This window comes from Micromonospora sp. RTP1Z1 (assembly GCF_033804685.1).
Classification (GTDB): Bacteria; Actinomycetota; Actinomycetes; order Mycobacteriales; family Micromonosporaceae; genus Micromonospora.
In genome coordinates, this window is the sequence record NZ_JAPFQV010000026.1 from 1 (window position 1) to 55,686 (window position 55,686).

A 55,686-nucleotide genomic window follows, 5' to 3' on the forward strand; every position below is an offset into this window, starting at 1 on the left:
CGGGCGCCGCCCCCGCCGGCTCGGTCAGCGGTACTGCTTGAGCGACAGGGTGAACTCGCGGCCGTCGGTCAGCCGGATGACCACCCCGTGGTCGGTCGTCATGAAGCCCGCGTCGCTCAGCGTCTGGACCTCGCGGACCTCGGTCGGCTCGCCGTCGCTGTCGGCCAGCGGCTCCTCGCCCGCCGACTCGGCGGCCTCCTCCAGGTCCAGCGTCTCGGCAGCGGCCCGCAGTGCGCGCTCCAGGATCTCCTCGTAGCTCAGCATCTCGGCTCTCTCCTCACAGGCAGGGTGGGGGGCGGAACGTACAACTTCATTGTAGGCAGACGACAGTTTTGCATACAAGTTTTATGTACGCTCCGGGCCGTGGAGCGCGTCACACAAAGGGCGGTCGTCCCCCGTCCCCGGAGAGCGCCGAACAGCCCGGGCCGGGTAGTGGAGTGAGGCGGTGCGCCGGCCCGGCTTAGACGGGCTGTGAGCGGTCGGGCCGCTCGCCCAGCCGCCGGGCGTCCAGCTCGGCCGCCGCCTCCAGCAGCCACGCCGGCGGGCCCGGCCGCTGGCCCGCGGGGCGCGGCAGCGTCCGCCCGCCCGGCGCGGTCCGCTCCCGCCCGCAGCCCCGGCACCTGGTCGTCAGCCACACCAGGCCGCCGCCCTCGGTCGCCGAGCCGTCGAGCAGCCCGGCGCAGCCGTCGCACACCCCGACCGGGCCGACCTCGGCGGCGGCGGCGAACGCCTCCACGTCGACCAGGCCGTCACGCACCAGCCGCGCGTCGATCGCCACCGCTCACCTCCCCCGGCTCCGATGTGGAGCGGGGCCGGGAGAAGGTCGCCCCTCGTCCGGCCCCGCACCCGCTCACTCCTGCTCGGCCGCCGGCAGCGCCAGCAGCTCCGGCAGCGCCAGCCGACCGTCCCGGTAGGCCCGCGCCACCTCCTCCCGGCCGCCCTTCTTGAACGTCAGCGTCGTCGACGGCGGCGGCGGCTCCGCGACCTCCACGAAGTCGAGGACCCGGCCCGTCTCGCCGTCGACCACCGTGCCGTCCGGCTCGACCTTCATCCGGCCGAGCAGCGCCTTGCGCCAGGCGGGCCGCACCGACTCGACCGGCGCCGGAGTCGTCACCGCCACCTCCGACGGGTGCTCCTGCTTGCACCAGGCCAGGAACCCGGCCTCGTCGACCACGTAGCCCGTCTTCGGCTCGGAGAGCGTCACCTGCGCCACCGCGCCGTCGTAGCCCGGCAGCTTCACCTGCACCGTCGTCACGCCCAGCTCGCCGTTCAGCTCGACCAGCTGGCCGTCGGCCTCGGCCCGCGCCAGGTCGTAGACCTTGCGCACCTCGTCCATCAGGGCCTTCAACACCGCCGCCCGCATGGCCGCCTGCTGCACGCTCACCGGCCCGCTCCCGCCGTCTCCGGCTGCCGGCCGTTGACCGACGTCGCGCCGGCCGCCTCGCTCAGCGCGCTGTCGAGCTGGGTGCCCGGGGCCTCGGCCGCTCGCCGCGCGGCCGCGATCTCCGCGCCTCGCGCGTTGAAGGCGTCCCGCAGCTTCTGCGTCTTGCCGAGGCGCTGCGCCCGCTGCCACAGGACCGCCAGGTCCTCCCGCGACGAGCACGCCGCCAGGGCCTTCGGCCAGTCGAGGTCCTTCGGCGGCTCGCCGTTGTCCAGCCAGTCGAGCAGCTGGTGGCCCAGCTCCGCGTCCGGCTTGTGGATCACCTCGTCGGCCAGGGCGTCGCACCGGCTCTTCGTCACCCGCAGGTAGTGCCCCTGGTCGAGGTCGCCCACCAGGTCGAACTCGTACTCCAGCCCGTCGCGCTGGTCGGGCTGCATGCCCAGCTTGGACACCTGCTTGCGGCCGTCGCTGCCCTCCGTGATCTCGTACTTCTGCTTCGACCGGAGGCAGACCACGACGTGCCCGGGGAAGCTCATCAGCGCCTCGATGTACGCCCGCTCGATCGGGCGCACGTCCTTCCAGCCGTCCATCGACCGGCCGCCGTGGTTGCGGGCGAACAGGTCGACCAGCTCCAGGATGCCGCCGGGCCCGAACCAGTAGTGCGACGCCGAGTCGAGCATGAAGCCCGTGAAGCCCGCGACCGCCGCCTCGTCGATCAGCTCGACGAGCTGCCGCGGGTCGTACCGCACCGGGCTGATCTTCGAGAACCCGTAGCCACCGGCCTCCTCGGGCGTCATGTCGCCGACGCCGGGCAGCTCCGGGTTGACCGCGTACTTGTCGGCCGAGTCCCGCTCGGTGTCGACGAACGCGATCCGCTCGACGCCATCGGCGACGGTCCCCGAGCCGGTCAGCGTGTACAGCAGCTTCAACCCGGTCAGGGTCTTGCCTGCCCCGCTCGGCCCTGCGAGGGCGATCCGCGCCTTGGCCTTCTTGCGGCTGGCGGGCATGAACCGTGAACTCATCCTTCGTCCCTTTCCACGTGAACGAACGTCCTACATAGACTCTATACGGTCGCCGTTGGGCACTGCGACCCGACACCCGCGACCGACGAAAAAGCACCCGCGCAGTCCGCGCAAGCCAAGCTCCCGACAGCGGCCGGCAGGCCGCAGGCGGAGTGCCGGCAGATCACCGGCGTGGCCAGCTCGGTGCAACCCGTGGCGTCGCGGTGCCGCCAGTCGTCCCCGGCGGCCACCAGGTCGCCGCCGCACGTCGCGCACTGCGCGACGTCGACCGGCGCGAGGTACACCCTCACTCCCCCATCACTCTCCTTCCCTCCTCGGGCACGGCCCGCAGCGCGGGCCCGTGCAGCGGAGCCGACTTCCTGCACCCGGGATGAGCACAGGAGCCATTCGGCCCCTCGACGTAACGGTGGTCGAGGCCGCTCGCGGCGCGGACCCCAACCGTTTCTTGTTCCCTGTATGTCTTGCGTCCGCGTGGCGGACCAACTCGGTCCGCGTGACGGACTAGTTCTAGTCCGCGACCCGGACTAGAAGCGCCCTTCACTGGTCCGTCCACCGGACTACCAGACCCGGGCGATTCGGGCGCCGCTGGTCCGGCACGCGGACCAACTACGCCCCTCTCGCTGAGCACCCGCAACAGCTCCGGCGGCACTCCCACGCGGTAGACCGTCCGGGCCTTCTTGCGCCGGGCGTCCGCGACCGTCGGCCGCTCGCGCCACACCCACTTGCGCTCCGGGCTCTGCTCGCCCGCGTCGCCCTCCTTGCCCTCCAGCTTGTTGAGCCACTTCGCGACCGTCGACCGGGACATGCCGGTCGCGTGCTCCAGGTCGGTCAGGCTCGGCGTGAACTGCTCGGGGATCCTCGCCGTGGCCGCGTCGGACCACGTGAGCAGCGTCAGGACAAGGTGCCGACCAGGGGGCTCCAGGTCGCACTCCTCGCTCCTGACCGCACGCTCGACCGTCCACCGGTCCACCATGCAGGCGGCCTCTCTGTGCAAAGCCGCCAGCGCACCGTCGCCCGAACTGGCGTACGATGCGCGTGCGACCCGTTCTCCGTTCCGGGTACGTCCATTTCGGCCCCGCCAGATGACCGCCTGGCGGGGTTGAGACGTTTTCCGGCACCCTACACCCGTTCTGTACGGCTGCAATGGCATCGGACGTGCTCATACCTACGCCGCCTCGTCCGCGTCCTCGTCGAGGACGTCCCACGGGTCCCACACGATCTTCCGGTTGGTCGCCTCCGCCCAGCCGTAGATCGTCATGAGCTTCCACTGCGGGTTGTTGCTGACCTCGCCGTCCTCCTTGGGCAGCTGGCCCTTCGACCGCCACTGGTACGGCGTGTTGTCCTTCACGCCGAACATGCGGACCAGCTCCTTGAGCCCCACCATCGCCGGCAGCGCCACCGGGCCGGGCGTCATCAGGTCGGCCGCGATACGCCGCGTGACCGCCTTGAGCTTCGCCTGGTTCACCTTCACGGTTCCTCTCCTCCCACGGCCGGATGCCATACAAGGTCAATGTACGGCACCCGCCGGGGACGGTCAGGCCGCCACCCGGGCGGCGGCGTACGGCGCGGCGCGCAGCAGGTCACGCGCCAGGTCGAGCAGGCAGCAACGGTCGAGCAGGTGCACCCGGCCGTCCGAGAAGATCGACGGCGGCTCCAGCGGCACCTCGGCCATGAACCGCACCCGGAACTCGCTGGCCAGCTCCTGCCCCACCTTGTCGTGCATCCACGTCGGCACCAGCGCCCACCGCACGCCCGCCTCGGACAGCTTGGCGGCCACCCACCGGGTCGCCGTCGCGTTGCGCTGCACGTTGGCGACCAGCAGCACCAGGTCGCACTGGCGGGCCACCTCGACCTGCCCGGCCTCCAGCGCCCGGTCCAGGTCGACCACCTTCACGTCGGCCGCGTACCGGTCGACCGGCCGCAGCGGCTTGAACGGCTCGTCGACCACCCGCAGGCCCTCGGCCGGGGTGCCGAGCCGGTCGTCCACGCCGCCACGCCCGGTCGCGTCGACGAGCAGCGTCCGTCGCCCGCCCTCGGCCGCGACCAGCGCCAGCGCCACCGCCAGGGTCGTCGCTCCGGCGCCGCCGTGGCCGCCGACGACGCCGACGCGCACCTCGGCCGCCTGCCCGTTGACCGCCTCGGCGACCAGCTGGCGGACGGCCTCCGCGCCGTGCGGAAGGTGGTACACCGGGGAGTCCGGGTAGTCGGCCGCCCAGCCGCGGTACGCGGCGGCCAGCCGGTCGCCGTCCAGCTTCTCCGGGGCGACGACCACCATCCGCGGGTGCGCCGGCATCCCGGCCGCCAGCGTCTGCACGCGGGCGTCGACCAGCACGAGCGGCGCACCGCGCCACCGCGCGACGGTCGGCTTCCCGACAACGACGTCCACTTCGACGTCGCCGAGCGTGTCCACCACCTCGTCCACGTACTCGTGGCCCCAGGCCACGACCAATGCCTTGCCCATCCATTCCTCCTCGTAGAGACGGCGAGACGTACAGAGACATTGTATATGGCTCGGCCCCCAGCGTCAATGTTGTATGTACAGCAGGGGTGGCGCTTTGCCCGCCGTCGCCGTTGGCCGCTATGCTGGTGTCTCCACGTGAACGCAGCACAGCCCCGGATTTCGCGGTCCGGGGCTGCGCTGTTTCCAAGGCCAGGTCAGGCGGTCAGTAGACGACCTCCACGACCACCAGGCCGCCCATCCCGTCGCCACCACGCCGCGACGTCGCCGTGCCGATCGCGCCGGCCCCGCCACCACCCCACCCGAGGGCGTCCGGAGCGTCACCGCCGACCGACCCGGACGAGTTCGCCCCGAACCCGAGCAGCGAGTTGCCGCCCTTGCCGCGGAACGTGTGCCGCTGGTCGAGGGTCCGGTTGTAGTCGCCGTACTCGCCCGGCGAGTTCAGCACGTTGCCGCCCGCCGCGGTGCCGCCGCCGCCGCGCCCGCCGGCCTGGTCGCCGCCGACCGCGTTCTGCCCGACGGCGGAGAGGCCGCCGCCAGCCGTCCACAGCCCCCCGAAGCTCGTGTCCCCGCCGTTGAGGCCGGCCCCGAACGCCCCGCCAGCGCCGCCAGCGCCGACCGTGACCTGCACCTCGGCCGGCAGCTCCCCCGCCGACCACACGCTCTCGCAGTAGCCGCCGCCACCGCCGCCGCCGGCCGCTCCGGTGCCGCTCGCGGCGCCGGTCACCCCGCCGCCGCCGCCACCGCCGCCGACGCCGTACGCCCGGATCCACCGCGCGCCGGCCGGCACCTTGAATGTCCCGCTCTGCGTGAACGCCTGCACCGGCGCCCCGGGAGCGGGCGAGCCGACCAGGCCGACGATGTGGTTCCCCGCCGGGGGCGACTTGAGCACCATCACCCGGGAGCGCACCGGCACCGCGCCGATCATCGACGTCACCCGGATCGCCTGGGTGTCGCCGTCGTGCAGCGCCCGGATCGTGCCGTCGCCGGCGACGCTCGTCACCGTCGCCGGCCGCAGCCGCCACGTCAGGCCCAGCCGGATCGCCTTCTCCAGCACCGCCTCAGCGAGCGCCTTCACCGGCACCGCCAGGCCCGGCACCTTCCCGCCGTTCCCGCTCACGCCTCCCCGCCTTCCGTCTCCGGGTACGCCCTCCGCAGCGTGTGCCGCATCTCCCCGCCCGGCACCAGCGGCATCGTCCAGCTGACCTCCAACCACCGAACCCCGTCCCAGCGCACCACCTCGTAGGCGTCGTGCCGCGGGTCCACCGGGGTGCTCAGCTCCACCACCTCGTACACCGTCTGCTGGAGCCCCAGCGTCCGCGCGTACACCGTCGCCTGTGCCTGCGACCGCACCTGCACGTCGACCGTCTTCGGCAGCACGAACCCGCGCTGCGCGATCGAGTGCGGCGCCGACGCCGGCACGTCGTACACCCCGACCACCGGCTCCGCCTCCGAGCCCGGGTCGTTGGACACCACCACGAAGCGGTTCGGCGCGGTCAGCAGGTCCGTCCCCCGGGAGATCGACCCCCGGATCACCCGCCGGGAGGCGTCCAGGTCGATCGTCACCGCCTGGTCGGCCGGGTCGAACGCCCGCCGCAGCCGCAGCCAACCCCGGTGGTCGAACCACGGCATGAAGTACCCGCCCGACGTGGCGAGGTCCCGCAGCGCGTTCGCCCGCGACGTGCCCGGCGACCAGGCGGCCACCGACGTGAACTCCGTGGCGTCGACCACCAGCGCCCCGATCGGAAGCCCTTCGACCAGCCGCGCCGCCACCTGGTCGACGAGCTGCCCGGCCGCGTCGAAGCCGACGTCCAGCTCCTGGTCGACCACGAACATCTCGTCGAGCAGCGTCAGCGGCGCCGTCGACCCGGCGCTGGTCACCAGGTCCGACGAGTCCGCCACCAGGTAGCGGCCCAGCCGGTACGAGCTGCCGTCGCCCAGCACCATCCGGGGTGCGATCCGGTCCGTCAGCTGGTTGACCCGCTTCGCGTCCTCCACGCCGAGGGTCACCCCGGACAGCCGGCGCGGGATCGTCGACGTGCTGTCGTGGCTCAGGCTCGGCGACGTGTCCCGCAGCGGCGTGAGCTCGCGGCGGACCACCCCGGTCCGCCCGTCGATCAGGTCGAACCGGAACGACGCCGACCGCTGCCCGCGCCAGTCGGGCAGGTCCAGCAGGTCAGGCGACGGCGCAGATGCCACGGCCGTCCACCTCCCACACATTGCCCTGCGCGTCGGCGAACTGCGTCGTGCCGGCCGCCTGGCCCTCGAAGTCCGGCGCGGCCAGCACCGGCCCGTCGACGCCCTGGCGCACCTCGGCCCGGGCCACCGTCACGGCGCCGGTCAGCGTCAGCGCCAGCCGACCCGCGTCCACCGTCGGCGGTTCCGGCGCCGCGACCGGCCCGCCCAGCTCCGTCCACGTCACGCCGTCGTCCGAGTGCCAGAACGACGCCGCGCCGTCGCCGATGAAGTCGTTGCGGTACGTCACCCGCAGCCACCGCCGCTGCCGGGTCACCACCAGGTCCCGGGTGTCCTCGCATCCGGTGAACCCGCCGCCGCCCCACAGCCGCAGGCAGGTCTGCGCCGTGTCGGCGGTCAGCCGCCAGCCGGTCGCCCCGCCGTCGTCGGTGCGCGACAGCTCGGCCGACCACTCGTCGCCGGTCGGCCGCAGCTCCACCCGCAGGTCCAGGTCGTTCGACGCCGGCTGCCGCACCGACACCGCGGCCACGCTGACCGTCGGGGCCGCGTTCGTGTTGCCCGCCGTCAGCACGCCCCGCACACCGATCTGGCCAACGCCCGCCAACCCGGTGTCCTTCGCCGACTGCTCCCACCGCGCCATGTTCTGCCCGTCCGGCCACACCGCCACCCGGACCGCCCCGTCGCGGACCTGCAACCGCATCCAGTACCACGGCCCCGCCTGGTAGGCGAGGAAGTCGGTGCCGTTCGCCGCCCGCACCGTGGCCAGCGGCGTGACCGTCGTCAGCGCGCCGCCCACCACCCGTTCGATCGACACGCCCAGCCGGCCGTCGGTCTGCGCGGCCAGCCGCGCCCGGTAGTTCGTGCCGACCGCCGTGTACCGGGCGACCACGTACGCGTTGATCGGCTGGCCGGTCGCCACCGCGCTGAACCTGAACCGCGCCTGGAAGTCGACGTCCACCCAGCCGGCGCCGACGACCGCCATGCGCGAGCCCCCGCCGGCCAGCTTGATCGTCGCCGACTCGGCGGCCACCGAGAAGTCCGTCGCGGCGCCCTCGACGATCGCCCAGCCGCCGCCCAGCCCGTCCACCACGTTCCGGCCGAACAGGTCCTGGAACACCTGCGGCGCGATGCCGGCCGCCGGGACGGGCGTGCCCGCCGTCACCGACTCCACCTGCCCCTCCGGGCGCAGGCCCTCGCACGGGGCCGGGCCGCCGTCCAGCGGGGCCGGCGTGCGCGTCACCTCGATCACCTGGAGCTGCGCCAGCAGCAGCTGGCCCGCCTTGCGGCGCTTCGCCGACCCCGACGGCACCAGCAGCGTCGACAGCCACCGGTTGTTCAGCTCGTCGCGCACGCACACGTACGGCACCGTGTCCCACGCCAAGTCCCGCAGGTCGGTGAAGCCGCGGTCCAGCGTCTCCGGCGGCACCGCCGCCGAGTTCACCAGCACCGCCCGGGTGAACTCCACCCCACCGCGCTCCAGCGGCCGGAACGCCGTGCGGAAGTCCCGGTCGAACATCTCCTGCAACTCGACCTGCCCCGCCTCGGGGAACGTGAACTCCTCCACCGTCGACCGGTCGTAGTTCGCCACGTACGCCAGGTTCCCGGCCGGGTTGTGGTTGGAGGTCAGGATCAGCACGCCCGTGTCGACGTTGCGGCCCTCCACGCCCGGCGAGGCGATCGTCGCCGCCACCGGAAGCGACCACGGCCCGGCGACGCCGAGGCGGTGCACCATCCTGATCCGGTACCGCGACTCGACGCCCACCCGCGCCTCGTAGTCGTCGACCGCCGCCACGGACGGCTCAACCACCTTGGCGATCGTCTCCCACTCACCGGCGGGCATCGTGTCGTCCTGGCGCTGCACCTCGTAGCAGCCCCAGCCGCCCACCACCGACGAGTTGACGGCCATCCACGACAGCCGGTGGAACCGGATGCCGGTCGGGATCTTCGCCGCCGGCCGGTCGCACTGCTCGTCGACGACCCGCAGCGGCTGCACGGCCGGCAGCACCTCCAGGCCCAACACCGCGTCCATCTCCTGCGCGAACATCAGCGTCAGGTCCGCCGACTCGTCGGACTGCCCGTCGACGACCGCGAACGCGGTGCGGCCGCCGTAGCCGGTGTCCGCCTCGAAGCCGGCGGGCTGCATGCTCCACGGGTTCGCGTCGGCGCCGAGGACCTGCCACGGCGACTGCCCGTCCGCGCTGCTGGTGAACGTCCAGTACGTCGTCTCGCCAATCCCGTCGGACAGGTACGGCGGGTCGAGGCGCGCCGTCACCTCCCGCCAGCCGTCGGCGATCTCCGGCAGCGCGTCGAACTCCTCCACCGTGACCCGGGCCAGCGGGCCCCGCCGCTGGCTCGTGTCCAGCTCGGAGACCTGCGCCAACTCCAGCGGAGCCCGCGTGCCCGGCAGGTGCCGCGCGTAGAACCGCACCCACACCCAATCCGCCGCCACCTCCTCCACGAGCTGCTGCATCGTCCAGCCCGAAGGGGTCAGCTCCGACACCGTGGCCACCGCCCGGGTCAGGTAGCTGTGGCTGCTCAGGTCCGGGTTGCCCGGCGCGCTGACCCCGGTGAACAGCACCACCGACGGCAGCTCGTCGACCGTCTCCACCGTCGGCGTCTGCCCGGCCCGCAGCGTCTTGCGCAGCAGCACGCCGCGGTGCGCCGGGTACGGCTCGACCGGCCCCAGCCGGTCCACCTTCACCGGCACCGGCGAGGCCACCGACTGCTGCCCCGAGTACGCCTGCCCGACCGTCACCGCGTACTCCCGCCCGCCGGTCAGCTCCACCGTGCCGGAGAAGTTCTTCGCCTCCCAGATCGGCACCTCGTAGTAGTACCCGCCGATGTACGCCGCCCCCTGGGACAGGTCGAGGCCGCCGCCGCCGACCCGGTTCTCCTCCCCGTACGTCACCTCCAGCGCCAGGTAGTGCACCTGGAACACCGCGGTGGCCGCCGCGTTGGCGGCGACCTGGAGCCGCACGTTGATGTTCGTCCCGCCCGACGCCGCCAGCGCCGACAGGCCCGCCGGCGGGTTGCCGGTCGACGCGAGGGTCCGCGACCGCCACGGCACCCGGCCCCGCTCCGTCGTCGGCGCCGCCGCCGCGTTCCACCACGGGTTCAGCTCGCCGAGGCGCGACCGGCTGACCGCCGTCACCCCGTTGTGGGCGGCCGGCCCGTTCAGCGTCTCGTCCATCAGCCAGTTCACCCCGGCCGACGGGCGCTCGAGGCCGAGGGTCACCGCCGGGGCCAGGTCGGCGAACGGGCCCGAGATCACGAACAGCACCGACACGTCGAGGATCCGCCGGCCGTCCAGCGCGGCGTGGGTGCGCGACACGTCCGCGTCGAACCAGAACCGCGCCGCCGCGTTCGGCCCGGTCAGCGTGATGTGCCGCGGGTCGGACGGGTTGCTCACCGCGTCCGGCGGCGTCGCCGAGCCGCCCGCCAGGGCTCCGCCGGCCAGCATCGCGCCGTCCCGCACCGGGATGACCAGCTTGCGCACCGGCCCGGTGCCGGCGACCTGGCCCGCCGGGTACAGGTTGACCAGCAGCTCCTTGCGGTTCGGCAGGCCCGGCGGCGGCGACGCCACGTGCAGCCGCACCCGCCGCAGCCCGGCGCCGGCGGCGTGGCTGGCGCGGGCCCGGAACGTGTAGCCCAGCTCGCTTCCCGTGTCGAGCTGCACCGTGTCGGCCACCAGCGGCGCCCACTGCATCCCCAGCACGTAGGGCCGGTCCGGGTTGTACTCGCCCACTCAGATCGTCCTCACGGTCGTGGCCACGTCCCTGCGGGCCAGCGTCTCCAGTACGCCTTCACCGACCGCCCGGCCGGTGTCCAGCGCCTCCTGCCGGGTCGGCAGGACTCCCTCGAAGGTCACTCGGATCGCGTCGCGCCCGAACACCACGGACCCGCCACCGTCGCCGCCGAGCAGCCGCATCAGCCCGGACTGCTCGGCCAGCTCCCGCGCCCGGCGCGGCCGGGTCAGCGGCACCACCACCTCGTCGCCGGCCTCGCCGCCGACGAACAGCGTCGGCCGGCGCAGGATCGCGCCGTTGGCCAGCGCCGGGATGCGAGGCAGCGACCCGGGCAGCTTGGCGTCGATCGACGCGATACCCGAGTTGATCTTGCCGATGACCCGGTTGATGAACCCCGTGATCGCCGACGTGATCGACCCGGCGACGTCGCCGATGAACCCGCCCACGTTCTTGAGCCCGTTCATGAACCCGCTGATGAGGCTCCGGCCCGCCGACACGAACTTCCCGGCCAGGCCCGCCAGCCGCGACGGCACGCTGCTGATGAACGACACCAGGGCGCTCACGCCGCTCGACGCCGCGCTACGCGCCGCGCTCATCGCCGACGACAGCGCGCCGGCCAGGATGCCCGGCAGCCGCGACAGGCCCGACATGATCCGGCCGGGCAGCCCGGTCACGAACGACACCACCGCGTTGATGCCCGCGGTCGTCAGCGCCCGCGCGCTGGCCCACAGCCGGGAGAAGAACCCGGCCAGCAGGCCCGGCAGCGCCGCAATGCCGCTGAGGACCATCCCGGGCAGCTGCGTCACCGAGAAGATCAGCAGGCCGATCCCGACGCCCACGGCCTGGAGCGCCATGCCCAGCGCCGACGTGAACAGGTTCCACAGCATCCCCGACAGGCTCGCCAGGAACGAACCGATCTTCCCGGGCAGCTCGGCGAACCAGGTGCCGAGCGAGGAGAAGAACCCGACCACCGCGTTCCACGCCGACGAGAACGCCCCGCCGATCGCCGCCCCGACCCCGGCCCAGTCGATCCCGTTCAGCCAGGCGGCGACCTTGCCCAGCCACTCGGCCACCGCGGTCAGCGGCGACAGCAGCCACGTCAGCGCGCTCGCGAGCGCCGAGATCAGCGGCGCGATCGCCGCCGACACCAGGAACTGCACCAGCAGCGCCGCGACCTTGATCAGCGGCGCGACCAGGGCGACCGCCACCACGGCGAGCTGCGCCACCAGCTGGATCAGCGGCGTCAACGCCACCACGACCTCGATCAGCGGCGGCAGCAGCGACAGGATAGTCGGCAGCATCGGCGCCATCGCCTGCACCACCTGCATGACCAGCGGGCCAAGCACCCCGAGGATCGGCGCAAGCGCGCTGCCCAGCGCGGCGACGAGCTGGCCGAGCACCGGGCCCATCTGGGTGAACAACTGCGCGAGCTGCCCGGCGGCGGGGGCGAGGATCGCGGCGATCGTCTGCCCGACCTGGAGCAGGATCGGCGCCAGCGCGGTGATCAGCGGCCCGATCAGCGGGCCCAGCGCGTTCAGCGCCGTCGCCAGCGGGCCGATCAGCATGGTCACCAGCTGCCCGACGACCGGCAGCAGCGGCGCGATCGCCAGCGCGATCGACGCGATCACCTGCGCGATCGGGCCCAGCGACGGGGCGAGCGCCTGGATGCCCACCGACAGGGCGGACAGCACCGGGCCGAGCGCCGCGCCGAGCGTGGCGATCGCCGGGCCCAGCGCCGTCGCGACGGCCTGCAACGCCGGCACGACCGCCTGCACCAGCGGCATCAGCGCCGGCACCAGCGACTTGCCGATGATCCCCAGCAGGGTCATCAGCACCGGCGACAGGCCCGACGCCGCCGTGCCCAGCGCCGCGAACACCCCTTTCAGCGCCTGCGCGCCCTCCGCCGAGGCGAAGAACTCCCGCAGCGTGCCGGTGGCCATCACGAGGCTGCCGAGGAAGCCCCCGCCGCCGGCCGCCTGGCTGACCGCCTGGAACACCGAGCTGAGGATCCCGCCGACGTTCGACGCGACCTGTCCGAGCTGCCGCAGGATGCCCAGCGCCGTCTGGATCGCCGCGGTGGCCGCGCCGCTCTGCGCCATCGCCGACAGCCACGCGCCGAACTTCGCGCCCAGGCCGCCGGCCACACCGGACAGCTGGCTCACCGCCGGGAGCCCCACCACGGCTATGTCGCGGAACCCGGCCAGCACCGGCTGCACGGCAACGGCCAGGTTCGCCACCGCCTCCCGCGCACCCATCAGCACCCCGCGCAGCACCGACACGGTGGCGCCCTCCCGGGCGAACTCCAGCGCCCCCCGCGCCGCGTTGCCGTACTCGGCGGCGATGCCGGCCAGGCCGGCGCGCAGCGGCCCCGCCAGCACCGAGGCCGTCGCCTTGACCTGCCCGATCATCGGCGCGGAGAACGCATCCTGCGTCGCCGTGCGGACGCCCTCGATCGCCGGGCCCCCCGCCTTGAACTCGCGGGCCAGCCGCTGCGCCTGCGGCGACAGGTTCTCCAGCGCCTTGTCGAACGCCTTCGCGTCGCCCTCGGCGACCGCGCCGAGGACGTCCCCGAAGCCCGACGTCGCGATCCGCAGCGCGCCCATCGCCGCGCCGAAGACGGACGCCGCGGCGGGCACGGCGAACGCCGCACCGCTGACCTGCGCCAGCGCACCGGCCAGGCCGACCAGGCTGCCTGTCGCGCTGGCGGCGATCCCGCTCAGCGCCCCGACCTTCAGCGCCGAGTTCAGCCCGCGTTTCAGGTCCGGCGCGAACTTTCTTACGTCGCCGATGATCTCGATGTACGCACGCCCCAGCGCCACACCCCCAGCGTAGGCCAGATTCTGCGGTCGCAATCGCCCACTGCGGCCGTCTATCAGCGCCGCTAGCGACCAAGACGATCCCTTGACGTTGCACGCGCAGCGGCTCACGATCAGCGGACGGGCAACAACGTGCAACTATCGCTAGGAGGCAGGGGCATGCAGTTAACGTTCTTGGGCAAGGAGTCGACGGGCGGGCAATCCCCCACGCTGTACGCCACGGACCGAGACAGCTACGTTGTGCAGGGCTGGAAGGTTGCCGATCCCGCGGTCCTCGCCCTAGAGACAGACCAGGAGACAGTCGTTGAGGTGCCCGCTCCACTGATGCGCCACTTGGCCAAGAACGGTCTCGACGGGGAAGTGACCCGGATCGAGGCGCCCATCATCGACGTCACCGCGGAAGGCAACTACATCATCCAGGGCGCGCGGATAACCGACGAGGCCGCTCTCGCTCTCATGGACATCCCGAGTCACGAAACCTGTGTCGAGGTTCCGGCTCGCCAAATGCTGAATCTGGTGGCCAGCAGTCGATGAAACCCATCACCAGTGCCGAGTTTCGGTCGATGTTCCGCCTCGGCACCCGTGCCTGGCATTTGGAGCTGCGTGACACGTACCACGTCGAAGACGAGGACGTTCCGTTTGACTTGTGGCTGCGCGGCATACCGGACGACTTCGCATGGCGGAAGGACTGGCTGTCCTTCATGAGCCAGGTGACGTCGGCAGGGACTCAGGTTCAGCGGCTGCGCATCGTGACGGAGCCCCTGTCGGACTACATGCGCTGGGCGATGGAGCTGGACCCGGGCAACATGGAGGCCGGCGAGGAAGTCAGGTACCTTCCGCGTGCGCAGGTAGCCGAACACACCCTGCCCGCCGAGGACTGCTGGCTCTTCGATGACCACCTGCTCGTCCTCAGCCTGTTCAAGCCGGACGGGCGTGGTGCCGGCTACGCCGTAGAGGACGATCCAGAGCAGCTGAACCTGTACCGGGCAACCCGTGACGACCTGTGGCCGCGTGCGGTTCCGTACGCCGAGTACCGACCTGCAACGACGTGAGCACACCTGCCCGTCAGGCCCGGGAAGCGCTGGGGGTCAGGCTCAGGGACATCCGGCAGGACGCCGGCCTGACGGGCAGAGCGCTTGCCGCAGGCGCCGGTTGGCACTACACGAAGGTCTCCAAACTGGAGCACGGCGTCATCAACGCCTCCGAGGAGGACGTACGCACGTGGTGCCGGCTTTGCGGGGCCGACGACCAGGCGGCGGACCTCATCGCGGTCGTGCGCTCCATCGACACCATGTTCGTCGAGTGGCGGCGGCTGCTCAGGTCCGGCACACGGACACGGCAACGGGAAAGCGTCCGCTTCGAGGCTGACACGAAGCTGTTTCGCGCATTCGAGCCGCAGGTCATCCCGGGACTCCTGCAAACAGCCGAGTACGCCGCCGCCATCCTCAGCGCGTTCATCGACTTTCACGATCTGCCGGACGACGTGGAAGAAGGCGTCGCCGCGCGAATGGAGCGTCAGAGCATCCTCTACCGGGGTGACCACCGGTTCCACATGGTGTTCTGCCAGGCCGCTTTGACTCTGGGCGTCGCGCCTCCCGACGTACTCGCCGGTCAACTGGACCGGCTGCTCGCCCTTTCGACCCTCCCCCGCGTTCACCTGGGTGTCATTCCCACCCGCGCAGCACACGGTTTCCTCCCCCTGCACGGGTTCTGGATCCTCGACGCGAAGACCGTCCTCGTCGAAACTATCTCCGCAGAACTCAAGCTGACCCAGCCCCGGGACATCGCCGTCTACAGCCGGGCCTTCGAACGGCTCGCCGGGTCAGCCGCCTACGGCCGGGAGGCGCGGGCCCTCATCACGGGGGCGCTCCGGGATCTGGACGACGACGCGAGTTGATGCAACATCGTGCAACATCCTCGCACGCCATCGGCGACCGCCCATACGGTCGCTGGTGGGCGTGATGCACAGTGACCGCTCGATCACTGATGAGCGCCCGGGTTCAGAGAAGGCTGGGGGCTACTCGTGGTCGTTCTATCTACCGGTCGGGGCCAATCACACAGCGGCAGGCCCGGCGCCGCCTCGGCAGGCCGCTCGGGCTCCCCTCCATTTCGAGAGCGGCTCGTGGTCCCGCCCCCGCCGCCCGGCGAGGTCGTCCCCAGCTACGGCTACCTCGTCCTCAGCCCCGGCGAAAGGCTGACCCTTGCCGGGCACATGCTCGCCACGCACCAGCCCGACGGCCCTGTCGTCCGCGTCGGCTTCGCCTGGCCGTTCATCGCCGTCAACGACCGCCGCTGCACCTGGTGCCGTAACGCCTGGCCGTGCAGCGCCGCGAGCTGGGCGGAGCAGGTCCAGGTCGACGCGTACGGCTGGGCGCTGTGACCGCCCCCGCGGGGCACCGCCGCTGGTCCCGCTGGCTGCACCGCCGCTCCACCCCGGACCGCCGGGCGTCGGTACCCGAAGCCGGCGCCCGGCCCACCACCCCGGCCGCCCCGCCCTCCTGGAACGGGCCGACCGTCATCCTCTCCACCGCGGTGCTGACCACGCCCGCGCAGCGGTGGCGCGGCAACGGGGGGCGGCCGTGAACGCCACCCGCCCCAGCCTGATCTCCGGCGGCTCCCTGTGCGGCCGGGCCGCCGCCTGGAGCCGGCGACACATGGCCGCCAGCACTGACCCGTACCTGCTGCGCACCCTGCTGTGGTGCGGCCGGTGCGACGTGCCCATGCACCCGCACCCGCACTGCGGCGAGCGCACCTACAAATGCCCGCTCGGCTGCCGGAAGGTCCCCCTCTCCGCCGAGGCCATCGAGGCGGTCACCTGGACCGCCGCCGAGCGCCGGGCCACCCTCTCCGGCATCGCCCCGCCGTTCCGCAAGTCGGTGCTGGAGCAGCTGCTAGTCAAGGTGATCCTCCGCGCCAACGCTCCCGACGACCTGCGCTACATCTGGCGCACGTAGACCCGCCCGCCGCGACGGGAGCGGCCGGCAAGCAACCGAAGGAGCACGCCGTGGACATGCAGCAGCGGCCGATCGGCCAGTGGTTCAAGTCCAGCAAGTCCGGCCCCAACTGCGACAACTGCGTCGAGGTCCAGTTCCTCGGCGGCGGCAACGTCGAGCTGCGCAACAGCCGCGACCCGCAGGGCCCGACCCGGGTCTTCGACGCGGGCGAGTGGGACGCCTTCATCGCCGGCGCGAAGGCGGGCGAGTTCGACCTGCCCGCGCACGCCCGCTGACCCGGAGGCCGGCCCCAGCGTCGTGGCCGGCCTCCGCACGACCCCCGCCGGTCGCCGCTGTCCGCGCAGCGGCGGCCGGCGGGCCGCGTTCCCGCACCGGTCACCCCGGCCCGCTACCGTAAGAGCCGCTGTCCCCCGACAGACGATCCACGCTGCCGGGAGGACAACCAGTGGACATCATCAGCCGCGCCGAATGGGGCGCCCGCGCCCCGGAGTCACGCTCCACCGTGCCCTGGTCCAAGCGGACCGGGTTCATGGGCCACTACTCCGCCGCGTCGGCGACGCAGACCCCCCGCCAGATCCAGGACTACCACATGCGGGTCAAGGGCTGGTCGGACATCGGCTACAACTTCCTCATCAACTCGGTCACCGGCCTGCTCTACGAGGGCCGCGGGTGGACCGTGCTCGGCGCGCACTGCGCCGGCCACAACACCGAGAACATCGGCGTCTGCATCATCGGCAAGGACCAGGCCGGCCGCCAGGACGTCTCCGACGCCTCCCGCCGCGCCTTCAAGTGGCTCTACGAGGAGGCCAACGACCGCAAGGGCAAGCGGCTCACGCTCCTCGGCCACCGCGACCGCGGGTCCACCGAGTGCCCCGGCGACGAGATCTACGCCTGGCTGCACGCCGGCCTGCCCGTCGTCGGCGGGTCGACGCCCGCGCCGTCCAAGCCGCCGGCCGGCTCCAAGCCCGCGCCGGGCACGCCGATCGCGTTCCCCTTGCCCGCCGGCTGGTACTTCGGCCCGGCGTCCGGCCCCGACTACTCGGTGTCCGGCCTGCACGAGCGCTACTTCCGCAGCCACACCGACCGCTACTGGCTCCAGCAGTGGGCCACCCAGCTCGGCCGCCGGGGATGGTCGATCGGCAAGGGCAAGCGGTGGCTCGGCGGTGCCGGCAACGACGGCATCTACGGCCCCGAGTACCGCGCCCTCGCCGAGGCGTTCCAGCGCGACCAGCACCTCGACGTCGATGGGCTGATCGGCGTCAACACCTGGAACGCCGCCTTCCGCAACCCGGTGACCTGAGCGTCCCGCCACCGAGGGGGCAGGTAGGTGTGGCTGGCCGGGCAGATCGTCAGGGCCGCCGGTGGGGACGTCTCCGGCATCAGCGCGACGCTGGGCGTGCTGGCGGTCCTGGCGACGCTGGTCACCGCGCTGCTGGCGCTGCTGGGCACACGGCGCACCGCCGACGTCCAGCGGGAAGCCAACTTCGACAAGCGGGTCGACGAGCGGTTGCAGTACCTGGAGCAGCGGGTGCAGTTCCTGGAGCAGGAGCTCACCCGCTACCAGGACATGTACGCCCGGCTGCGGCTGGGCGTCTTCGCCGCCGGACTCGACCCGGACCAGCTCGATTGGAGGTCGCCCGGTGATCCGCCACGACGCTGACACCCAGCGGGTGGCGCGGGTCGCCGCCGAGCGGGTGGTGGTCAAGGACCGCCGCAGGCTGGCACGGCTGCTGGCGCTGTACGCGCTGCTGCCGCTGCTGTGCTCGACGGCGGCCACCCTCATCGCCTCCAACCTGGCCGACGCCTCGATGGACCGCCGCGTCGCCGCGCTGGAGCAGGACCTGGCCCAGCGGCGGGCGCAGGCCGCCGCCGAGACGAGGGAGCGGGACGCCCGGCTGGAGCAGACCCGCCGCGACCTGTGCGTGGCCCTGGACCGGCTGACGCCCCGCGACCCACCCGTGCAGGACCTGCGCCGCCGGTACGGCTGCACCGCCCCGGACCCGCGCCCGTCCCCGTCGACGGGCGCCCCGGAGCGGGGCGGCCCCCGGACGCCCGGCCGGGCGGCTCCCTCGAGCGCGCCCCGCCCGGCACCAACTCCCGGCCCGACCGGTCCACGCGGACCGCAGGGCCCCAACGGGCCACCGGGCACGCCGGCACCCACGCCAACGCCCGAGCCCACCCCGGCGCTGCTGTGCATACCGCCGCTGCGCCTCTGTCTGTGACCAACCCGAGGAGGGACCGACCCATGAACCCGACCACCCAGACCCGCCACCCGTGGCGGGCCACCGCGCGCACGATCTTCGCGGCCGTCATCGCGCTGCTGTCGCTGCTGCCGACCATCGCCGCCGCCGCCGGCGTCGACGCGGTGCCGCTCGTCGCCCAGGCCCTCGCCGTCGCCGCCGCGGTGACCCGAGTCCTCGCGATCCCCGGCGTCGACGACTTCCTGCGCCGGTACCTGCCGTTCCTAGCGTCGGCGCCGGCCGGCGAGGTTCCGCCGCCGCTGCCGCGTCGTGATCCCGGCAGCACCCTGTTCCGACGCGACGGCTTCCGCGGCTGACCGGGAGACGAGGAGGGCGGCCACAGGTACTGGGCCGCCCACCTTCAATTTTTGAACCCGCGCCGGCCAAGCTGCCCAGCACAACAAGAGTCTCTACGTCCGCGCAGACTCATCCACGCGCCACTCGTGCCCCTCAGAACAGGTCCACGTCGGTTGGCCTTCGTAGATAACGCACCCACCGAGTACGACCCGTCCCTCCTCCGCCGCGGCAATCATTTCGGGGCCTGGCTCCCCATACATGATCGGCACGCCCGTCCGACCACAGTCAGGGCAGGTGGCGGCCGGCGACATCTGGGCAGGCACGGTGCGTCTCGGGCCGACGCTGGTGCGGGATGCCCGGATCCTGGCCGCCAGATCATCCGGTGGCATCGGCGGGTCCTGCGTATGGACCATGGCGTGGCAGTTGGGGCAAAGCGGCCGTAGGTCCGCGATCGGGTCAACCTGGTAGTCGGGTCCGAGCTGCGACACCGGCGTGATGTGGTGGACATGGATGAATCCCTTGCCCATTTCGCCGTAGACGGAGGCAAAGTCGAGCCCGCACGCTATGCAGGCCAGGCCCCAGTGCTCGACGCACGCCGCGCGGGCGCGTGGATCGCGTTCGTAACGATTGACGACGATGGTCCGCACCGCGCCCTCTGGGAACAGCCCCGGAGGGAGCTCGCCTGGGCCGCGGGCCTCGTGCTGCGGGCCGAAACGCTCCCACAAGGCGTGAACGGCCGCCTCGGACTCCACCGGGACCGATCTTCCTGATCCGTAGACGTGGTCCCACCGCACGCCCGGGGCCTCTGCGTTCAGCACGACCGGGGGGATTCGATCCGGGATCGGCAGGAGGCTCAGCCAGTCGATCTCCACATAGTTGGTGGTCTTCTCCGGATCCGAATAGTGCTCGGCCTCGTACGGCTCGGACCGGACGATGGCACGTCCGATCAGACCGCGGTACTTGCCCTGCACCAGCAACCACGCGTCAGATCCTGCAGCGATGTTGACGTGTCGACCCACACTCCATCTGTCGCGTCTCGTTCCGTCGCGCTGCACCTGGGCGGCCCATTCGTCGTAATCGGCCCAATTCCACCGCTGCGGGTTCCAACCCAGGAGGATCGCCGACATGCCTGCACCTTTCCCCGTAGGTCGTCCAGTGACGGTGATCCTAACGGGCCGCCCTGACAGCACCCTCGCTAGAACGACCCCACGTCGATGTCCGGAGCCTGCTCGGCACCTGATCGGCACACCGGCCGCAGCGCGCAATCTCGGCGTGGCACCTGGCCGGCAGGGCCGCAGATGAGCCGCTGAGAGCGCGGCTATGATCCACTTATGAGCAAGCAAAGGCCGCCGCTGACGAAGCAGCAGAAGATCGGGTTTCGGGTTGCGGCTGGTCTGCTCCCCATCCTCGCCATCATCATCACCATCGGAGCGATCAACGAGAAGAAGGCGCCGACGCCTCCGGCTGCCACCACGACGGCAGCCCCAGCAAAGCAACAGCCGGTAGAGGCCGCGCCTTCGCCGACACCTGCGTCTGCCGAGCCCAAGGCCGAGGCGGTCTTGACCGTGAAGAACAACAAGGATCTCGCAGCGCTCTTGGCAGCGGCGGAGGACCACGACCTGTTCCAGGAGTTCGCGACCAAGTACCAGGGCCGAACCATCAAGTTCGATGGCACCATCGCCGCAATGAACCATCACGGCGATTACAAGACGCGGTACGACATCTTGGTCCTCGCCGGAAATAGCATCGAGTCGGGAGTTACTGGGCCCAACTTCCAGTTCAAAGACGTCAACATCACCAGCGATCTGCGCCTCACGGGCTCGAACATCCCCGACACCATTGGCGTGGGGCAGAAGCTTCGCATCACTGCTGAGGTAGAGGGCTATGCCGGGAACCAAGACCTCTTCCTGCTCGATCCGGTTTCCACTGAGGTGAGATAAGACCGTGGCTGTAAAGAAGGCGCGGCGAGCTGCGTCTCGGCCGGTGCTGGCTGCGCCGGCGCGCGGCCGTCGAAGAGCTCCCCGGCGAGGCGAGCCCTTCAGGGCATAGCCGGACGCCGCCCACTCAGCCGGTGAACGTTTCGGGGCCGCAAGCACTCGTCAACTGAGCACGGGCTGTTATCGGTAGAGCGGCTGGTCCTGGGTGGGGTCGGCGGTGACCACGTCGAGGCGCGGGTCGGTGGTGAGTTGGGTGATCAGCGCCCGAGTCCCGCCGATCCCAGCCCAGTGCGGATCGACGTCCTTGGCCACGCACCAGGCGTGATCAGCGGGCCAGGCGAACGCCGGCTCGGCGTTGCTGAGACGACGCTGGCCCGGCCACCCCGCAGCGGTGTCCCATGTGCCGACGTCGGCTAACGGCCCTCGAAACAACCAGTACGAACGGTGGGGCACCACAACCTTGGGTGCGCGCGGCATCGAGGGCGGGACAGCGGGTGTGGGCGCCAGTCCCGGCTGGCCGCCGGACCGCTCGAGCGGGGCTCCGCTGTTCTCTTCGTCGATGTACACAGCGTCGTTGTCGGCTGCGACGTCGGCGTCGCCGAAGCCTTCCCATACGCAGAAGTAGCAGTCTTCCGGTGTCGTGGTGTGGGTGGCCAGCACCTCAAAAAGGGTGGGCAGCTGGTCGGCGGGCCAGTCCGCGGCGGCGTCGTTCTCGCTTTGGCCGGGGCGTGTCGGATCGGGCAGGAACCGAAGCCGCGCGTAGGCATCGAAGCCCGCAGGGCCGAAGCCCACAAGACGCTGCCACGGCAGGTCGCTGTGGGCGATCCAATCGGCGGCCGACAGTTCCCGACAGAAGTTGAGTGTCACGTTCCGGTTGTACCGCCCAGCCCCGTGCTGGCGCCGCGGAATTAGACTCTTCACCTCTCACCTGGAGCCTGACAGCGCCCGGGCGAAACTCTGGTCGGTCTCCTCGTCGGACCACTCCTCGAGGCCCTCCAGCTCCGCCTCGACAGGCGGGGCCTGCAACGCCTGCCGGAACTTTGCCACGTCCTTCTCCGTGCCGCCCTCCACCCACCAGGCGTAGATCACGTCCAGCAGCGACGGCAGCGGTAGGTCCAGCGGCTCGCGGCCGGTCCGCATCAGCAGCGTCCCGTGGAACTCGGGCCAGCGCTTGACCACCAGGGTCAGGAGGCGCTGCCCGACCCAGTAGGGCGGCCGGACCACTCCTCGCACACGTGCTGGAAGATCGCCATGGCGTCGGTGAAGTCGAAGCTGTCCTCGGTGGACAGCAGCCGCTTGCGGAACACCGCCAGGCTCGCCGGCTCCAGCGTCTGCTCGAAGAAGTCGAGCACCGCCGCCACCTGGTCGGCCTCCGTCCGGCTCGACGACGCCGCCGCCATCAGGTACGCCAGCTGCGCGTCCTTCGGCGCCCGGCACACCATCTCCACCCCGTCCAGCTTGAAGGGCACGTCCGGCAGCTTCTTCTCGCCGCCGGACTCCTTGGCCATCCTCGTGCTGGTCGTGAACTCCCGCATCCTGCTTCCTCCCTACGAGCGGACGAGCCGGAACCCCTCCGACCCCGCTACTTCTTCCATCGCCTCGCGCAGCCACGGCTGCGCCCGCGTCCCCGGGTGGTTCACCAGGCTGGTGAACACCACCTGCCCGCCCGTCTCGAACCGCAGCATCCCCCCGGCCCGCCGTGGCCGGATCAGGTGCGCCGCGGTGCCGTCGTGCACGGCGGCCGCGTACTCGACGTCGTTCTCCACGAACCCGTACACCTGGCCGCCCCGCACGCCGACCTCCTCGCGGTGCGCCGCCCGCAGCCGGCCGGTGTCCACCGGGCACTTGAGCACCGCCCGGGTCCGCACCTTCCGCGTCACGCTGCGGATGAACGACACCACCTGCCCCGTCGAGCCGGTGAGCAGCTGGCGCATCTCGCCGGCGAACAGGTCGACCCGCGCGTTGACCCTCACCGCCATCAGCGGCTCCGTGCCCGCCTCGGCCGACTCTGCTCGTCGCCGTCGCCGTCCGCCGCGATCGTCGGCGCCGGGGTCGGCTCCGTCGCGTCCGGCGGCCGCAGGTCCACGGTGGCCGCCTGCGCCGCCTCCTCGCCCTCCAGCACCACGTACCGGCCGGCGTCGACGAGCGTGGCCAGCCGCGGCCCCCACTCCAGGTGCTGCACCGCGCCGTCCGGCACGCCCGGCATCGCGGTCAGCGCCTTCACCGTCACCTTCTGGCCCTTACGCACCGGCTTCCTCCTCGCACACGCAGATGTTCGTCATCACCGCGACCAGGACCTCCTGGCCGACGCAGCCGCCGGACGGGCCGACGCTGGACTGCTCCCCGATCCACACCTCCTCGACGGCCGGCAGCTTCTGCAGCTCGCACAGCACCGTCCGCCGGACCCGGCCGGCGTCGTCGGCCAGCTCCGCCGCGCTGCGCTCGAGCTGCGCCGCCGTCGGCGGGTTCCCCTGGTCGTCGGGGCTCGGCGCGCACCGGGCCGTCCCGGCGCCTAGCTCCACCGCCCAGAACACGCCCGGGTCGCCGCCGTCGTCGATCGGGCTGCCCCGCCCGCCGGGGAACTCGCCGGGCAGCACCGGGTACGTCCGCACGATCCGCACCCACGCCTGGCCCTCGCAGCACGAGTCGATCGCCACGTCCCGGCCGGGCACCACCGCCACCACAGCGGGCGTCCCGCCGAGCGCCCCGTCGAGCGCCGTCCCGATGAGCTCGCGCAGCTTCACCGCCACCGGCCAGGCCACGTCGTCGACGGGCTCCACCACAGGCTCGGTCACGACGTCCTCCTTCGTCCTCGGTCCAGGTCCGGCGACCACACCACCGTGTCGCGAGGCAGCCGGTGCGGGTTCACCACCCGCAGCCACTGGTCAACCTCCGGCAGCCCGGTCATCCCGTCCTTGGCGAGCTGCGCCGGGTCGACGAACGTCTGCTGCACGCCCTGGCGCACCAGCGACGCCACCCGCCTCGGCAGCCGGCACGTCGTGTCCGCGACCATCGCCTTCGCCACCTCGCAGGCGAGCGCTCCGGCCGCCACCTGGCCGCCGGCCGGCACCGGGATCCCCCGCTGGTAGGTGACCGCCCACGCGCCCGGCTGGTCGTCCGCCTTCGTCAGGTCCTGCCCGGTCGGCCAGGTGCCGCCGTCGATCCGGAGCAGCCACCGCCGGTCGTAGGCCGCGTACGCCTCGGCTGGCAGCTCCTCGCCGTCGATGACAACCCGGGTTACCGCGTTGATCGGGCCGGGCAGGCTCAGCTCCTGCCCGACCGGCCCGCACGCGCACGTCCCCACCGGGCAGCCGCAGAACGTCGCCGCGAAGCTGCCGCCGTACGGCAGGTCCAGCCACGACTCCCACCGCCGCCACGCCTCGCCGTCGCCGCGCCGCACCGGCCGCACCGTCACCGGGCACACGCCGAACCGGCGGCCGGACAGCGCCCACAGGACCTCCGTCGCGAGATCCGTGGCCGCCTTCCGCACCGCCTCGTCGAGCTGGTCCCAGCCCTTGCAGTACGCCGTGTTCAGCGCCCACTCGCACGGGCCGGTCCGCGCCGGCTGCGTCACCGTCTACCTCAGGCGGCCGGCGCCACGAACGACTTGAAGCGCTGCGCGCCCGTCGTCGAGTCGGTCAGCGTGATGAGGTACGTCCCGGGCGCCGCGTACTCGTGGCTCACCTTCGCCGCCTCGGCCGGGCCGGCGGACGACGCCCCGTCGCCCCAATCCACCGTGTACGTGTTGTCCGGCGCGGCCGGCACGTAGGTCGCCGTGAACTCCGCCGTCATGTTCGTCGCGTCCGTGGCGTCGGCCGCCACCGTGCCGTCCGGCGGCCGCACGGTCAGCCCGCACGTCGGGGCCGGCGGCGGCAGGTACGTCCAGTCGAGGTGCAGCAGGTCCTGGTCGCCCATCGGGTCCATCAGGGCCTCGACGCCCGTCTTGCGCAGGTAGACGTCGTACGGGCCGACACCCCAGCCCGGGTTCTCGATCGCCTTGCCGGTCAGCGTGAAGCTCGCCGCCCCGTTCTCGATCGTGAAGTCCCCGATCTGCCCGTCGATGATCTGCGGGAGCAGGAAGTAGCCGAACCTCGGCCGCTGGATCGCCCCGGCCACGCACTTCTTGAGCTGGGTGCCCGACCACACCTCCAGCGCCACCGCGCTGTCGAGGTTCACCGCCGACGTGATCCGCATGCCCGTCGCGTTGCCGTCCTCGTCGAGGACCACCGGCATCCCGGTGAACAGCGTGTACAGCTCCGGGTCGACCCGGCCCGCCGTCACCGTCACGTTGTACAGCTTGATCCGCCGCCGGGCCGGCTCGTAGACCAGCGGGTCGCCGTTGGCGTCCTTCTGGTCGATCTCCTCGCCGTCGTCGACCTCGGCCCCGTACTCGACCGAGACGAAGCCCTTCGACGTCACGTGGACCGGCCAGCCTCCAGCGCCCAGGATCGGGTCGCCGCACACCCCGAGCTTCGTGGCCCGGAGCATCTTCCCCTTCACGGGGGTATCGCACACTGCGGTCATCAGGCATCCCTCAACAGCGAAGGTCCATGCCCGGCCCGCAGCCAGCGGCGAATACCCCGTCAGCGTAGCCGAGACAGGGCCCCGCCAAAGCGGAGCGGGGCCGCACCCGGCTGGGTGCGGCCCCGCTCTCTACGGCCGTCACAGCTTGCGGCCGTCGATCACCTCCAGCGTCGCGCCGATCTCGGCGGCCTTCGCCCGGGTCCACTCCTCCATCGCGTCCCAGGCCTCACCGGTCAGCACCCACGCGCCCCGCTTGTCGCCGAGGATCGTCGTCACCATCACGGCCTTGTCGACGTCGAGCACCACGCCCGTCCGCATGCAGGTGATCGTCCGCTGCACCGCGTACAGCAGCGTCTCCCGGTCGATGTACTTCTGGCGCACTTCCTCGCTGTCGGCCATCAGCGCCTTCAACACGTTGTTCATCAGTACCGACCCCCCGCCGGCACGGGCGGCGTCAGCCGCGCCGTGCCCTCGACGACCCGGCCCCGGCACCCGCCGCACAGCACGTCGGGCACCGGGCCGTGCGCCAGGTCGACCGGCGCCTTCACCACGGCCTGGCAGCCCTTGCAGCGCAGCGCCATCAGCCGGGACAGCCGCATCCCGAGCAGCAGCATGTCCCGGGGCACCAGCGTCTCCCTCGGCTGCCCGCCCGGCTTCGGCAGGATCACCAGGTTGACGCAGCTCGGGAAGTCGCGCACGTCCTGCACGTCGGCGATCTCCACCACCTGCCCGAACAGCAGCACCTCGTCTCGGCGGATCAGCTCGTCCGTCCGGATCGGCTGACTGCCCTGCCCCCTCGTCACAGCGGTCGTCACGCCGCCGCCTCCTCTCGCTCCAGCCAGCAGAACCTGGCCTCCACATCGATCACCAGTTGCGTCGTCAGCTCCGCCCACACGTCGGCGGGCAGCGTGGCCAGGTGGTGCCACCGGCCGCCGCGCGCCGCGTAGACGTGCAGCGCGCCCAGCCCGTGCTCCCACAGGTACGCCCAGCCCTCGTCGTCGAACGGCTGGTCGGCGCCCATCAGCCCGACCGCCGCCGGGCTGCACACCCGGTCGCTGTAGCCCCGGCCGACGCCGCACACGTACGTCCACTCCGGCCGGCGCTCGGCCTTCGCCTGCTCCGGCCAGTGCGTGTTCGCCAGCACCGACCAGTGCCGGTGCAGCAGCTGCCGCACCATCGCCGCGGTGTCGCCCTGGAAGCTGCGGTCCCACATCGCCCGCATCTGGGCGAGCGTCCAGCTCGGCTGGCCCTCCAGCTCGACCAGGCGGGCCCGGTACCACCGGCTGTCCGGGGCGAACTGCCCCACCAGCGCCTTCACCGGCCGGCCTGCATCAGCTGGATCCGGGTCGAGTCCCGGGCCGCCTCGCGGACGGCCTCCATGTAGCCGCGGTAGTCGGACGCCCGCCACTGCGCCGCGTAGCCCGCCTTCTGGACCTCCAGCAGGTCCAGCTGCGACAGGTCGCCCAGCTCGTGCAGCGACCAGCACGCCCACGCCTCCCAGCGCTTCGGGCCGCGCTCGGGGAACACCCCCAGGTAGACGTGCAGCCGGTGGCCGCCGAACAGGTACGCCCACTCGCGGTCGCCCGCGCGGGCCTCGGCGATCCGGCCGGTCTGCACCGGGTAGCCCTCGGAGGGCACGCCGGCCACGTGGCCGGTCGACCCCGTGCCGGGCACCGCGTAGAGCCGCGACCAGTCGTTCTGCAACAGGACCGCCGCCGCCCGCTCGGGGCTGTGGCCGCACAGCTCGTGCAGCAGCACCGACAGGGCCGGGACGACCATCGTCGGGCAGCCGTCGTGCTGGACGTGCCGCGCGACGTACGTGCCGTCGGCACCCTCGGTGCCGACCAGCGCGCGTAGACCCATGGTTTACCTCCACGTGAACCGGGTCTTGCTTCGGACAGTTACCTTGCGCTGTCCGGCCGCAATCGTCAATAGCGACCGGACAGCAGAACCCCGGCTAGGGGCTCCGCACCGGGGCCGGGCACCCGCCCAGCCCCGCCTACGCAGCCACTAGGACAGGTGCGCCGGCCGCGTGTCGCACTCTCGCCGCGTGGGCACCCCGGGGCGCACGGCCCCGAGAAGTGCTCCCCGCACTCCGTGCAGCAGTCGTTCTCGTCCAGCCAGCCGGCCGCGCTCGCCGCGCGCCGGCCGGCCTGCACCGTGCTCTCCGCCATCTCAGCCTCTCCTCGTCCTCGGCACCCGGTCAGGCCCGACGCATCCGCAGCGTCCGGCCCTCGTAGCTCGTCGACTTGTTGGCGTAGACGAAGCCCTCGGGCGCGCGGGCGTCGACGTCCACCCACTCGTCGCGGACGTACCGGGTGCGGTAGACCGCCCCGCCACGCCACTCGGTCACCTCGAAGAGCTCCACGAGCTTCTCCATCTCCGCCTCCGCTACTCAGGGTGCGCGTGCTGTACATATTCATTGTATGCGACCGACTCCCCCGCGTACACATCTTCTGTACGCAGGGGGCCGTGTAGCGCGTCACACAACCGGCCGGTCAGAACAGCCGGCCCTGCCGGTACGCCGCCTCCGCGTCGAACGTGGACGAGGCCGGCGCCGGCGGCGGCGGGGGCGGCGGCTTCGGCCGCGCCTTCCGCATGGCCCGCTCCAAGTCGCTCTCCGGCGTCGGCAGGTCCAGCAGCTGCCGCACCGCGACGATCTGCATGGCCTGCCGCCACGCCGCCTGCATCTCGTCGATCGCCACCTGGCGGTCCCGCAGCGCCTCGTGCATCCAGGCGTCCTGCAACCCGTCGCCGCAGCCGACGACCACCCGCCAGCCCAGCCCCCACAGGTGCAGGTTCACCGCGCACAGCGCCGCCGCCAGCGGGTCGAGGTCGTTCGCCCACCACTCGCACTTCGTGGGGTCGAGCCCGTTCTCCCGCATCGCCTGCGCCGCGCCGAGCAGCATCGTGCCCGTCCCGGCGCACGGCTCCAGGACCCTCGCGCCCTCGTCCGGCGCGACCATCCGGCCGAGCAGCAGCGTCACGCTCTCCGGCGTCAGGAACTGCCCGATGCCCTTGCGGCCGCCGTGGCTCTTCATCGTCTGGAGCAGCATCCCCAGCAGGTCCGTGTCGCCCCAGCCGTCCGCGCCCCACCGGCCGAAGATCCCGCGCCGCAGCGCCGCCTGGCCGACGGCGTGGATCGCGCGCTGCGTCGTCTCGTCGGGCTCCTCGTCGATCCAGTACCACAGGTGCTTCGTCCGCGGGTTCAGGTCCGGCCGCAGCGCCGCGAACTCGCACCACAGCCGCTGCACCAGCAGCCAGAAGCCCTCGGGGTCCAGGCGCTCCGCCGCCTCGCCCAGCCGGTCCAGCTGGTCGGCGTCCGACGCCTCCCGCGCCACCAGCGCCAGGGCGGCCACCACGCTCATCGGCACCTCGATCCGCGAGCCGCCGTACCGGCTGTGCCACGCCTCGTCGACCGCCTCGGCGATCGCCCGCGCGTGCTCCCTCGGGTCGCTCGGCACGGCGTTCGCGCGCCGCGCCACCGTCGTTGTCGTCATGCTCTTCCTCCACGTGAACTGCCGGCAGCTCTCCCGCCGGCGGGAACGGCAGCGCCCCCGCAGCCACATCGGCTGCGGGGGCGCTCGGGCGGCTCAGACCAGCCGCAACACCTCCATCTCGGGCAGGCCCACCACCGTCTCGCAGGCCAGGTCGTAGAAGTCCAGGCGCACGCTCCCGCCCAGGTCGGCCTTCCACGCCACGGCGGCGGCCTCCTCCATCACCCGCGTCCAGTCGACGCGCGGGGCCCTCTCGTGCCGCCGCTCGGTCAGCGCCGCCAGGTCGAACGACACGACGTCGCCGTCCTCCACCTCGGACAGCGCGACGACCTCCCACTGCTCGGCGCTCGGCTCGGCCTCGATCAGCTCGACGGTCATGGTCAGCTCCCTCTCTCTCGCTCGCTCGGTCAGCAGTTGCCGCACACGCCCGACGCCGGCAGCTCGCAGAAGCAGCTGTCGCACAGCCGCTTGCGCACCGCCGCCACCTCCGCCGCGTTCTCGGCCGCCTGCTTCTCCCGCGCCACCCGCTCGCGCTCGGCGTACACCCGCGCGTTGTGCTCGCGCGCCGCCCGGTTGTAGGCCAGGCGGGCACGCTCCTGCTCCTCCGTCTCGCGCGGGAACAGGCCCTCGCCGGCCACCAGGCGCTCGCGGTAGCTGGCGGTCAGCGCGTCCAGCGCCTCGATCGTCCGGGTCATCTGGTAGCTCATCTCGCGGGCCATCGGGCACTCCTCACGCAGTCGGGCGGCTTGCTGTACATATTCATTGTATGCGACTGCCAGGGCCGCGTACAAGTTTTATGTACGTCTCGGACTGTGGAGCGGGCCACACAACGGCGACGCCCCCGCGCCCGCATGGGGCGCGAGGGGCGTCGGGCCGCTCGCTCAGAACGACTGGCGGTACAGCTCGTGCGTGTAGCAGTGCCAGTAGAACTCCTGGTGGTCGAAGCCCTGGCACCCCAGGTGGTCGTCCACCTTCGCCGGCGGCACCTTCGCCAGCTCGGCGGCCGGCAGGTGCCACCGCACCTCGTCCGGGTCGACCACGATCACGCCGCTGCCCGCCACCTGGTCGACCACGCCGCGGTGCTCCACGCCGTCCCACGTCCAGGTCACCACGTCGCCCTCGGCCAGCTCCGGCGCCGGCTTCGGCCGCGCCGCCTTCACGCTCTCGGCGACGATCGCCAGGGCCTGCCGCCGCTCGGCCACCTTCACCAGCGCCGAGTCCAGCGCCGCCGCCTTGTCGCTCACGGCGGCCAGCAGGTCGCCGCGCACCGACGTCCGCAGGTCGCCCGCCTTCGCGGTCACCACCGCGTCCTCGGTCGCCCCGGTCAGCTCTCGCGCGTGCCGCTCCAGCTCCCGCTCGGCCTCCACCACCGCCCGCGCCAGCTGGGCGATCAGGCCCCACTGGTCGGCGGCCTCAGCCTCGACGCCGAACTGCCCGGCCAGCTCGTTGACCCGCTTCTCCATCTCTCAGCCCTCCTGTAGGGGTAGCGCATGACGTACATATTCATTGTATGCGAATTTCAGCCTCGCATACAAGTTTTATGTACGCCTCGGACCGTGGAGCGGGTCACACAAAAAGCGCCGCCCCGCCTGGCACGGGGAAGAAACCAGGCAGGGCGGCGCGGTCCGGGGCGTGGGGCTACCAGTCAGCTCCGCGTGCGCGAGGTCGACCGGGACGCCTTCGTCGACGGCTGGGAGGAACCGTCCGCCGACTTGGCGTCCGCCCCGGACCCGTCGGCCCCGGCGTCAGCCGACGTGCCTTGCACGGTCGTCGCCGGCTGCTCCGGCGTCTCGACGAGCTGCCGCCCGTCCCCGGAGCCCAGCACCTTCTGCGCCAGGTCCTCCGGCACGTCGAACGCCAGCCCCACCGGGCCGTCCGTCGTCGTCCGCACCTCGTCGTGCCGTTCGTCGCCGGCCGCGTCGAGCAGCTGCTGGGCGAGGGCCTTCGCGTCCTCGCGGTCCTTCGGGTAGATCAGCGCCATGTCTCCTCCTACGCCGGCACGCCCGGCAGCTTGACCTTCACCGCCGCCACCGCGCAGCTCCACCCCACCGTGTAGAACCGCTCGGCGACCGCGAACACCTCGTTGTCCGTGCGGTCCAGGGCCTCCGGCAGCTTCGGCAGGAACACCGCCGACCGCCGCACCATCACCGGCCCCGTCGCGTACAGCCACGCCTCGTCCGCGCCCGGCTCCACACCGCCCGGGCCGACGCCGGTCGTCTGCGCGAACACCAGCGGGTTGCCCAGCGGGGCCACCTGCCGTGGACCCTCGATCCGCGTCAGGCTCTTCCCCGCGAACCAGCCGGACGTCCACCGCGGAGCCCACACCGCGCCGAGCACACCCGACTTGTCGCCGATGTGCTCCTCCAGCAGGCCCACGCCCTTCTCCAGCGGCACCGGCGCCGCTGCCGAGCCGGCCAGCACCTCCGTGTCCGCCTCCGCCAGGAACACGTCGTTGCCGCCCTCGCCGGTCCACACGTAGTGCTCCAGCGACTGCTGCTCCACCATGCCCATCGCCCGGCGAGCCCGGTCCAGCAGGTCCGGCCGGGCCACCGACCGGCCGGTCAGCCCGGCGTACAGCCGGATCACGCCGGCCTTCACGCTCGGCACCCCGTCCGGCAGGGTCATCGGCGCCCGCGCCGGGTCCGAGGCCGCGGCGGCGCTCGTCGGGGCGGGCGCGTCGACGCACTGCGGCTCCCACTCCACCCCGGCCTGGAACTCGCGCTGGTCGGCCGGGTCGACCACGGCCGCAGCCGAGAACAGCCCGAACCGGTACGGCGTCGTCGCCGGGGCGTCCACATACACCAGGGGCTGCGTCACCCGTCATCTCCTCCGTGGCGGGGGGCCGCGCCCCAGCAGGGCGCGGCCCCGTCAAACGGGTAGCTCAGACTGCCGAGCAGTCGAACGCCACGGTGCTGCCGGTGACGCCCGTCGGGCACAGCGGCACGCTCACCTTGTAGGACACGAAGCACCGCTTCACCAGCAGCGTCGCCTGCTCGGTGAACAGCGCGATGTACTCGTTGTCCTTCAGCTTCGTGCTGTCGTAGACCGCCGACAGGTCGATGATCGGCTTGGAGCCCTTCACCCACGTGCCCGGCGCATAGATCAGCAAGTCCGCGGTGCCCGGCCACTGGCCCGGGGTGACGCTGCCGCCGAACCCGTTGCCGCCCGCGTCGGCGTATCCGTCCTGCCAGTCGTAGACGAACTGCGGGCGCAGGTGCCGTCGGGTGAACCACGCTGTGATCTGCTCGTCGGTCACGTCGAGGTAGTTCACCCCGGCCCGGCGCGACATGTCCGCCCGGATCCAGTCGATCAGCCACAGCGGTGCCACGCACTCGAGGAGCTGCCGGCGGCCCAGCCGGTACCGGTACCGGTAGTCCGTCGCGGCGAGGGAGATCGCGCCGAGCAGCGCGGTGGTCGTCTCGTCGCCGTCGACGTCGCCGCCGAGGGTCAGCGCGAACTGCGTCGACTGGCCCGGGGCGGTGGCCATCCGCTGAATCACCCGTGCGTTGATCTTGTGCTCGTGCGCGGTCAGCGCCCGCCGCACCACGTCCCGGGTCAGCTCGGGCCACACCGCGTTCTGCACGATGTCCTGCTCGATCTGCACCCCGTCCACCTCGAGGCGCGTCTCCGCCCAGTTCACCGTCGGCACCCGGTACGAGGACTTGTCAACCCCCGCGGTGCTGTCGGCCTCGGTCTGCACGAAGCCGATCCCCGAGTACAGGTCGCGGAAGTCCAGGTTGGCGGGGACCTTGATACCGCCGCCGCGCGGGATCGTGATGCCCGGAAGGTCCAGCAGGCCCTCGGTCGTCTCCAGGCCCTCGCACAGCTCCCACAGCGTTTCCGACGGGGCACCCCATCCGCCGGCCGCGACGAGGTTGCCGCCCGACAGCCGCGACTCCGACGCGGCCAGCTCCACCAGCTCCATGTCGGTCAGGCCCCTGCCCCCGGCGACGAGCGCCTGGTCGACGGGCAGCTCCACCCGGGCCACGTTCTGCTTGATGCGGGTCGCGACCCCCACCCCACGGGGAAAGCCGGCGAACTTGTCGTCGAACGCCGACGCGACCTCCGACACCGAGGAGAACACGTGGCCGTGCGGCACATTCGGAACGTCGGCCGCCGCCTTGATAACCGCCGACTTGCCGGCGCTGGTCACCTTCGGCTTCGACTGACGTCGGGCCGCCCGGCGGGCCAGCGACGCGACGACCGGCGTGGGCTGCTGCGGCGCCGGCTCCTCGGCCGCCGGCTCCTCGGCAGGCGTCTCCTCGGCCGGCTCCTCCTCGGCTTCGCCGCCGTCGCCCTCGTCACCGTCGCCATCGCCGCCCTCCGGAGCGCCGTGCACCGTCGCGGTCAGGTCGTCCAGCTCGGAGGCGACCCGCTCGGCCGCCTGCTCGATCCGCGCCTGCTCAGTGCGCACCGACTGCACGAACGCGGCCAGCTCACGCAGCCGGGCGAGGCCATCGGCGTCCAGGGCCGGGTCATCTCGCAGGGCGTCGAACGCCGCGACGGCCTGGCTCTCCAGCTCGGTCAGCGCGTCGAGATCGAGCCCGTCCAGGCTCGGAGGAATCTGAAAGTCCACCGTCGGCTCCTCAGCACGGTAGGGATCTCATCCCCGACCGGCCCGCAGCCAGCATCGGCAGTACCGGCACAGCGTAACGCAGCGGCGAGCTGGTTCCGATCAAGGCAGCTCGGGTTGGACGATGATGAGAGGCCAGTACCTGAGGACGGCCGGCGGCTGCCGGGTCCCCGGGGCAGCGAGGACCGACTACTTGGTCAACGGAGCCGACCAGTATCGACCTCGCGGTGCCGAAGCTGCGTACCGATTCGTGATTTCCGGACTGGCTACTGACCCACCGTCGGCGGGCCGAGCAGGCGTTCGTCTGGATGGGCGCGTTGACGATGAAGGTCCGCGAGCACGGCCGGAGCGTCAACGTCCACGCGCTCGTCGCGGTCGGCGTCAACGCCGGCGGGCAACGCGAAGTCCTTGGCCTGGACGTGGCCTCCGACGAGGACGGCGCCGGCTGGCGTTCCTACGCTCGTTGACCGACCGCGGCCTGTCCGGCGTCCAGCTGGTCATCTCTGATGCCCACTGCGCAACCTGCTCAGGAAGGTGCCCAAGTCGCGCAGCCATGATCGCGGCCCTCGTGCGGACGATCTTCGACCAACCCGACGCCGACGCCGTCCGAGCCCAGTTCCAGCGGGCCATCACCACGATCGAGGCGAAGCTCCCCGCCGCCGCCGAATACCTCGCCGACGTCCGCGACGACCTCCTGGCCTTCACCGGATTCCCACGCGAGATCTTATTGAGGTCGTAGGCGGATTAACTCTTGCGTTAAGATCTTAATCTGCTACTCTGGAAGCAGATGGGCCAGTCAAACCACTAAGGGGCTCCACGTGACCGTTCCGACCGGCTACGACCCGAACATCCGCTTCTACGCCACCCGCTACCAGCAGGGCGGGCGCACCGTCTTCTCCCTCGATCTGTCCCTGACCCAGATCGCCGACCTGCTGCCGGCGCCGGACCCGAACAACCCGACCGAGGGCAACCGCAAGGTGAAGGAGGCCCACGCCCGCGACTTCGGCGACTACATCCGGGCGACCCCTGACTGGGTGGCGCCGGCGCTCGTGCTGCGCGCGCCCGACATCTTCGAGTTCGAGGTGAAGGAGGAGGTCTCCGGCACCCAGTTCGGGATCATCTCGTTCCCGACCGACGCCCGAACCGACCTGCGGATCCTCGACGGGCAGCACCGAACCCTCGGCATCCACCTCGCGATCCGCGGCATCGCCGCCGATCTGGAGAAGGCCCGCAGCATGCTCGCCGTGGCCAAAAAGAACGGCGACGTTCAGGCCGTCCTCGACAACTTCCAGGTCAAGATCGACAAGCTCACCGACCAGCGTGCCCGGCTGTCTCGGGACCGCACCTCGCTGCAGATCTTCATCGAGGATGACCAGACCGCCTACAAGCAGATGTTCTTCGACATCGCCGAGAACGCCCTGGGCATCACCTCCTCGGTCAAGGCCCGCTTCGATAGCCGCAAGGTCGTCAACCGCGCCCTGGACGGGGTCATGAAGCATGCGCTGTTCAAGGACCGCGTCGACCTCGAACAGGACCGCATGGGCCGCGGCAACCCCAACATCGTCGGCGCCAAGCAGGTCGCTGAGATCATCCGCACCATCGCCGTCGGCATCGACGGCCGCGTCGGCCGCCGCCTCGAGGACGAGCTTGACGAGGGCGAACTGGTGGAGAAGACCAACAACTTCCTCGATGTCCTGCTCGCCGCCTTCCCCGCGCTGGAGGCCGTCGCTGACGGCACCGTAACCCCGCAGGACCTGCGCACGAGCAACATGCTCGGCTCCACCGTCATGCTGCGGATACTCGCCGGGGTGTACGCCGAACTCACCGACCGCCAGGCCTTCGACGACGAGGACGTCACCGAGTTCTTCGTGCAGCTCGCTCCGTCGATGGGTGGCCCGGTCACCGCCGCCAGCATCTGGGTAGAGCACGTCCCCGACAACGTCTTCACCGTCGGGTCCCTCTCGCCCCGCAGCCGCCGCCAGGACCTCAAGACCCTCCGCGACACTATGGTCAAGTGGGCCCTCGACAAGCCCGTCTGGCTGACCAGCTGACACCCGCACGGTTCACCCATCAAGGGCCCTCGCCGCACGGCGAGGGCCCTTGATGGGTTTGTGGTGCAGGATGAGGATGGCCTGCACGATCGCGGTTGCGCGGCGGGGACAGCAGCGCAGGTTTGGTCAGGGCTTTCCAGCATTTGAGCGTGGCGATGGCGCGCTCGCCGCGGGCGCGGATTCGGGCGTGTGCGTGGTTGATGGCCTGCTGTCTTACCTGGAGCCTCGCCCTCATCGATCTCCGGGCTACTCACACCCGCCGTGACCAGCATGATCACGATGAAAAGGACTCATTGCTTCTGGGTCGCTGCGGAGTGCCTCTCGTCGGCAGATGCGGATGCTCGGCACGGGCGGCTCAGGTCTCGGCCCGTGACAGAGCGTCACCCTAACGACGTTGATGAGAGAATTCCGACTACTCGATCAACAGAGCCTGCCAGTCTCGTCCCCTACTTCTGCACCTGGCGGATCGTGCCGCCGCCGCCCTTGCGCACGTCGGCGATCTCCGCGTCCGTCTTCGACCCGTACTCGCCGCCCTGCCGGCCATCCCCGTAGGACAGCACCCACACCGTCGCGCCCCGGCGCCGCGCGCCGCAGTTGCAGCCCACTGCTTCCTCCCCTACTCCCCATGCACCTCGGCGGACAGCGCCGCCACCAGCGTCCTGCGGTCCCGGCCGATCGACGCGGCAATCCGCTCGGCCGCCGCCGCGTTCACGGCACGCTGTCGCTCGGCGGCGAACCCGGCGGCCACCGCCCGCCGCACTGCCGCCTCGAAGGCGGCCGGCGACAGCGGCGCATCCGGCCGCCGGCCTTCCGAGTCGGACGGACGCCAGCCTGCCCAGCCGGAGGCGACCATCGCGTACGCCCGCCCGCCCGACGAGCGGCCCCGCACGACGGGGAACCCGCCGACGTTGACGCACAGCGCCGCGACGAGCTGCCGCGCCCCGCCGATCCACCGCCAGTCCCCCGACAGCGGCGACCGGCGCAGCAGCTGCACCTGCTCCTCGGTGGCCTCCGGCACCAGCGACCCCGCGACCCACGTGCCATGGGCGTCCCGCCCGGCGCGCACCACCGCGACCTGCGTGCCAGTGTCGTCGTAGTGCTCCACGGCGGCCGCCGCGCTCGCGGACAGGTCGGCGTGCCCGGTCGCAGCGGTGATGTGCCCGACCGCGACCAGCTCCCCCTCGGCCGTCTGGATCTCCGGTCGGTGGAACCAGTCGAAGCCGCCCTCCTCCGGCGGCATCACGCACTGCCCGCCGCTGAGGAACGACAGGTGGCAGTCCTTGTCCGCCAGGTGCCCCAACACCCGCCCGTCGGCCGTCACCGTGATCGGCGTCAGCTCCGCCAGGCCCGGGTCGTCGAACCACGCCCGAGGCGGGTACAGCGGCGCGACCTGCTTCTTCGCCGCCGCCGCGCCGGACGCCGCGACCGCCTCTTCCTCCTTCGGCTCCTCATCGGAGGGTTCGCCGTCGGCCGGCTCCTCGTCGTCGACCAGCTCCAGCTTCGCCTCCATGAACGCCTGCGTGCCGACCAGCGTCACCGCCATCACCCGGCCCTTGGTCACCGTGATGTACGGCTCCTCGCCGGCCTCCATGAAGGCGTCCCACTCCTCGTCGGACATCTCCTCGATCGGCTTGCCGTCCGCGTCGGTGAACACGAACTCGAAGTCGTCCAGGTCCACGCTCGGGAACAGCACGCCCTGGCGCAGCAGCTCCAGCGCCTCGCCCAGCTCCGGCACCGCGTCGATGAAGTCACCCGCGCCGACCAGCTTCGACTTCTGCACCTCGCCGGTCACGATCCGGCCGATCGTCACCGCGCCCTCATGCCCCGGGGCGTCCTCGCGGGCCCACCGCAGCGCCAGCGGCAGGTCGCGGAACGACCACTCGCCGTCCGCCGCGAAGATCCGCCGGTCGCCCGACTTGGCACCCAGCGGCGCCAGCGTCCCCTTCCACGTCGCCATATGCTTGCCACCCTTCGCGGCTGCCGCCGCCGTCACCGTGATGTCCAACCCGGTCGCCCGGTCACGCCGGGGCCACGGGTGCTTCGGGACCACAGGCAGGGGCTCGTCGGCCTCCACCTCGATCATCGTGCAGCGGCAGTTCACCGTCTGCCCGGGCGGCGCGGCCGGGTCGCCCGGGTACCGCATCGGCACCCCGCCGACCATGAACACGCCGTCCAGGGCGACCCGCTGCCCGTCGGCGTCCCGGTGGTCGTTCCGGGTCCGCTCGTCGTGCGTGGCCACCCACACCTTGTCCAGCTTCTCGTCGAGCGCCAGCTCGGCGGTCAGCCACCCGGTCAGCGTCCCCGCGTTGTACGCGCCGATCGTCTCCGTCCGGGCGATCGTCACCGCCCGGTCCTCCCACGACCGCTCGCCCAGGATCCCCTCGATGGCGTCGCGGATCCGCGGGATGCTCGCGCCCTCGCCGGTCAGCTCGGCGACCGCCGCGACGACCAGCTGCCACGCGGAGTCCGGCACGCCGACCAGCCGGTTCGGCAGCGCCGCCAGGTACTCGTCCTTCATCTGCGCCACGCGCAGCAGCTCGACGTCGCCGCCCGCGTCGGCGACTCCCTCGAGGAACGTCTTGTCGACGGCCGGCACCAGGTGCACCGTCATCGCCTCGAACCACGCCTGCCCAGCGCCGGCGAGCGCCGACGGGTCGGGCGGCAGCGCCGCCGCGGTGACCGGCAGCGCCACGGCGCGGGCATCGGCCAGCCACGTCCGCAGGGCCTTCCGGGCGGCCCGCAGCACCCGCCGCTCAGCGACGACCACCCGCGCCTCGTGGTCGAGGCGCAGCGGCAGCCACGGGTCCGGCTTGTCGGCCACGGCTCAGCCTCCCGCCTCGGCGGCGGCCTGCGTGGCGGCGGGAAGCTCGTCGACGACCTGCACGACCGTCGCCTCGCACTGCACGCCGCCCTCGGCGCGGCAGGCGGGCAGCCCGCCCGGGGTCCGCACCAGCCGGTGGATCGTCAGCTTGTCGTCGGCCAGCTCCAGCCGCACGAAGTCCAGGTCCAGCGAGATGCCCAGCGGCGCGAACGCCGCGCGCAGCTGCGGCAGGGTCACCTTCTCCGGGTCAGCCATCGGTCCTCCTCCTCACGAGATTCCGCCGCGCCACGGCGGCCGGGTCACAGACGTGGCCGGCGTCGGTCAGCGGCGGCTGGTCGCCCTCCCACAGGTCGCCCCACCACCCACAGGTGCGGCACATCGTCCAGCGCAGCCGCTCGCAGCCCTTGCCGTGCCGGGACCGCTGGCAGGCGTAGCCGTGGGCCTGCACCAGGTCCGGCACGAGGACGGTCGCAGGGCTCACGCCGGCACCAGGTCCCCGGCGACGGTCTGCGCCAGGTGCTCGCGCAGCTCGGCGACGTCGTGCCGCGCCCCGGTCACCAGCAGCCCGCCGACGTACGCGGTCAGGGCGGCCGTCAGCTTCTCCGCGTCGACGCCAAGCCGCGCGGCCACCGCCGGCACCGCCGTCCACGCGCCGTCGAGCAGCCGCGGGACCGACGTCGGTGTGGACTGGCGCACCGTGTGGTACTCCCACGCCTTCAACCCGTTGTGCCGGTACCGCTCGCGGCCCAGCACTCGCTTGCCGGCGATCTCCAGCGCCCGCAGCGCCAACACCTCGCACGCGGCCACGAACGGCTCGCTCAGCGGGTCGGGCACCGCGGCCGCGATCGCCGCCCTCTCGGGCGGGCCGCGGTCCTCGGTGTCGCCGGGCGGCGGCTCCTTTGTGGTGGGCTCCTCCTCCTCGGCCGGCGGCTCGCCGTCCGGCGGGAGCTCCGGCTGCGGGGCCGGCCTCAACGCCTCCGCGTCAAGGTCGACGGACACCCCTGCGACCTCCAGCAGCCGCTGCACGAGCAGCGGCCCCGCCGCCGGCACCGTCCGAATGATCTCCAGCAGCCGGCGCAGCTCCCGCTCGTCCTCGGTCGGCTTGTCGCCGTCGCCGAACCCCGTCTCGCGGCGCAGCGCGTCACCGGACAGCTCGCCGAGGCCGTACAGGTCCTTCGCGTCCGCGCCCTTGTCCGGGGTCTGCGTCAGCTCGCTGGTGTCGTACCAGACGATCCACCGCTTCGCGTCGGCAACGCCGGGCGCGCCCTCCAGCGCCGGCCACAGCATCTGCTGGGTGAGCGCCGCGCAGAACAGCTCCAGCTTCGACTCGACGTGGTACTTGATCGTCGCCTCGTCGGTCATCCAGGCGCCCCAATGGTTCGCCTGCGTCATGCCGAGCAGCATCTCCGGCGGGGCGTCCAGGCCGAGGGCCAGCCGCCGGATCGCGCCGTCCAGCATCGACGGCACCGTGGCCGACAGCTCGGTGGCGAAGCTGAGCAGCCGGGCCTTCTCCAGGTGCTCGGCAGGGCCCTGCACCACGATCGGCACGAGGGCCGCGACCGAGTCGCGGTCCTTCACCGCGGTGGTCATCGCCTCGGTCAGCGTCGCCAGGAACGACGTCACCCCGTCCTCGGGGTTCTCCTCCTGCTCGGCGGCGGCGAACGACAGCTCGTTCGGCAGCAGCAGGATGCCCGCGCCGGCCAGCCGGGAGTCGATCTGCGACTGGACGTACTGCGTCAGCCGCTCGATCAGCCGCAGCACCCGCCGGTTGGCCTGCACCTGCGACTTCGGGAGGGCGTGCTTACGCGGGGACGGTGCCCAGATGCGGACGATAACCGTCTCGTCGGCTTCCAGCTCACGCGACCCGTCGCCCTGGTCGAGCACGTACGTCCCGGCGCGCTCCTGCAGCTCCTCGGTCGACGCGATGAACCACCGCTCCCGGTCGGTCGCGTTGCCGGCGTCGTCCTTCTCCGGCTCGCCGATCAGGTAGCACTCGCCGGGCACGCCGAGCTGGATCCCGGCGTCGTGCAGCAGCTCGGCCTGCTGGCCGGGGCCGCCGAGGAACGTTTCGTTGACGCCGGCCGGCGCCTGATCGGGTGTCTCGACAGGGCGGCCCTGCTCGTCGACCTGCGTGATGTACAGCCGGGCCCGGCCCATCGCCTTCGCGATGAGGTCAACCAGGTAAGCAAGCTCCCCGCACTGCTCGTAGTGCCGCCACGCCTCGTCCTGCCACTCCTGCTTGGTGACCTTCCGCAGGCTGCCGCTGGACTCGTAGCGCATCTTCGCCGCCGACGCGACGACGGCGGTCGCCTTGCCGACCGCGCTGTCGACGTTGGGCTTCGTACCCCACCACGCCATGCCGCTACTCCTCCGGCTCGGCGCGCACCAGCAGGCCGGTCGCGTAGGACAGGGCCAACGCGACGGTGGGCACGTCGGCCCACCAATAGCCCGACCAGCGGGGGACGTCGGACAGGTGCCACCAGCCGGCGGCGGCCGGTGCGGCGATCCACACGGACAGGCACCAGCGGCAGAACAGCAGGTAGGCGAACACGCTGCCCTCGGGCAGCCGCCTCACGATCGCCTCTCGGGGTCGTCGGGTGATCTCGTCGGCGGTGACCAGCCTGGTCACGCGGGCGACGACGAAGAGCACCACCACGATCTCGAACAGGTCCGTCACAGCTACGAGCATAGGCAATGGCACTGCGGCCGGATAGGCAGCGCGACGTGGGCAGCTGCTCTAGCGTGTGGCCGTGGCGACGCGAGTTGGCCAGTCCTGGCCGCCGGGATCGTAGGGAGAGCAATGGGCTACGACACGCAGTCAGCAGTTGACCCGACACCCCAATCGCTAGCCGAGGTACGGGAAATCTTCGGTAAGCGGTTCGTGGCGGGACGTGTCGAGGCGGAGACGGATGCACGCGACCTGCTCGACAAACGCGCTGGCTCCATGAGCGTCGACGAGGCATTACAGCTGGGGCGGCTGTTCAACCGGCATGAGCAGGCCGGCAAGATGCGCATGGACCGGTTTTCGCCCGGCTTCGCCGGGGCCGTGATGAACAAGCTGACCGAAGACATCGACCGCTTCAACCGCGTCGTCGCGGAGCTGTGGACCTCCCCGGCCAACGAGGCGTTGGTGCTGCTGGGCCGCATGTACGCCGACCGTTCGGTGCTGCCCGGTGCGGGCTCGTCGCTGCCAAGCATGCTGCTGTACCTGCGCGACCCGGAACAGTTCGCAGTGTGCATCAATGCCACGATGAAGGGCCTCGCTCGAGTATCCGGGAAGACCTTCCGCGCGGACGGTCAGGTCGGCTATGAGCGCTTCTGTGAGGTCCTGCGGACATGGCGTGAACAGCACGGTGTTGCGCCGCAGGAAGCGGACGCCGTGCTCACGAACATCATGCGGGCTGCGAACGTGCCAAGCATCGCCGGCCCGGTCGCCGAACCAGCCACGGCTATCGACGTTCCGTCCAACGGGCAACTCACCGCCGAACAGGTGGCAGACCAGTGCTACCTGCCGGTGGAACAGATCGACAGTTGGGTTGCAGCGCTACACGGACCGATGCGTCAAGCGGTGTTCTTCGGGCCGCCCGGGACAGGGAAGACGTGGGTCGCCCTGAAGCTCGCCCACCACCTCGCGACCTCGCCCGACCATGTCGAACTCGTCCAGTTCCACCCCGCATACTCCTACGAGGACTTTGTCGAAGGCCTGCGGCCCGACTTGGCCGACGGCGGCGCCCTGCGCTACACCCCGCGCGATGGGGTGTTCTTCAAGCTGTGCGAACGGGCACGCCGGGCCCCATCCGATGACGTGTTCGTCCTCGTCATCGACGAGATGAACCGAGCTGACCTTGCTGCGGTCTTCGGTGAGCTGCTCTTCCTGCTCGAGTACCGGGGTCTCAAACCAGCAGTCCTGCCGTACTCACAACGGCAGTTCTCGGTGCCGCCCAACGTCGTCATTCTGGGGACGATGAACACGGCAGACCGGAGCCTCGCGCTCGTCGACTTCGCCCTGCGTCGCCGGTTCAACGCCTTTCACTTGCACCCCAGCGACGACGTTCTGGCCAGGTGGTCCAGCACACGCTCTGATGTAGACGCCGATTTGTTGCTCGGCATGTTCCGCCTGATCCGCGACCGGGTCGGTCACCAATCACCCGTCAGCCCCGGCCACTCGTACTGGATGGTCGAGCAGATCGACGCCGCAACAGCCGAGGGCATCTGGTCCTACCAGCTATACCCGTATCTGGCAGAGCACTGGTTCGAGCGGCCAGAAGAGCTGGAGCGGTTGGACGTGGATGTCCGTGCGCTTATCGCAGAGCGAAGCTGAATGCTGCGTCTACGCGAGTACGAGATCAGCCGTGTCGTGCTCACCGATCGGGAAGCGGGTGAACTGGCACAGCTGACCCGCGGCTCGGCGACCCGACGCGACAAGCCCCGGGTCATCCAGCAGGTCCTGCCGTCTGGGAAGCCAGGACTCTTCGACGTTCAACCCGGGCCGTACGTTGGACGCTTCACGCTTGGATCAGGACGCACGGTCGACATCGCCAGCCGCTTTCCGTTCGCGGACTTCCGCGAGCTGCTGCGGCTGGCCGCACGCCAGCCCGTGCTGCTACGCGACACCGCAGCCGCGGGCAGCGCCAGCCGTGGCCTAGTCGATCTGATCGCCACAGCATTCGCTCGGGAAACCGAACGGCTCGTCGGATTTGGCTTGGCCAAGGAATACCAGTCTCGAACCTTCACCCGGCCGCCCTACCCCGGCGTCCCCGACGTGACCGCGCACCTCGCGAAGTATCTCGGGCGCCCCGACCGCCTGGTGACCAAGGCCAAGCGCCTGACTCAGGACATCCTGCTCAATCAGACCATCGCCGCCGCGCACCGAGTGCTCGTACAGCAGCACTACCCAGACCCGGCACTGTCGGCACGGCTGCGAGCACTCGGCCCATGCTTCACGTCGATCTCGCAAGTCGCAGACCCTCAACGACTGATGCAGCGCCGCCCAACCTTGGTACCGCCGCGATACCGTGAAGCCTACGCGCTGGCATTGCTCGTCCTCGCCGGCCACACCGTGCTTCCCACCGCCTCCGGTGCCTCCGGCGTCACGGTGCTGTTCAACATGACGAAGGTCTGGGAGACCTACGTGGGCCACTGGCTCGCGAACCAACTACCAGCCGGACAGCGAATATCAGCACAACACCCCGTGGTGCTCACCGACGACTCCCAGCCGATGACGGCGTACGCGGACTTCGTCATCCTTGACGAACTGCACAAGCCCGTGGCGGTGTACGACGCCAAGTACCGCCACTGGCAGGCCAAGCCGAAGGCCGACGAGCTCTATCAGCTGAGCAGCTACGCACACCGACTCCGCGTGCAGCAAGCAGCGCTGCTCTACCCGGGCCACGACGGCCAGTACGGCCACGTCACCGTCGGCGACCTCCGGCTCGCCACGATAGGCGTGCCGGTTCTCAGCTCAACGCCCCCTGCGGCCCGGAACCACGCCGCAACTCCTGCGGACACAAGTGGCCCTATCCGACCGATCGGACTTTCCGACTCGGCGCACCGTGCCTAGGAAGCCGCGCCCCACGCTGGGTGGGCGGTCAACGCACCTATCGTTACCACACCGCGCTCTGCGGCAGCGGTAAAGGGGGATCGTCCATGGACATGGCGACGCTCGGTCCGTTGGCTACCAAGGCGGCCGTCAACTGCAGCACCATCATCGGCCGGAAGCTGCTGACCAGGTACCAGCGGAACAAGATCGCCACCGAGGCCGCCGGCATCCTGGTCGCTGGGAACACCGAACGGTTCATCGAGCACCTGGACCCTCAGCAGCTCCGTCGGTTTCGGGAGTTCGCCGAGTCCGCTCAGTTCGATCACCTGGTACGCCAGGCCATGATCTCCTCCCTCGCCTCGACAACCGACGAAACGCGGAGCGTGCTGCGTGAGCAGTTGCGGCACGGCTTGCGTCACCACGGCGAGTTCGCCGGGGCGGACCTGGTACAGGCCACCGACGTCCTACACGAACTGGTGGACGCCGCGGTGCACGCGGTGCGACTGACTGCGGCACCAGGAACGCTCGACAGCGGCCGCGCCGTGGCGATGGCGGCCAGAGTGGCCGCTGCCGGGGTCCTCAACAGCGAGCTGCTGGACCGCCTCAAGTCGCTCGACGAAATTGACCAGTTCGCCAAGGCCGTTCGCTCTGCGACCAAGGCTGGCCACGCGAAGCTGCGCATGGCCGCGCACGACTTGAACCGCCAGGTCGACTACGCCCAGCTGTACGTCACCCCAGGACTGCGCCCGGCCGCCGCCTCCCCCTTGTGGGATTCATCGACCTCAGAGACGTTCGCGCTCGCTGACGGCATGAACAACGCCGTTCGCTTCGTCATCCTCGGCGACCCGGGCGCGGGAAAGTCCACGCTGGCCGCGAAGCTCGCCCACGACCTGGCGGCCGACAAGATCGGCGGCCTGGAAGGGCAGGTGCCGATCTTACTCGTCGTCCGTGCACACACTCAGTCACTGCGCACCGATCACCACACGCTGCTGCACTACCTCGAGGCGGCGTGCCGACGCCCTGGCAACGTCAACCCCCCACCGGACGCGCTCGAGTATCTGCTTCTTAACGGCCGCGCCACGGTGATCATCGACGGCATCGACGAACTCGGTGATAGCTCCTACCGGCAATCATTCGCCCAGCTCGTCGATGGCTTCGCCCACCGGTACCCGCTTGCCCGCGTCATCGCCACCTCCCGCGTCGTCGGCTATCCAGACGCCCCGCTCGACTCTGACCTGTTTCCGACCGTCGACATTGCCCCCTTCAACGAGACCCAGGTCAACCAGTACGCCAACCGGTGGTTCCGGCTCGACACCACCTTGGGCGCTGACCAGCGCCGGCAGCTGACCGAGGCGTTCATGCGGGAAAGCGAAGTGGCGCGCGACCTGCGAGTCAACCCGCTGGTGCTGTCGCTGCTGTGCGGTCTGTACTCGACCGTTCACTACATCCCGCGCAACAAGCCCGAGATCTACGAGAAGTGCGCCGAGCTGCTATTCGAGACCTGGGACCGGTCACGGGGCATCGATGTCACACACCGGTACGGGGCACACATCCGCCCAGCAGTGCAGCGCCTGGCCTGGCGGCTATTCACCGACCCGCAGGGCCGCCAAGCGCTGCGACGCGCGGAGCTGATCGCGTTCCTCGCCGAATACATGAAGACCAAGCGGTTCGAGGACCCTGATGAAGCGGCTCAGGCCGCCGCCGACTTCCTTGACTTCTGCGCAGGCCGCGCCTGGGTACTCACCGACATGGGCTCCGACGCCCTGCAACCGCACTACGGGTTCGTGCACCGCACGTTCCTGGAGTTCTTCGCCGCCTCCCAACTCGTTAAGCATCAGCCCGATCCCGAGGTGGTATGGAGCCAGTTGGAGCCGCACCTCCTCGACAGCACCTGGGACGTTGTCGGCCAGCTGGCAGTGCAGATCCTGGACCGCCATTGCGACGACGGCGCGGACCGGGTATTGCGCCTCGCGCTGGCCCGCGTCGACGAGGTCGCCAGCGCCTCGGTCAGCCACCTGTCCTTTGCCGCCCGGTGCATGGAGAACGTTGCCCCGGACAACACCACGCTCCGCGACGTGGTCACTCGCGTGGTGGCCCGATCGTGTGCAGCACCGGCGGCCGACCGTCGGAGGATCCAGCTGGAGGTCTTTCCAGAAGAGGACATACCACTTTCGGGGCTGCTGGCGGTCACCGCGCCGGACAACGCCGCCCGCATAGCCCGTGCGATTGCGGACGCCGTTGAGCGTAATGCCAGAGTTATGCCCCTGAGCAGTTCGGCCGGGTTGCTTTACGAGATGCTGCTGAACCAACCGATCGCTCTAACGGACGGCACCGGGGAGTTGATCAAAGGGCTGGTCGCGGATGACTTATCCCAGCGGGCCGTACCCGAGACGGCCCGCATGTGGCACCGCCTTATTCAGCGGCCCACCGCCGATGACCTCGCCGAGCGCGGCCTCCCGATCCTCTACGAACTGACTTACGTGGCCGGCGCTGCCATACTTCCTGTTCTCACTAGGATACTGGCGGAAACGGTCGCCCCACCCGTCGGCCAGACGGCACCAGCCCTTGGCCTGTGGGATGAAACCCTTGAAGCGTACTACCCCCAGATCATCGCCAACCGTGATTGGCTTTCCCGCGCCGCCTTGCCGCAGAACTTTTGGGACCGGGAGCTGCCCCGATTCGATGAGGCGGCACTGCGCGAGATGAGCAAACACAGCCGCGCCTCCCTGATCCTGCTTTTGCTCCCGATCATGCGGGTTGCAAGGAGGCGGCCCCACGTCGATCAGCTTGAGCAGTTCATGACCGCCACGGAAGGCAGCTACCACGAGGCGGCCATCGACATCGTCAACTCATGGGCGTTGCCCGCCGAAGCCCACGACTTCCTCGTTGAATGGGTCCGCAGACCCGGCTGACAGGGGCAAGCCCGCCGGGGTCGCTTGCCAGATGCCGGTCCGACTGCCAGCGGGCCAGGGGACCGCTGTTTACCCCGGTCCCGAGCTACGCGGAGCAGCGCTAGCAAGCGATCGGCCCCTCGTGGCCCTGCGTCAGGGGGTGACCAGCCCTCCGTTCACCCTGATCTGGACAGGTGGCCGGAAGGATCCATGGCTGCATCCAACGGGGTAGACCCACTGGAAGGGCTTCGCCGGCGGGTTCGCGTAGTACTCGGCAAAGCAATTGGGGTCATGCCAGCAGTTGTTCTCCGCGTTGTTGCAGGCAGAACACAGGAGGCCGCGTACGAGATAGGTGTCATGGCAATGGTCTATCGATTGGGGTGCTCGACGGTGGCAGGCGGCGCATCGTCCGTTCTGTAGGGGGTAGAGCACGTACCAGATGAACCATTTGGGTGGCCGCGGGGTCGGCCACGACTTGGGCGGTGCTGGTGGAAATTCTGCAAACCCGGGCCAATGCACTGCTGGCCACTCTTCTGCTAGTCCGCTGACCGGGTGTGGAGCACAGCGAACGGCTCGTGGCGTGGAGAGCACCGGCTGCCTCTCCTTCGGCGCCGACCGCGCTGGGGCAGGTTCCTGCCCTCGGGCATGATCGCAAAGCGGGACGCCTGTGGCTGGATGCAGTGGGTGCCAGAACCCGTCTTCTCCGAGGCCGGACTCGGTTGCAAGAAGTAACGGATCGCCCGGAAGCATCTCCGGGCACGTACCGGTGCGGTGGTATCGGCTTGTCAAAACCTCCTCTGCACCTCTCAGCCGGTCCACCACTTCCGCAAGGATTTCGGGGTCGACGAGGACGCGTAGACGCTCTGCAAGAGCGAACGCGTCATCCGTCGGAAGCGTGACCCTCCTGACGGTCACGGCCACTCCTCAATGCAGGCGAGAAAAGCCTCGCCTGCTGTACGCCGGGACCGTTGCCTCACCAAGACTAGAAGTCGTCGTCTTCGACGCGAACCTGCGCGCCGAGGGTCTGACCCTTTGCCTCGATCTGCTCCTCGTCCCCTTCGGCGGTCAGCAGGGTTGGGTCGAGGCTCAGCAGCCGATGGGTCGGCGGGGTTGGCATTGTCGACAACCTTCACGAGCTAGCCGTGCTTCTCATCGCGTGGCATGCCGGTCAGGTCGCCCGTGCCTGCGAAGGTCCTCGCCGTGTTCTTCATCGGACGGTGGCGGGAAAGTCTCGCCCCGGGGCGCCGGCGCCAGACCGGTCCTGTGAAGCGCACTCAGGTCTGCGTCGAGCGTGCCCGGGTCGTAGCAGATGCGGTGGATCCAGGTGCCGAGGCCGTTCCAGGTGTTGACGGCCTCAATCCAGCGCCGGGCGGCGGTCGCCTTGGCGTCATCCTTCTCGTCAGGGATCCCCTTGCCCTCAAGGAGCACGGTCAGGCCGCTCTTCATCCGGACCACGAAGTCCGGGCGGTAGCGGTGAGTGATGCCGAAGTAGAGGTACGGGATTTCCAGGAACAGCTTGTGGTTCTTGACCCAGGCCTGCACCTCGTCGTGTGCGTCCAGCACGGCGCACATCTTGCGTTCCAGGCCGGAGTCGACGACGGCGTGTGACAGGTGACTCCTGGCGGCGGGGACGCACCGGTCGGTGGGTGCATTGAAATTCAAGCCGTCGGTGGTGCCGGTGGGCTGGTACTCGTCGAGGGCCGGCAGAAATCGCTCCGGTCCCTCGCCCGGCCGTAGTGCGGCGGAGAGCCGCTCACGGATGACGGTGAGGTAGCGGAGGTTGCAGATCTCCCGTGGGTCAACGCCGTCCGCGTAGTCAATCTTGCCGCCCTCTGTGACCGGCCGAATGACCTGCCGCGCGATGCGGAGCGCCTGTGGAAACAGCCACGGCTTCTTGTATGGCTCGATCAGCCCGGCAGCGACGCGGAACAGGAGCCGCTGGACGCGAAAGTTCTCGTAGGCGCGCTCCCGGTCCTGTGTCTCGCCGCCCATGCCGCCGTGCGGGGTGCCGAGGTCGAACTCGACCCATGTCTGGGTCGGGTCGAATCGGGGCGTGACCCGGATCGGCTCGATCGCGTCCAGGTCGATACTCAGGGTGTCCTGGATATCCGGTACCACCTGGACGAGCCGCGGGAACTCGATCCGCATGGCCGGCCGGTCGCGCACGGTGTGCACGTTGGTGTAGTCGGGCGGTGGGCTCGGTTTCCCGCCGGTGGCCTTCGCCATCGGCAGCAACTGGAACGGGACGCCGTAGATGTCGACGAACTCCGGCTGGGAGAGATCGCTCATGCTTGAGCGACGCAGGCCGCGGCCGACGACCTGCTCACACAGAAGCTGGGACGCGAAAGCTCGAAGGCCGAGGATCTGCGTCACATTGCGTGCGTCCCAGCCCTCGCTGAGCATGGCGACGGAGATGAGGCAGCGGACCTGCTCGCCCGGCTTGCCGACGCGGCCCACGGTGGCGACGATCTCGCGCGTCTGCTCGGCGGCGCCATTGCCCTCGCCAGCCTCGGCCTTAGCGAGGGCGTCGGAGTCGATGCGGATGGTGACGCGGTCGCCGGTCTTCGGGTTGACCAGCATCGGCGAGGCCTCGCCGATCTCGGCGATGTGCTTTTCCAGCAGCCGCGCGACAGTGGTGTCGTGAGCGATGACGACCATCGCCGGCGGTACGGCGCGGCCAGCCTCCTCCCAGGTGGTGAACGTGGCCTCCCACGCGGCGGCGAGCTGCTTGAGCGGCCCGTCGGCCTCGGCGAGGTAGTCCATCATCGGGTGCGACTCGGCCTCGGCCTGGTTGCGCTTGGGAAGCGTCTTGCGGATGTGCTCCCACAGGTTGCGGTACTTAGGCACGGCCTCCCCGGCGTCGTCGGCCGTCGGCGTGCGGGGGATCTTCACGAGCCCGGACTCGATTGCGTCGACCAGCGCGAAGTCGCTGATGATCCACTCGAACGGCCTCCATGCCCGGTCCTTGAACATGCCGGGAAACATGGGCGTCGCAGACAGATCGATCGCGCGCAGGACGCCGCGGCGGCGGTGGATCCGCTCCAGCCCGTCGATCCACACGGTCGCCTCGCGCAGCTCGTCTGCGTCCGCGCCACGGGCGACCGCGTCGGGCGGGAACCGGTAGGCGTGGTGGGCCTCGTCGTTGAGGACGAGGACCCGACCGGTCGGCGACAGGTCTGTGAGGACCCGGCGGCAAAAGGCGGCGTCGGACTCCCGGCCACGCTTGAGCACGGACCGCTTTGGATCCTCCTTGGGCGCGAGCCCGTGCCAGTTCATCACTTGGACGCGGATCTGACCGAGCAGCGCCGAGTACTGCGGCGGGATCAGGCCGAACTCGATGTAGAGCGACTCGGGGTGTGTCGGGTCGATGCCGCCCGTACGGGCGAGCCGGTCCCGGACGGTGATGTTGGGCGCGATAACGAGGATCTGGTCGGCGAACCGGGTGTCCTGCCGGTTGGCAGCCTTGTTCAGTCCCGACCAGGTGGTGACCAAGGCCATCACCATCGTCTTGCCGGTGCCGGTGGCCATCTTCACCGCCCAGCGTGCATACGCCTCGCCGGAGCCCGGCACGTCGACGCCGACCTTGAGATGGTCGGGCGCCTCGACGAGAAACACTATGGTCTCGACGGCCTCCTGTTGGCAGAAGAACGGCCGCGTGGCGGACGCGACCCGGTCGTCGTCGAACCAGTGCCGAAACAGGTCGCGTGTGATCGTTGTGGCACCGGCATACCCGTCGGCGCGCCACTGCCTGACGCGGTCTCGGAGGTCGTTGACCAGCGCGAGTGGGATGACATCGTCGGTGATTTTGAGCTGGCCGTCGGGCGACGGCGCCAGGTAGCCCGCGGTCCGGCGGCCGTCGCGGATTTCCGGGGTGACGCCGCTGAAGTGCCAGTAGCGCGTCGGTTCCGCAAAGGCGTTGTTGATGATGGGGTTGCCTTCGATGACCGTGCTGACGCCACCGCTCTCAGCCGCGCCGCTCGCCATCAGGAGGCGCTCCCGGGCAGCGGAAGCAGGACCTCGGCGGCGTTGCCGTCCTGGGCGATGACGCGGACCGCGACGCGGTGATGTTCCCCGGCGTTGAACGGCAGTGATGTCCACCCGTGAAGCTCACCGAGCAGGTCGGCGTCCACGGTTCCGCGCAGCGCCGCCTGAAGTTTCTTCCACGCGTCGGTGACGGGGAAGAACGCCTGCGCCACCCGGAACACGGTGCCGTCGTAGTCGTCGTCGAGGAACCAGGCCTGGACGCCGGTCCGACCGTGGGAGACGACCTCGCCCGTAGCGGCGTCAAAGGTGTCGACGCCTTCGACCGTGACGCGGTAGCCGTCCTTGCCCTGCTCAATCTTGACGTCCGGGGCGGAGTAGAGCCGGAACGTCTGGGACGCCTTCGTGTTCTTGAGCAGGTCGCCGACGAGCAGATCCGGGTTCGCCAGCAGCAGCGACACCTGTGTTCCGCCGACCTTGCCGGTGGCGAGGCGTTCCTGCGCGTCGGCGGACACCGCGAACCCGGCGAACACCACCATGTCAAAGCCGATCGCCTCGCGCAGTGCGTCCGAGACCTGCGCCATCGTGATCGCGCCGAACTTCGGACCCAGCGCGACAGCGAACCGGCGCCGTTTGCCGCCCAGGTCGGCCACACCTTCCGCCTGGAGTGCACCAGCCCCGGCGAGCGGCGCCAGCGACTCGATCTTTGATGGCCGGCTGCCCGGGCGCGGGATGCCCTGCGCCTGCAGCGCCGCCAGGAGCGTCTGCACATGGTCGGTCGCGTCGATCTCGATGTGCTCCGGCTCCGACGGGGCCTCGTCGGTCGGATTGACCGCGTAACGCGACAGCGCCTCGACGGTGAACGGGCCGCTCGCGCGCACCTTCCCCTTGACGACGATCGGCAGGTCACATAGCACGACCTGTTCCGGCTCCTCGCCCCGCGCGATCGACCGCAGCGTTACCCGCTGAAGGGTCCTGTACTTCAGCCCACCGTCGACGCCGCGGCCTGGATCGAGAAGCTGGTAGTAGTCGTACCGGGCGGTGAGCAGGCGTTCCCGGGCGATCGCGAGAGCGACCCGACTGGTGTCGGTGGTGATCCACCGCCTCCCGTACTGCTCAGCGACGAAGGCCGTCGTGCCTGACCCGCATGTCGGATCAACGACGAGATCGCCAGCGTCGGTAGTCATCAGGATGCATCGAGCGATGACGCGCGGGTTGGTCTGCACGACGTACTGTTTCTCCGCGCCGAAGCCGGACTGCACGGTGTCGTCCCAGACGTTCGTCAGCGGGCGCGCATCGAAGTCATCGAGATACCGGACGTAGCTGAGAGTGCTGCCACCGCCTCCCTGGAGACGGCGAGCCGCCTTGAGGCGCTCCATCCCTTCCGGACCCGTCTTCCAGACGCCGCGTGCTGGCTGGTAACGCTTCCCGTCGAGTTCGACCGTGTAACGCCCGCTGTTCTCACGTACCGCTTGAGACGTGAGGTTGTCGATCCGGTAGGGGCGAGATCCATCGGGAAGAGCGACTTTGCCCTTGATTTCGTCGGAGGTCATCCGCCGTCGCGAGCCATCAGCCAGCTCGAGGTAGGCGTAGTTGAGGTCATCTCCCACGCCGCGCTTTGCCAGATAGAGCTGGCGATACTTCATCTGCTCGCGATCCTTCGCGTACCAGACGAGGTAGTTGGCCGTCGCCGGTAGCGCCCGGAGTTCGCCGGGTGCACCAGCGCCGCTCGTGGTGACAAAGGAAATCTGGCTCACGAAGTTCTCGCCGCCGAACACCTCGTCGAGCACCGCGCGGACGCGGTGCACGTTCTCCTCACCGATCTGGATGAAGATCGAGCCGGTGTCGGCAAGCAGCTCGTGTGCGACAGCGAATCGGTCACGCAGGTACGTCAGATAAGTATGGACACCGAGTTCCCATGTATCACGGTAAGCCTGGATCATCTCCGGCTCGCGAGTCAGCGATTTGTCATCGCCGTCCTTGACCGCGCGATCGCTGATCCGGGGCTGGAAGTTGCTCTGGTACCTGATGCCGTACGGCGGATCCATGAACACACACTGGACCTGACCAGCCATGCGTTCGCGGTCGAGCAGGCTCGTCAGCACCATCAGGCTGTCGCCGAGGATCATCCTGTTCGACCAGTTCAGGTCGTGCTCGTAGAACTCAACCGCCTGAGCGGGGTCAAGCACGTCAAGGTCGAACAGTGGCTGCTGAAGCCGCTGCCGCCGCACGGACCCAATGATCTTCTGCGCGGACAGTTCCTCGTGCACGTGGATCGACGGTGCGGGTACATCGACGGCGTTCCGCTCGGCCTTGCCCGCCCACACGAGTTGGGGGTCGAGGTGCGGGTCATACGCGAGCCGGCGTACCGGTGTCTCATCGCGGTCAAGGTGCGCCAGACCAGCCGGCGGATTATTGGTCCGCTTAGCGGCAACGTGTTCGTAGTCGTCAACAAAGACCGTCTTGTCGACGTTCACCCCGCTTCGACCCGCCACCTACATCCACTCCCCCGCCGCTCAACTCCACGTGCCTTCCGCCTTGCCCGGATGACCGTACAGGTGAGAGGCCATACATACGAGACCGACCGAGCGCCATTGGTCCGGGCGCCCGACGCCTCTTTGGATACAGCCACCGTGCCGTACGAGGCGCGGAACACCATCGAGCGGGCGCAGCGCCGACACGCATGTGGTCGGCTTCCCGTACCGGCAGACCCGCGAGCTGGTCTGCGACGAGCCGGAACACTGCCACGACGGCCACGGCTAGGCCGGCCGCTCGGCGACCAGGCCGATGCGGGACTGGTGGGCGTGGCGGTGCGGCGAGCACCTGGCCATTCGCAGAGACGCGGGCGGCATGATGACCGGATGGCGGCAGTAGAGGCATGGTTTATGGGTGGACCGGTCGACGGGAGACTGATGCCCGTGGAGGTCGCCGCCGATGGCAGCCCGCCGGCGGTGGTCGAGCTGCCTCAGACTGGCTTCTACATCGGGGCGAGCGATGTCGCTGCGCCCGCGGTCGAGCACGTCTACTTCCTCGCCGACAGGCTTGACGACACCGAGGTCTACCAGTACCAGCAGCCTCCGTCGGAGGCGAGAGACTGACAGCTACCGCCGGCGGAGCGGCTGTTCTGCGGTTGTTCGCTTGTAGACCATTGCTATGCCGGTCGGCACCTGTGTATATCGAAGTACCGCTATCTTCGATGAACGGGAGAGCCGACCGTGACCCGTACCCTGCGATGGGCCGCCACGCTGCTGGCCGCCATCACCGCCACCACCGCCCTGACCGCCGCCCCCGCCCACGCCGAGACCTACTCCGCCGCCCTGCGCACCGCGGTGGCGAACCTGCCCGTGGCCAGCGAGGTCCGCACCGGGTACGACCGCAGCCTCTTCCCGCTCTGGATCGACGCCGACGGCGACGGCTGCAACACCCGCTACGAGGTCCTCATCGCCGAAGCCACCACCAAGCCCACGATCGGATCCGGCTGCTCCCTGTCTGGTGGGCGCTGGTACTCCTACTACGACAACGCCCACTGGACCATCACCAGCGACCTCGACATCGACCACATGGTGCCCCTCGCCGAAGCCTGGGACTCCGGCGCCCGGAACTGGACCACCAGCCGCCGCCAGTCCTACGCCAACGACCTCGGCGACTCTCGCCCCCTCGTCGCCGTCACTGACAACGTCAACCAGGCCAAGGGCGACCAGGACCCGGCCACCTGGATGCCGCCCTACGCTTCCGCCCGCTGCCGCTACATCAACGAATGGGTCGCCACGAAGATCCGCTGGCGGCTCACCGTCGACACCGCCGAGAAGAACGCCCTGACCAGCTGGGCGAACTCCTGCACCAACGTCACCATTACCGTCGTCCGCGCCTTCTGACGGCATCCGAAGGGCGCCGCGCTGGCCGGTTCTTGCTTCAGGCCCGGGTTGGTTGCGGCGCCCTTCCCGTATCGGGAGTTGGCTCAGCGGGCCCCTTTCATCGTGCCGGGGTCGGTTGACCGGACGCGGTCCGGCGGCGAAAGGCCGCCCGTCGGCGCCCAGGCGTAAATCCACGGCGGGCCAGCGCCGGCGAGGGGCTCAAGCTCGTAGACGCCGGCCATGTCGGCATCGAGTAACTCGCCACCGAACTCCACCCACAGCCAGTTCTGGTCGTTGACCCGCGTTTACGTGTGTAAACTGGAGGCGTGGTGGAGGAGCAGATCCGCTGGGACGAGGAGAGCTACCGGGCGATCGCCGCGAACGGCGTGGCCTGGCAGGACGCCTCGTACGTCCTACGTCACGGACGCCCGCGGGTGCGCCGCCACATCGGGGCGCTGCTGCACATCGCCGCGCACGCGCCCAACGGCTCCATCATCGGGGTCACCCTGATCGAGGAGAGCGACGACCAGTACCTCGTCGTCAGCGCCCGCCGCGTGGAGGGCGACGAGCGCGACGCCGTGGCGAAGATGCTGTCAGGAGGCAGGGGATGAACCGCGAAGACGCTCTCAACGCCGCCAACGCACCGGTCGACTGGACCGCCGGCGAGGTCGAGCACCAGCCGCGGCCGGTCAAGTCCGTGTACTCGATCCGACCGGGCGAGGAGCTGGCGCGCTGGCTCGAGGACGAGGCCGACCGACTCGGCACCGACCCGGGCCGGTACCTAAAGCAGCTACTCGTCGACGCCCGGGCCCGCGCCGCCGCGGCCGAGGACCCGACCGTCACCGTGCGGCTATCCGAGCTACACCGGGCCATCGACCAGGCCGCCGGCCTAGCGGCGGCCTGACGCC

62 protein-coding genes and 2 pseudogenes are annotated in these 55,686 nt (G+C 70.6%); 22 read left to right on the forward strand and 42 right to left on the reverse strand.

From position 1 onward, the window contains the following. Window positions 1–24 precede the first annotated feature (24 nt). The 10 genes from SLP03_RS15000 to SLP03_RS15045 all read right to left on the reverse strand — a co-directional run bounded on the left by SLP03_RS15000 (window position 25) and on the right by SLP03_RS15045 (window position 13,622). Entirely contained in the window at window positions 25–264 is a 240-nt protein-coding gene (locus SLP03_RS15000) for a hypothetical protein (RefSeq protein WP_319461206.1), read from the reverse strand. Between the two features lie 196 nt (window positions 265–460). Beyond that, complete coding sequence (locus SLP03_RS15005) at window positions 461–778, reverse strand: hypothetical protein (protein ID WP_319461207.1); 318 nt, start codon at window positions 776–778, stop codon at window positions 461–463. Between the two features lie 72 nt (window positions 779–850). Beyond that, window positions 851–1,384 carry a hypothetical protein gene (locus SLP03_RS15010; RefSeq protein ID WP_319461208.1) on the reverse strand — a complete coding sequence of 178 codons (534 nt, stop codon included), beginning with the start codon at window positions 1,382–1,384 and terminating at the stop codon, window positions 851–853. After that, complete coding sequence (locus tag SLP03_RS15015; protein ID WP_319461209.1) at window positions 1,381–2,403, reverse strand: AAA family ATPase; 1,023 nt, start codon at window positions 2,401–2,403, stop codon at window positions 1,381–1,383. The genes SLP03_RS15010 and SLP03_RS15015 overlap by 4 nt, the downstream gene beginning before the upstream one ends. A 1,165-nt stretch (window positions 2,404–3,568) precedes the next feature. Continuing rightward, window positions 3,569–3,874: a hypothetical protein gene (locus SLP03_RS15020; RefSeq protein WP_319461210.1), complete on the reverse strand. Its 306-nt coding sequence runs from the start codon at window positions 3,872–3,874 to the stop codon at window positions 3,569–3,571. 63 nt (window positions 3,875–3,937) lie between these two features. Next, window positions 3,938–4,864, reverse strand: coding sequence for a hypothetical protein (locus SLP03_RS15025; protein ID WP_319461211.1), 927 nt, complete (start codon window positions 4,862–4,864; stop codon window positions 3,938–3,940). A gap of 202 nt (window positions 4,865–5,066) precedes the next feature. After that, complete coding sequence (locus SLP03_RS15030) at window positions 5,067–5,981, reverse strand: hypothetical protein (RefSeq protein WP_319461212.1); 915 nt, start codon at window positions 5,979–5,981, stop codon at window positions 5,067–5,069. Next, window positions 5,978–7,060, reverse strand: coding sequence for a hypothetical protein (locus tag SLP03_RS15035; protein ID WP_319461213.1), 1,083 nt, complete (start codon window positions 7,058–7,060; stop codon window positions 5,978–5,980). The genes SLP03_RS15030 and SLP03_RS15035 overlap by 4 nt, the downstream gene beginning before the upstream one ends. Then, complete coding sequence (locus SLP03_RS15040; RefSeq protein WP_319461214.1) at window positions 7,038–10,802, reverse strand: hypothetical protein; 3,765 nt, start codon at window positions 10,800–10,802, stop codon at window positions 7,038–7,040. The genes SLP03_RS15035 and SLP03_RS15040 overlap by 23 nt, the downstream gene beginning before the upstream one ends. Beyond that, window positions 10,803–13,622: a hypothetical protein gene (locus SLP03_RS15045; protein WP_319461215.1), complete on the reverse strand. Its 2,820-nt coding sequence runs from the start codon at window positions 13,620–13,622 to the stop codon at window positions 10,803–10,805. A gap of 156 nt (window positions 13,623–13,778) precedes the next feature. Between SLP03_RS15045 and SLP03_RS15050 the strand changes: the two genes are divergently transcribed. The 11 genes from SLP03_RS15050 to SLP03_RS15100 all read left to right on the forward strand — a co-directional run bounded on the left by SLP03_RS15050 (window position 13,779) and on the right by SLP03_RS15100 (window position 19,130). Continuing rightward, window positions 13,779–14,153: a hypothetical protein gene (locus SLP03_RS15050; protein ID WP_319461216.1), complete on the forward strand. Its 375-nt coding sequence runs from the start codon at window positions 13,779–13,781 to the stop codon at window positions 14,151–14,153. After that, window positions 14,150–14,671: a DUF6879 family protein gene (locus SLP03_RS15055; RefSeq protein ID WP_319461217.1), complete on the forward strand. Its 522-nt coding sequence runs from the start codon at window positions 14,150–14,152 to the stop codon at window positions 14,669–14,671. The genes SLP03_RS15050 and SLP03_RS15055 overlap by 4 nt, the downstream gene beginning before the upstream one ends. Beyond that, the gene (locus SLP03_RS15060) at window positions 14,668–15,516 is read left to right on the forward strand and encodes a helix-turn-helix transcriptional regulator (protein WP_319461218.1); all 849 of its coding nucleotides are present in this window, start codon (window positions 14,668–14,670) and stop codon (window positions 15,514–15,516) included. Before SLP03_RS15055 ends, SLP03_RS15060 begins: the two co-directional genes overlap by 4 nt. Before the next feature lie 225 nt (window positions 15,517–15,741). Next, window positions 15,742–15,999: a hypothetical protein gene (locus SLP03_RS15065; protein WP_091105750.1), complete on the forward strand. Its 258-nt coding sequence runs from the start codon at window positions 15,742–15,744 to the stop codon at window positions 15,997–15,999. Further along, window positions 15,996–16,202 carry a hypothetical protein gene (locus tag SLP03_RS15070; protein ID WP_091105747.1) on the forward strand — a complete coding sequence of 69 codons (207 nt, stop codon included), beginning with the start codon at window positions 15,996–15,998 and terminating at the stop codon, window positions 16,200–16,202. Before SLP03_RS15065 ends, SLP03_RS15070 begins: the two co-directional genes overlap by 4 nt. Then, the gene (locus tag SLP03_RS15075) at window positions 16,199–16,573 is read left to right on the forward strand and encodes a zinc ribbon domain-containing protein (protein ID WP_319461219.1); all 375 of its coding nucleotides are present in this window, start codon (window positions 16,199–16,201) and stop codon (window positions 16,571–16,573) included. The genes SLP03_RS15070 and SLP03_RS15075 overlap by 4 nt, the downstream gene beginning before the upstream one ends. Window positions 16,574–16,629: 56 nt before the next feature. Continuing rightward, window positions 16,630–16,848 carry a DUF397 domain-containing protein gene (locus SLP03_RS15080; protein ID WP_091108228.1) on the forward strand — a complete coding sequence of 73 codons (219 nt, stop codon included), beginning with the start codon at window positions 16,630–16,632 and terminating at the stop codon, window positions 16,846–16,848. 170 nt (window positions 16,849–17,018) lie between these two features. Continuing rightward, on the forward strand, window positions 17,019–17,873 hold the full coding sequence (locus SLP03_RS15085; protein WP_319461220.1) for an N-acetylmuramoyl-L-alanine amidase: 855 nt from the start codon (window positions 17,019–17,021) through the stop codon (window positions 17,871–17,873). A gap of 27 nt (window positions 17,874–17,900) precedes the next feature. Further along, entirely contained in the window at window positions 17,901–18,233 is a 333-nt protein-coding gene (locus SLP03_RS15090) for a hypothetical protein (protein ID WP_319461221.1), read from the forward strand. After that, window positions 18,214–18,795, forward strand: a complete 582-nt coding sequence (locus SLP03_RS15095) for a hypothetical protein (protein WP_319461222.1) — start codon at window positions 18,214–18,216, stop codon at window positions 18,793–18,795. Before SLP03_RS15090 ends, SLP03_RS15095 begins: the two co-directional genes overlap by 20 nt. A 23-nt stretch (window positions 18,796–18,818) precedes the next feature. Continuing rightward, complete coding sequence (locus SLP03_RS15100) at window positions 18,819–19,130, forward strand: hypothetical protein (RefSeq protein WP_319461223.1); 312 nt, start codon at window positions 18,819–18,821, stop codon at window positions 19,128–19,130. A gap of 93 nt (window positions 19,131–19,223) precedes the next feature. Here SLP03_RS15100 and SLP03_RS15105 read toward each other — a convergent pair whose 3' ends face one another. Continuing rightward, window positions 19,224–20,237, reverse strand: coding sequence for an HNH endonuclease (locus SLP03_RS15105; protein ID WP_319461224.1), 1,014 nt, complete (start codon window positions 20,235–20,237; stop codon window positions 19,224–19,226). 204 nt (window positions 20,238–20,441) lie between these two features. On the opposite strand from SLP03_RS15105, the gene SLP03_RS15110 reads away from it, so the two are divergent. Continuing rightward, on the forward strand, window positions 20,442–21,050 hold the full coding sequence (locus SLP03_RS15110) for a DUF4839 domain-containing protein (RefSeq protein WP_319461225.1): 609 nt from the start codon (window positions 20,442–20,444) through the stop codon (window positions 21,048–21,050). Window positions 21,051–21,227: 177 nt separating this feature from the next. Here the strand turns inward: SLP03_RS15110 and SLP03_RS15115 are convergent, their stop codons facing one another. The 20 genes from SLP03_RS15115 to SLP03_RS15210 form a co-directional block, all read right to left on the reverse strand. Further along, window positions 21,228–21,914 carry a hypothetical protein gene (locus tag SLP03_RS15115; RefSeq protein ID WP_319461226.1) on the reverse strand — a complete coding sequence of 229 codons (687 nt, stop codon included), beginning with the start codon at window positions 21,912–21,914 and terminating at the stop codon, window positions 21,228–21,230. A 57-nt stretch (window positions 21,915–21,971) separates the two neighbouring features. Then, window positions 21,972–22,271, reverse strand: a complete 300-nt coding sequence (locus SLP03_RS15120) for a hypothetical protein (RefSeq protein WP_319461227.1) — start codon at window positions 22,269–22,271, stop codon at window positions 21,972–21,974. After that, on the reverse strand, window positions 22,232–22,582 hold the full coding sequence (locus SLP03_RS15125) for a hypothetical protein (RefSeq protein ID WP_319461228.1): 351 nt from the start codon (window positions 22,580–22,582) through the stop codon (window positions 22,232–22,234). Before SLP03_RS15125 ends, SLP03_RS15120 begins: the two co-directional genes overlap by 40 nt. 12 nt (window positions 22,583–22,594) lie before the next feature. After that, window positions 22,595–23,026 carry a hypothetical protein gene (locus SLP03_RS15130; protein ID WP_319461229.1) on the reverse strand — a complete coding sequence of 144 codons (432 nt, stop codon included), beginning with the start codon at window positions 23,024–23,026 and terminating at the stop codon, window positions 22,595–22,597. After that, window positions 23,026–23,295 carry a hypothetical protein gene (locus SLP03_RS15135; RefSeq protein WP_319461230.1) on the reverse strand — a complete coding sequence of 90 codons (270 nt, stop codon included), beginning with the start codon at window positions 23,293–23,295 and terminating at the stop codon, window positions 23,026–23,028. The genes SLP03_RS15130 and SLP03_RS15135 overlap by 1 nt, the downstream gene beginning before the upstream one ends. Then, a complete protein-coding gene (locus SLP03_RS15140; protein ID WP_319461231.1) occupies window positions 23,288–23,842 on the reverse strand; it encodes a hypothetical protein in 555 nt (184 codons plus the stop codon). Before SLP03_RS15140 ends, SLP03_RS15135 begins: the two co-directional genes overlap by 8 nt. Then, the gene (locus SLP03_RS15145; RefSeq protein ID WP_319461232.1) at window positions 23,839–24,621 is read right to left on the reverse strand and encodes a hypothetical protein; all 783 of its coding nucleotides are present in this window, start codon (window positions 24,619–24,621) and stop codon (window positions 23,839–23,841) included. Before SLP03_RS15145 ends, SLP03_RS15140 begins: the two co-directional genes overlap by 4 nt. An 8-nt stretch (window positions 24,622–24,629) precedes the next feature. Beyond that, complete coding sequence (locus tag SLP03_RS15150; protein WP_319461233.1) at window positions 24,630–25,547, reverse strand: PKD domain-containing protein; 918 nt, start codon at window positions 25,545–25,547, stop codon at window positions 24,630–24,632. A 162-nt stretch (window positions 25,548–25,709) separates the two neighbouring features. Continuing rightward, complete coding sequence (locus tag SLP03_RS15155) at window positions 25,710–25,994, reverse strand: hypothetical protein (RefSeq protein WP_319461234.1); 285 nt, start codon at window positions 25,992–25,994, stop codon at window positions 25,710–25,712. Further along, a complete protein-coding gene (locus SLP03_RS15160; RefSeq protein ID WP_319461235.1) occupies window positions 25,994–26,386 on the reverse strand; it encodes a hypothetical protein in 393 nt (130 codons plus the stop codon). Before SLP03_RS15160 ends, SLP03_RS15155 begins: the two co-directional genes overlap by 1 nt. Next, complete coding sequence (locus tag SLP03_RS15165; protein WP_319461236.1) at window positions 26,383–26,889, reverse strand: hypothetical protein; 507 nt, start codon at window positions 26,887–26,889, stop codon at window positions 26,383–26,385. Before SLP03_RS15165 ends, SLP03_RS15160 begins: the two co-directional genes overlap by 4 nt. Beyond that, complete coding sequence (locus SLP03_RS15170; protein ID WP_319461237.1) at window positions 26,886–27,434, reverse strand: hypothetical protein; 549 nt, start codon at window positions 27,432–27,434, stop codon at window positions 26,886–26,888. Before SLP03_RS15170 ends, SLP03_RS15165 begins: the two co-directional genes overlap by 4 nt. Window positions 27,435–27,774: 340 nt before the next feature. After that, complete coding sequence (locus SLP03_RS15175) at window positions 27,775–27,951, reverse strand: hypothetical protein (RefSeq protein ID WP_186461652.1); 177 nt, start codon at window positions 27,949–27,951, stop codon at window positions 27,775–27,777. A gap of 118 nt (window positions 27,952–28,069) precedes the next feature. Beyond that, on the reverse strand, window positions 28,070–29,071 hold the full coding sequence (locus SLP03_RS15180; protein WP_319461238.1) for an N-6 DNA methylase: 1,002 nt from the start codon (window positions 29,069–29,071) through the stop codon (window positions 28,070–28,072). Between the two features lie 93 nt (window positions 29,072–29,164). Continuing rightward, complete coding sequence (locus tag SLP03_RS15185) at window positions 29,165–29,446, reverse strand: hypothetical protein (RefSeq protein ID WP_319461239.1); 282 nt, start codon at window positions 29,444–29,446, stop codon at window positions 29,165–29,167. 29 nt (window positions 29,447–29,475) lie between these two features. Further along, window positions 29,476–29,787, reverse strand: a complete 312-nt coding sequence (locus SLP03_RS15190; RefSeq protein ID WP_319461240.1) for a hypothetical protein — start codon at window positions 29,785–29,787, stop codon at window positions 29,476–29,478. 162 nt (window positions 29,788–29,949) lie between these two features. Then, entirely contained in the window at window positions 29,950–30,531 is a 582-nt protein-coding gene (locus SLP03_RS15195) for a hypothetical protein (RefSeq protein WP_319461241.1), read from the reverse strand. A 182-nt stretch (window positions 30,532–30,713) separates the two neighbouring features. Beyond that, window positions 30,714–31,049: a hypothetical protein gene (locus SLP03_RS15200; RefSeq protein ID WP_319461242.1), complete on the reverse strand. Its 336-nt coding sequence runs from the start codon at window positions 31,047–31,049 to the stop codon at window positions 30,714–30,716. Window positions 31,050–31,057: 8 nt separating this feature from the next. Beyond that, a complete protein-coding gene (locus SLP03_RS15205) occupies window positions 31,058–31,885 on the reverse strand; it encodes a hypothetical protein (RefSeq protein WP_319461243.1) in 828 nt (275 codons plus the stop codon). A gap of 64 nt (window positions 31,886–31,949) precedes the next feature. Continuing rightward, entirely contained in the window at window positions 31,950–33,644 is a 1,695-nt protein-coding gene (locus SLP03_RS15210) for a major capsid protein (protein ID WP_319461244.1), read from the reverse strand. 323 nt (window positions 33,645–33,967) lie between these two features. On the opposite strand from SLP03_RS15210, the pseudogene SLP03_RS31630 reads away from it, so the two are divergent. From SLP03_RS31630 to SLP03_RS15220, 3 genes and pseudogenes are all read left to right on the forward strand, one after another. Further along, a pseudogene (locus SLP03_RS31630) lies at window positions 33,968–34,155 on the forward strand (transposase); the annotation flags it as partial. 39 nt (window positions 34,156–34,194) lie between these two features. Further along, entirely contained in the window at window positions 34,195–34,380 is a 186-nt protein-coding gene (locus SLP03_RS31635) for a transposase (RefSeq protein ID WP_413644527.1), read from the forward strand. Between the two features lie 79 nt (window positions 34,381–34,459). Next, complete coding sequence (locus SLP03_RS15220; RefSeq protein ID WP_319461245.1) at window positions 34,460–35,692, forward strand: DNA sulfur modification protein DndB; 1,233 nt, start codon at window positions 34,460–34,462, stop codon at window positions 35,690–35,692. A gap of 12 nt (window positions 35,693–35,704) precedes the next feature. Here SLP03_RS15220 and SLP03_RS15225 read toward each other — a convergent pair. The 7 genes and pseudogenes from SLP03_RS15225 to SLP03_RS15255 all read right to left on the reverse strand — a co-directional run. After that, window positions 35,705–35,915, reverse strand: a pseudogene (locus SLP03_RS15225) (transposase family protein); the annotation flags it as partial. A gap of 223 nt (window positions 35,916–36,138) precedes the next feature. After that, window positions 36,139–36,297, reverse strand: a complete 159-nt coding sequence (locus SLP03_RS15230; protein WP_176739807.1) for a hypothetical protein — start codon at window positions 36,295–36,297, stop codon at window positions 36,139–36,141. Window positions 36,298–36,308: 11 nt separating this feature from the next. Continuing rightward, window positions 36,309–38,513, reverse strand: coding sequence for a phage minor head protein (locus SLP03_RS15235; protein ID WP_319461246.1), 2,205 nt, complete (start codon window positions 38,511–38,513; stop codon window positions 36,309–36,311). A gap of 3 nt (window positions 38,514–38,516) precedes the next feature. After that, window positions 38,517–38,768 (reverse strand): hypothetical protein, encoded by a 252-nt coding sequence (locus SLP03_RS15240; RefSeq protein ID WP_319461247.1) that lies wholly within the window; start codon window positions 38,766–38,768, stop codon window positions 38,517–38,519. Beyond that, window positions 38,761–38,994, reverse strand: coding sequence for a hypothetical protein (locus tag SLP03_RS15245; RefSeq protein WP_319461248.1), 234 nt, complete (start codon window positions 38,992–38,994; stop codon window positions 38,761–38,763). Before SLP03_RS15245 ends, SLP03_RS15240 begins: the two co-directional genes overlap by 8 nt. Further along, a complete protein-coding gene (locus SLP03_RS15250) occupies window positions 38,991–40,871 on the reverse strand; it encodes a hypothetical protein (protein WP_319461249.1) in 1,881 nt (626 codons plus the stop codon). The genes SLP03_RS15245 and SLP03_RS15250 overlap by 4 nt, the downstream gene beginning before the upstream one ends. 4 nt (window positions 40,872–40,875) lie before the next feature. Beyond that, window positions 40,876–41,190 carry a hypothetical protein gene (locus SLP03_RS15255; protein ID WP_319461250.1) on the reverse strand — a complete coding sequence of 105 codons (315 nt, stop codon included), beginning with the start codon at window positions 41,188–41,190 and terminating at the stop codon, window positions 40,876–40,878. 123 nt (window positions 41,191–41,313) lie between these two features. Between SLP03_RS15255 and SLP03_RS15260 the strand changes: the two genes are divergently transcribed. The 3 genes from SLP03_RS15260 (at window position 41,314) to SLP03_RS15270 (ending at window position 46,964) form a co-directional block, all read left to right on the forward strand. Further along, on the forward strand, window positions 41,314–42,834 hold the full coding sequence (locus SLP03_RS15260; RefSeq protein ID WP_319461251.1) for an McrB family protein: 1,521 nt from the start codon (window positions 41,314–41,316) through the stop codon (window positions 42,832–42,834). Continuing rightward, window positions 42,835–44,073 carry a 5-methylcytosine restriction system specificity protein McrC gene (locus SLP03_RS15265; RefSeq protein ID WP_319461252.1) on the forward strand — a complete coding sequence of 413 codons (1,239 nt, stop codon included), beginning with the start codon at window positions 42,835–42,837 and terminating at the stop codon, window positions 44,071–44,073. 86 nt (window positions 44,074–44,159) lie between these two features. After that, the gene (locus SLP03_RS15270) at window positions 44,160–46,964 is read left to right on the forward strand and encodes an NACHT domain-containing protein (protein ID WP_319461253.1); all 2,805 of its coding nucleotides are present in this window, start codon (window positions 44,160–44,162) and stop codon (window positions 46,962–46,964) included. 132 nt (window positions 46,965–47,096) lie between these two features. Here the strand turns inward: SLP03_RS15270 and SLP03_RS31640 are convergent, their stop codons facing one another. The 4 genes from SLP03_RS31640 to SLP03_RS15285 form a co-directional block, all read right to left on the reverse strand. Beyond that, complete coding sequence (locus SLP03_RS31640; RefSeq protein ID WP_413644528.1) at window positions 47,097–47,693, reverse strand: endonuclease domain-containing protein; 597 nt, start codon at window positions 47,691–47,693, stop codon at window positions 47,097–47,099. 232 nt (window positions 47,694–47,925) lie between these two features. Beyond that, window positions 47,926–48,060 (reverse strand): hypothetical protein, encoded by a 135-nt coding sequence (locus tag SLP03_RS15275; protein ID WP_319461254.1) that lies wholly within the window; start codon window positions 48,058–48,060, stop codon window positions 47,926–47,928. A 32-nt stretch (window positions 48,061–48,092) separates the two neighbouring features. Next, window positions 48,093–50,927: a DEAD/DEAH box helicase family protein gene (locus SLP03_RS15280; protein ID WP_319461255.1), complete on the reverse strand. Its 2,835-nt coding sequence runs from the start codon at window positions 50,925–50,927 to the stop codon at window positions 48,093–48,095. Beyond that, window positions 50,927–53,401: a site-specific DNA-methyltransferase gene (locus SLP03_RS15285; RefSeq protein ID WP_319461256.1), complete on the reverse strand. Its 2,475-nt coding sequence runs from the start codon at window positions 53,399–53,401 to the stop codon at window positions 50,927–50,929. The genes SLP03_RS15280 and SLP03_RS15285 overlap by 1 nt, the downstream gene beginning before the upstream one ends. A gap of 384 nt (window positions 53,402–53,785) precedes the next feature. Here SLP03_RS15285 and SLP03_RS15290 point away from each other — a divergent pair, with 384 nt between their 5' ends. From SLP03_RS15290 to SLP03_RS15305, 4 genes are all read left to right on the forward strand, one after another. Then, on the forward strand, window positions 53,786–54,022 hold the full coding sequence (locus SLP03_RS15290) for a hypothetical protein (protein ID WP_319461257.1): 237 nt from the start codon (window positions 53,786–53,788) through the stop codon (window positions 54,020–54,022). A gap of 117 nt (window positions 54,023–54,139) precedes the next feature. After that, window positions 54,140–54,799: an HNH endonuclease family protein gene (locus SLP03_RS15295; RefSeq protein WP_319461258.1), complete on the forward strand. Its 660-nt coding sequence runs from the start codon at window positions 54,140–54,142 to the stop codon at window positions 54,797–54,799. 305 nt (window positions 54,800–55,104) lie between these two features. Continuing rightward, a complete protein-coding gene (locus SLP03_RS15300; protein WP_262285943.1) occupies window positions 55,105–55,389 on the forward strand; it encodes a hypothetical protein in 285 nt (94 codons plus the stop codon). Further along, window positions 55,386–55,682, forward strand: a complete 297-nt coding sequence (locus SLP03_RS15305; RefSeq protein WP_262285944.1) for a hypothetical protein — start codon at window positions 55,386–55,388, stop codon at window positions 55,680–55,682. The genes SLP03_RS15300 and SLP03_RS15305 overlap by 4 nt, the downstream gene beginning before the upstream one ends. Window positions 55,683–55,686 lie beyond the last annotated feature (4 nt).

Bases quoted from the DNA above. Each gene is read 5' to 3' on its own strand.
- SLP03_RS31640 (WP_413644528.1), bottom strand. From the start codon at position 47,693: ATGCTTCCGGGCGATCCGTTACTTCTTGCAACCGAGTCCGGCCTCGGA.
- SLP03_RS15155 (WP_319461234.1), bottom strand. From the start codon at position 25,994: ATGAACAACGTGTTGAAGGCGCTGATGGCCGACAGCGAGGAAGTGCGC.
- SLP03_RS15270 (WP_319461253.1), top strand. From the start codon at position 44,160: ATGGACATGGCGACGCTCGGTCCGTTGGCTACCAAGGCGGCCGTCAAC.
- SLP03_RS15200 (WP_319461242.1), bottom strand. From the start codon at position 31,049: ATGGCGCTGATCTACCCGAAGGACCGCGAGGACGCGAAGGCCCTCGCC.
- SLP03_RS15265 (WP_319461252.1), top strand. From the start codon at position 42,835: ATGCTGCGTCTACGCGAGTACGAGATCAGCCGTGTCGTGCTCACCGAT.
- SLP03_RS15275 (WP_319461254.1), bottom strand. From the start codon at position 48,060: ATGCCAACCCCGCCGACCCATCGGCTGCTGAGCCTCGACCCAACCCTG.
- SLP03_RS15170 (WP_319461237.1), bottom strand. From the start codon at position 27,434: ATGGGTCTACGCGCGCTGGTCGGCACCGAGGGTGCCGACGGCACGTAC.
- SLP03_RS15080 (WP_091108228.1), top strand. From the start codon at position 16,630: ATGCAGCAGCGGCCGATCGGCCAGTGGTTCAAGTCCAGCAAGTCCGGC.
- SLP03_RS15240 (WP_319461247.1), bottom strand. From the start codon at position 38,768: ATGGCTGACCCGGAGAAGGTGACCCTGCCGCAGCTGCGCGCGGCGTTC.
- SLP03_RS15050 (WP_319461216.1), top strand. From the start codon at position 13,779: ATGCAGTTAACGTTCTTGGGCAAGGAGTCGACGGGCGGGCAATCCCCC.
- SLP03_RS15190 (WP_319461240.1), bottom strand. From the start codon at position 29,787: ATGGCCCGCGAGATGAGCTACCAGATGACCCGGACGATCGAGGCGCTG.
- SLP03_RS15185 (WP_319461239.1), bottom strand. From the start codon at position 29,446: ATGACCGTCGAGCTGATCGAGGCCGAGCCGAGCGCCGAGCAGTGGGAG.
- SLP03_RS15055 (WP_319461217.1), top strand. From the start codon at position 14,150: ATGAAACCCATCACCAGTGCCGAGTTTCGGTCGATGTTCCGCCTCGGC.
- SLP03_RS15305 (WP_262285944.1), top strand. From the start codon at position 55,386: ATGAACCGCGAAGACGCTCTCAACGCCGCCAACGCACCGGTCGACTGG.
- SLP03_RS15180 (WP_319461238.1), bottom strand. From the start codon at position 29,071: ATGACGACAACGACGGTGGCGCGGCGCGCGAACGCCGTGCCGAGCGAC.
- SLP03_RS15130 (WP_319461229.1), bottom strand. From the start codon at position 23,026: ATGGCGGTGAGGGTCAACGCGCGGGTCGACCTGTTCGCCGGCGAGATG.
- SLP03_RS15250 (WP_319461249.1), bottom strand. From the start codon at position 40,871: ATGGCGTGGTGGGGTACGAAGCCCAACGTCGACAGCGCGGTCGGCAAG.
- SLP03_RS15280 (WP_319461255.1), bottom strand. From the start codon at position 50,927: ATGGCGAGCGGCGCGGCTGAGAGCGGTGGCGTCAGCACGGTCATCGAA.
- SLP03_RS15100 (WP_319461223.1), top strand. From the start codon at position 18,819: ATGAACCCGACCACCCAGACCCGCCACCCGTGGCGGGCCACCGCGCGC.
- SLP03_RS15110 (WP_319461225.1), top strand. From the start codon at position 20,442: ATGAGCAAGCAAAGGCCGCCGCTGACGAAGCAGCAGAAGATCGGGTTT.
- SLP03_RS31635 (WP_413644527.1), top strand. From the start codon at position 34,195: ATGATCGCGGCCCTCGTGCGGACGATCTTCGACCAACCCGACGCCGAC.
- SLP03_RS15105 (WP_319461224.1), bottom strand. From the start codon at position 20,237: ATGTCGGCGATCCTCCTGGGTTGGAACCCGCAGCGGTGGAATTGGGCC.
- SLP03_RS15175 (WP_186461652.1), bottom strand. From the start codon at position 27,951: ATGGAGAAGCTCGTGGAGCTCTTCGAGGTGACCGAGTGGCGTGGCGGG.
- SLP03_RS15125 (WP_319461228.1), bottom strand. From the start codon at position 22,582: ATGCGGGAGTTCACGACCAGCACGAGGATGGCCAAGGAGTCCGGCGGC.
- SLP03_RS15025 (WP_319461211.1), bottom strand. From the start codon at position 4,864: ATGGGCAAGGCATTGGTCGTGGCCTGGGGCCACGAGTACGTGGACGAG.
- SLP03_RS15000 (WP_319461206.1), bottom strand. From the start codon at position 264: ATGCTGAGCTACGAGGAGATCCTGGAGCGCGCACTGCGGGCCGCTGCC.
- SLP03_RS15015 (WP_319461209.1), bottom strand. From the start codon at position 2,403: ATGAGTTCACGGTTCATGCCCGCCAGCCGCAAGAAGGCCAAGGCGCGG.
- SLP03_RS15290 (WP_319461257.1), top strand. From the start codon at position 53,786: ATGGCGGCAGTAGAGGCATGGTTTATGGGTGGACCGGTCGACGGGAGA.
- SLP03_RS15260 (WP_319461251.1), top strand. From the start codon at position 41,314: ATGGGCTACGACACGCAGTCAGCAGTTGACCCGACACCCCAATCGCTA.
- SLP03_RS15195 (WP_319461241.1), bottom strand. From the start codon at position 30,531: ATGGAGAAGCGGGTCAACGAGCTGGCCGGGCAGTTCGGCGTCGAGGCT.